The organism is Mycobacterium sp. FW102-FHT13B02 (assembly GCF_058790275.1).
Genome location: NZ_JBYTCM010000005.1, coordinates 167907 through 225577, shown reverse-complemented (window position 1 = coordinate 225577; position 57671 = coordinate 167907). Strand labels below are relative to the sequence as shown.

The following is a 57671-nucleotide window of genomic DNA, read 5'->3' as shown; positions in this document are numbered from 1 at the left end:
GGAGCCGGCGGGGTGCAGGTCGGCGGCGACACCCTGTTGCTCGTGGCGGAGCCGGCCTGATCCCCGTCTAGTCGCGGAGCCTGCGGACGGGCCGGGTCTCGATCGCGTTGAGCGTCAGGGCGCGGCGCCGGATGCGCCAGCCGCCGTCGGTCCGGACGTACTCGTCGTCGTATCGCACGTGCCACACCAGATCGGTGACGTCGGTGGAATCCATCGCACGGGTCCAGTGGTGGGCGACGCATGTGATGCGGCCCAGAGCGTGGTCAGCAGCGTCCGTATAGACCTCGCCGACGATCTCGTGCTGGGTGCGGTCGACGCCGGACAGGACGGCCATCGCCGCGCGCACCCCGTCATGGCCGTGCCCGGACCGTACCGGCTCGAGCGACCGGGGCGGGTCCGGCAGCACCAGTTCCGCTGTGCCGGTGAAGAGTTCGACGACGTCGTCGAACCGGCGGTCGTCGACGGCAGCGGCGTAGCGGTGTACCAGGTCGGCGAGATCGAGCCGGTCGGCCACGGTCAGCGGCACGTCGCGAGCCCGAGTCGTTCGGCACAGGCCGACAACATGTCCTTGGCCTCGTCGATGTCGGTGACCGGCGGCATGGCCAGCACGATGCGGTCGGCGCCGAGCTCCGCGAGCCTGCCCGCACGGTCGGCGTCGACCTTGGTGACGAGGTGCCCGAGGGACAGTTCCAGAGCGTCGGGATCCCGGCCGGCCTGCTCGGCCGACTCGCGCATCAACCCGATCAGCCCCGACAGTTCCTCGCCGGCGACGCCGAGAGGCTGCAATCCGTCGCCCCGCCGGCCCGCCCGGCGGGCCGCCGCCCTGCTGTGTCCGCCGATGTGGATCGGTATCGGCGAGAGGGGTTTCGGGTAGCACGCGGCGTTGGCGAATTCGAAGAACTCACCGGAGTGGGTGGCGCCCTTCGGCTGATCCGACCACAGCAGTCGCAGGACGTCGATCTGCTCGTCGGCCCGCCGGCCCCGGGTGTCGAACGGGGCGCCGCAGGCTTCGATCTCCTCGCGCAGCCAACCCATACCGACCGCCAGGCGAATCCGGCCGCCGGACAACACATCCAGCGTGGCAAGGCGCTTGGCCAATACCACGGGATGGTGGTTCGGCAGCACCAGCACCCCGGTCGCCAGGCCCAGGGTGCTGGTCTGGCCGGCAAGGAATGCCAGCAGGTCCAGCGGATCCGGCACCGCGCAATCGGCTGGGATTTCCACCCGGCCCGAGGCATCGTACGGATACACGCTCGAGTACTCGGTCATCAGGACCGTATGCTCCACGGCCACAATGGATTCAAAGCCGCAGTTCTCCAGGTGTCGGGCGAACTGCGTCATCCAGACCGGGTCGGCGGTGACGCCGGCGGCGACCGGTGCGACCACGGCAAACCTGGGTGGCATCAGGGCCTCCGCTCGCTACGGCGAATCTCTTCCCAGCACTGCAGCCGCGTCATACCGGTGCGGTCCATGCACTGGCGAATCGGCGTTTCCTGTTCTGGCGCAGGCATTTCGGTGGTCGCGGTCGAGGTCGTGGCCGGGGTGCTGGAGTCGACGGTGACGGTGCTGGTGACGGTGGCCTCCGTGGGGCCGGGCGCCACCGTGGACTCCGTGGGGCCGGGCGCCACCGGGGACTGCGTGGGCGCGGGCATCATCGACGACGACGGGCTCGGTACCGCTTGCGTGGCCGACGGCGTGGTGGTCGTCGGGGCAGTCGACGTCGCGGCCGGGCGCTGCGGCACCTGCTGCTCGTCCTTGGCGCGAGTGAATTCGGTTGCCGCGAAGACGAGTGCGGCAATCAGCAGCACGGTCAGCACGACGGGCAGTACGAGGGATCGGCGTGAGCGGCTCTGCTCGGGTGGCAAGACCTCGGTCCGGCCCAGCGCCGCCGGGGCCAGGGTGGTGGCATCCGCACCGGCCATGCCCAGTCCGTGCCGCAACGCCCGGGCGAAATCGGTGCACTTGTCGAAGCGGTCCTTGGGATCCTTGGCAAGGGCCTTGGCGAGCACCGGGTCCAGGGCGGCGAGGTCGGGCCGGCGCTCCGACAGCGCCGGCGGGGGAGCGCTGAGGTGCTTGCCGATGATCACCGCCGCGTTCGAGTTCTCGAACGGCGGTGCTCCGGTGAAGAGCTGGAATGCTGTGGCTGCCAGCGCATACTGGTCGGCGCGGCCGTCGATGATGCTGCCGGTCAGTTGTTCCGGGGCGGCATAGAACACCGTTCCCACCGTCATGTTGGTCGCCGTGAGCCCGGCGGAATCGTTGGCGCACCGGGCGATACCGAAATCGGCCAGCTTGATTCGCTTGTTCGCCGGATCGGTGTCGCTGATCAGGATGTTGGCCGGCTTGACGTCACGGTGCAGCAGGTCGTGCTGATGGGCGTAGTCGAGCGCTTCGGCGACAGCGCTGATGATCGCGGCTGCTTGATCGTCGGATACGCCGCTGTTGCTGCGGAGCAGGCGGCTGACATCTATGCCGTCGACGTACTCCATCGAGATCCACAACTGGCCGTCGAAGTCGCCACGGTCGTACACCCCGACGATGTTCGGATGGGACAGCGCGGCGGTCAGCTCGGCCTCGCGCAGAAACCGCTCGCGGAACTCCTCGTTGGCTGACATCTCGGGGCGCAGGACCTTGAGCGCATCCTGCCGGGGCAGCCGGGGATGCCGTGCGACGTAAACCTCACCCATGCCACCGGATCCGAGGCACCGGACGATGGTGTATCCGGCGAAGTCGGTCCCCTCGGCCATTGGCATTGGGGCATCGTAAACCGAGCTCGCGAGCAGTCTCCGGCCAGCGGGTGGTACCCCGCCGGCCGGCTGTCAGAGATCCAGGGTCAGCGGTCCGTCACCCTGTGCGCGGGACACGCAGATCAACGCCTGCCCGGAATCACGTTCAGTCTCGGTCAGCAATCCGTCCCGGTGATCGACTGCGCCGGCCAGCACCTTCACCCGGCACGTGCCGCAGAAGCCCTGCTGACACGAATACGGCGCGTGCACACCGGCTTTGATCAGGGCCGTCAGCAGGGTTTCGTCGGCCGCGACGGCGATGGTCTGACCGGTCGAGGCGACCTCGACCTTGAACTCGTGGCCATCGGTGACCGGCGGTGCGGCGAAGCGCTCGAAGTGCAGCTCGATGTCGTCCGCCCCGACGAGCCGGGTGCGGATGGCACCCAGCATCGGTGCCGGGCCGCAGGTGTACACCGACGTGCCGGGCCGGCAGTCGCCCAGGAGGTCGTCGGCGGTCGGCAGGCCGTCGACGTCGTCGGTACGGATTTGAACCCGGTCACCGAACCGCGCCAATTCATCCAGGAACGGCAGGCTGTCCCGGCTGCGGCCGACGTAGAGCATCGACCAGTCGATGCCGAACTGCTCGGCGCGCGCCAGCATGGGCAGGATCGGCGTGATGCCGATACCGCCGGCGATGAACCGCAGCGTCCGGGTCGGTGACCCGAAGCCCGGCACCGCCATCGGGAAGGCGTTGCGCGGGCCATTGGTGGTGATGACGTCACCGACGGCGATCTGATGCGCTTCGATGGAGCCACCGCCGCCATCGGGTATGCGGCGCACGGCAATTCGGTACGAGCCCTGCTCATCGGGGTCGCCGCACAGCGAGTACTGACGGACCAGACCGCTGGGCAGGTGGATGTCCAGGTGAGAGCCCGGGTGCCAGCGAGGCAGTTCGGCACCGTCGGCGCTGACGAACGTCAACGCCACCACGTCCTGATCGTGCGCAACCACCTGACGGTCAGCGAGCTTCAGCGCGAGGGTGCGTTCGACGACGGCGGGCATCGGTGGTTTCCGCAGCCGCGTGGACGCCCAGAAGGTGCTGCTGACGACGGCGTCGGCCACAGTGACCAGCGGGTCGTGCGGCAGTAGGCCCATCACGCTGGGCGGTGCCAGACGTGACCGGAAGCGGCGCGCCTTCACAGGTGCGCGGCGCGGGCGGCGGGCGAGGCGGCCAGATATGCCACGGCCTGCGCGGTCGAGCCCATGGATTCCGGGGTGTAACTCGGCTTGAAGTACACCAGCGTCTGCTTGAGCATCAGGTTCCGGTACTTCGGCAGCAGGCCCAGCTTGGAGTCGCGCATGCGCAGGCGCTGAGACTTCCACCAGCCGAGCTCCAGCTGCGGATCGTTCTTGACCAGGAAGCGCATGCCACGCTGGAAGAACACGTACATCAGGATCGCCGCCACACTCATGGCGCGGATGCGGTCGAAGTAGCTGCTGCGGAAGTACATCGCGACCTCGTGGGCGACTGAGCGGTGCTCGACTTCCTCGGCGCCGTGCCAGCGGAACAGGTCCACCATGACGGGGTCGGCGTCGTAGCTGTCCCAGGTGCAGTTCAGGACGAAGTCACCGAGCACTGCCGTGTAGTGCTCGACGGCCGCGATGAACCACAACCGCTCGATGAGGTTGTTCATCTTGCGGCGCGGGTCGGTCGTCTTGGCCGGCGCCAGGATGTCCTCGAAGACGAACTCCACCTGGTCCAGCAACGGCGTGACATTCATGCCGCTGCGCACCAGGTAGTCCTTCATCACGGTGTCGTGGGTCTCGGCGTGCATGGCCTCCTGGCCGATGAAGCCGCGGACGTCGTCGGCGAGCTTCGGATCCTTGATCAACGGCAGCGCCTCGTTGAACGTTTCGACGAACCAGCGCTCACCGGCGGGAAGCAAGATGTTCAACAGGTTCACCACGTGTGACGCGACGGGATGGCCGGGAATCCAGGACATCGGCTTGTCCGCGGTCTCGAAAGCCACGTTGCGAGCCTGGATCTGCACCGGACCCGGGTCTACTTCGTGGGCGAAACGCTGTGGTTGCAGCATGGAAAGGCTACCTCCGGATCCTCACGCATCGTTGCGAGTGCACCCAGTGTAAGCGGTTTATGTGGGAACGGCGGTACTGGGTTTTGTCCAAAACCGCCGGAACAGCACTCCGGCAGGTGGGAATCGAGCGCTGACCTGCTGGAATGCCGCTTCAGTGGAGAGTTACATACCGGGGACCGACATGCCCGGCTGCGGGCCGACAGGCGTCGCCTGCACCGTGGTCACACCGTTGGAGCCGACATGCGGGGCCTGCGGAGCACCCGGAGCGCCGCCGGCTGCAGGGCCCGATGCGGGCGCGGCGGCCTGGGCGTTTTCGACTGCCTTGGTGGTGCAGTTCAGCATCAAGATGACGCGTCCGTGGCTGCCCATCTTCTCCTGGTCGACGATGCACTGGGCCTGCGGCACATCGCTGCCGACCGAGCCGCCGAAGGTGGCCTTCATGCCCTGGCTCTTGAGGATCGAGACGGCGCGCGCGTACGACTCGCCCACCACATTCATGGAGTTGCTGCCACCGGGATCGGACGCGGCCACCGACGAGCCGAACACCGCCGCGGCACCCATCGCCACCGCACCTGCTGCCACGGCACCTGCCGTCAGCATCTTCAGCTTGTTCACCTGACCTCCTCGAGTACAGCGAAGATAGCGCAGATGACGGGGTGGAGAAACTCGAATCAGCTCAATCCGGGTGTCACCGCGTCGCCCATCACCTGCGCCAACGCCGCCGCACGCGGGTCGGAAAACAGGTCTTCGAGGAGAACTTTCCGGCCTTCGGGACCGGCCAGTGGCACGCGCCAGTTCGGATATTCGTCGCTGGTACCCGGCTGATTCTGGGTGCGGACGTCGCCCACGGCGTCGGGCAGTGCCAGCGCCAGCAGCCGCGACGGGGTGCGCGTGAGGTAGCGGTACAGGGCGAGGACAGTCTGTTCGGCATCGATCGTGTCGGGCGCATTCGGCGGCAACAGCCCCGCCGCCCGCAGGACAGCCAACCAGCGCTGCTGGTCAGCGTGGTCGGCCGCGACCTCTTCCTCGTAGGGCCGGGTCAGTAGACCGAGATCGCGGCGCAGCCGCAGGTGCGCGCCGGCCAGGTAACCGGCCGTCGGCGGCAGATCATGCGTCGTCACCGACGACAGGCAGTACTCGCGCCAGCGCGGCGCGGGCAGCGGGCCGCCGTCCTGATCCGCTTCGAACCACAGGATCGAGGTGCCGAGAAGCCCCCGGTCGCGCAGATAGTCGCGGACCCACGGCTCGACAGTGCCCAAATCCTCGCCGACCACCACCGCACCGGCCCGGTGTGCCTCCAGTGCCAGGACCCCGGTCATCGCCTCGTGGTCGTAGTGGACGTACGTGCCGTCGACCGGAGTCACACCGTCCGGGATCCACCACAGCCGGAACAGGCCGATGATGTGGTCGATGCGGACGCCGCCGGCGTGCCGGAGTACCGCCCGGACCACGTCGCGAAACGGTTCGTAGGCGCGCTCGACGAGCTGGTTCGGACGCCACGGCGGCTGTGACCAGTCCTGACCGAGTTGGTTGAACTCGTCCGGCGGCGCTCCGGCCGAGACCCCTGTGGCCAGCACATCCTGTAGTGCCCAAGCGTCGGCGCCGCCAGGATGCACGCCGACCGCCAGATCGTGGACGATGCCAAGGGACATCCCGGTCTGGACCGCAGTGGCCTGCGCGGCCGTCAGCTGGTCATCGAGCTGCCATTGCAGCCAGCGGTGGAAATCGACACGGCTGCTGTGCTTTTCGGCGAAGGCCCGCACCGCCGGATGGTCGGGGTGCTGGAACTCCGAGGGCCAGTCACGCCAGTCGGCGCCGTGCTTCTCGGCCAGCACGCACCACGTCGCGAAGTCGTCGAGGGTTCGTCCGGTCCGCCGTCGGTAACCGTCGTAGGCCAATGTCCGGCCCGCCGAGCGGTTGGCCCGGTACACCTCCTTGAGTGCAGTGCGCTTCGACTTCCAGGCCGCATCCCGATCGATGAACTCGTTCTTGTCGGCGCGGGACTGCGCGTCGGCCCGGGCTTTGCGCAGCGTCGCCGGCGTGCGGACGGCGGTGTACTCCGGAATCGCCTGCACCCTCAGGTAGAGCGGGTTGGCGAACTGGCGTGAGGTCGGCAGATACGGCGACGGCTCCATCGGGGCCACCGGTCCTGCGGCGTGCAACGGATTCACGAGGATGAAGTCGGCGCGGTGCCGGGTGGCCGACCACACGGCAAGGTCGGTCAGATCGGTGAGATCGCCCGTACCCCAGGAGTTTTGCGAACGGACGCTGTAGAGCTGGGTGGCCAGTCCCCAGGCCCGGCCGTTGCCCAGGCGGCTCGGCAACGTCAGGGCCTCCGGCGTGACGATGAGCACCGCTTCGGCGTCCGCGGTACCAGCTTGAACGTGCAGCCGGTGATAGCCCAGTGGGAGGTCGTCGGGCAGCTCGAAGGTCGCCTCGCCGACCAGGCGGCCATCCAGATCGAACGGCGGCCGGTTGTTCTCCAACTGGCGTAGGCCGGCCCGCACCGAACCGTCCTCCAGCCGGATCCAGACTCCGACGGGCGCCCCGTGGGTGACGTGCACCCAGAAGCTCCTCGGATGTCCGGACCGGGCGACGATGGTCGGGGACAGGGTGCGCTGCCAGTAGGCGCGCTCATGATCGGCCAGGGCCGTCACGCAGGCGTCCTCGGAGTCGGCCGCGACGCCCAATGCGGCGAGCACGGCGACCAGCGTGGTGGCCGGGACGGCGTGCCCGGCACCGCTCCAGTCGACGTACTCGGTGGCCACACCGTGGCGCCGGGCGAGCTCGACGAGCGACGCGGTGCGATCAGTCATGAGCGCCATCTTGCCGCGATTCGGCGCACCATGGGAGGTGAGCGCGGGCTGTTTCGAACCGCGGATTGGCCTCACATTTCCGGGCAACGGACGGCACGCGAGAAGTTACGCTGCGCGCGGAGGTGTCGACGTGAGTTCCGACCTGTTGTCCGGTGTGCTGCCGACCATGTTGCACGACCCGGTCTCATACGCCATCCCGTTCTTCGTGGTGGCGCTGCTGCTGGAGTGGGGCGCGGCCCGCAAGCTGGCGTACGACGAACAGCAGCGGCCGCCCTCGGGCGCCTACCTGCGGGCCGACGCGTGGGCCAGTATCTGGATGGGGGCGGTGTCGCTGTTCACCAGCGGTGTACTCAATTTCCTCGCGCTGGTCGGCTATGCGGCCCTCTACGTGTACGTCGCGCCGTGGCACCTGCCGGGCCACGCCTGGTACACCTGGGTGATCGCCATCCTCGGCGTCGACCTGATCTACTACACCTATCACCGCATGGCCCACCGGGTGCGGCTGTTCTGGGCCACGCACCAGGCGCACCATTCCAGCGAGTACTTCAACCTGTCCACCGCGTTGCGGCAGAAGTGGAACCCGTCCGGCGACCTGCTGATGAAGGCGGTACTGCCGGCTCTCGGCGTGCCGCCGTGGATCGTGTTCGCCAGTTTCTCGCTGAATCTGGTGTACCAGTACTGGATTCATACCGAACGAGTCGGAAAGCTCTGGCGGCCCATCGAATACGTCTTCAATACGCCGTCACATCATCGGGTGCACCATGGCCGGGACGCGCAGTATCTCGACAAGAATTACGGCGGGATCCTGATCGTCTGGGATCGTATGTTCGGTAGCTTCACGCCCGAGACTGTGCGGCCGAATTACGGACTGACCAAACCTGTTGGAACATACGATATCTGGAAACTGCAGACGCACGAATATGTGTCGATCGCGCGAGATGTGTATCAAGCCAATGGGTTTGGCGATCGGATGGGTTACGTCTTCGGTCCGCCGGGGTGGCAGCCGGCCGATTCGGAGTCCGCGCCGGTTCGCTGACGAGGCTGTCGACGCTGACGGAACGCTGTGATTTCTTCGCGATAACTCATTGTTCGCCAACTGTTTTGATTGCTGCGAGTGCAAACGCTGGCGTTCCCCGGAACCGTCGGTACTGTCGGAGGGCGACAGGGTGAACCGCGACTCAAAGGAGCCGGACTTTCATGGGTGACACACTTCAGAGGGGCGAGAAGCTCGAGGTCGGCCAATCGCTGACGTCGCACAACGGTGCTTACCGACTGGTCCTGCAGGAGGATGGCAACCTGGTGTTGTACGCAGGGGAGCAGTCCGTGTGGGCCACCGCGACCGACGGGCAGGACGTCCAGCGCGCCGAGGTCCAGGAGGACGGCAACTTTGTGCTGTACACGCCGGGCAAGCCGGTGTGGGCCAGCCAGACCGCGGGCGCCGACAATGTCCGTCTCGTGCTGCAGGACGACCGCAACCTGGTGCTCTACAGCGGCGACGATGCCAAGTGGTCGTCGGAGACCCATACCGACGAGGTGTCCGCCGCGCCGGTCGAGGCCGCGCCGGAGCCGGCTCCCGAGCCCGAGGTCGCCGAGGTGGCTGCCGAGCCGGTGGCCGTCGACGTCGCCGTCGAGCCTGAGCCCGCCCCGGAGCCCGAGGCTCCCGCGGCGCGCACCTACACGGTCCAGTCGGGCGACACCCTGTGGGCCATCGCCGAGCAGTTCTACGGCGACGGCAACCGCTACCCGGAGATTGCCGGTGCCAGCGGCATCGGCAACCCGGACCTGATCCAGCCCGGTCAGTTGCTGACCATTCCCTGATCTGGACGGAGCCTGGCGGCCCGGGTCGAAAGATCCGGGCCGCCAGTGCATTTCACGGGACAGTTCGTTTGCTGGTGAGCGTCCGGCCCCCGTGGTGCCGTGGGAGGGCTTTCCCGTCCCTCGTTCGGGTTTGGGGGGTAGGCTGGCGCGACGTCCGTCCCGAGGTGATGGGAGAAGGTCATGTTTGTCGGGGGTTTGCGTGCCGCGGCGATTGCTGCGGTCGCTGCGCCGTTGTTCGCTGTGGGTGGTCCGGTGCCGGTCGCATCGGCCGATCCCGGAGTGCTGGTGTATCCGGGTATGGAGATTCACCAGGGCACCACGCGCTGCACGCTGGGCTATGTGGACCCGGCCGCGCGGACGGGCTACACCGCAGGTCATTGCCGCGGCAACGGCCCGGTGACCGACAAGGACGGCCGTTTCATCGGCACCATGATCACGTTCCGGGACAACACGCCCGACGGCGCCACCATCGCGACCGACCACCAGATCTCGGATTGGGAGTCCATCACCATCGCCGGTGATGTGATGGTCAACAACATCCTGCCGGGGGGCCGGGTACTGGTCACCGATCCCGCGGTGAATCCGCAGCGGGGCGAACCGGTCTGCCATTTCGGCGTCGTCACCGGCGAGACGTGCGGCACCGTCGACGCGGTGAACAACGGCTGGTTCACCATGTCCAACGGAATCGTCAGTCAGAAGGGCGACTCCGGTGGCCCGGTCTACACCATCACCCCGGACAACCGGGCGGTCCTGGTGGGCGTCTTCAACAGCACGTGGGGGCATTTCCCCGCGGCGGTCTCGTGGAGCGCGACCGATCAGCAGACCGATGACGCCGTTGTGCAGCAGGCTGCCGGCAGCTGACCGGGGCCCTGCCCACGTTGACCCTGCGCTAGGGGCGCGGAAGTGCGAGTGCGTCGCGCGGTGGTTTCCGGGTGAACCGTTGCCCGCCATGCCCGGGTGTTGATCCTGCCCTGAGGGCACCATCGAGACCCGCGGCCATCGGCGTACCTCGGTGAGGAAGAAAACTAGAACACGTTCTAGCCACGGTCCTCATCCGACGTTATTGTCTAGTCGATCACTGATCAGACACGTGTCCAGGTTGCTTGTCCGACCGCCCTGGACGCCACCGAGACCGGCCCAGGAGAGACGATGCAAACAGTGCCCGAGACCATCGACGTCGCCGACGTCACCGAATGGTCCGACGAGGCCGACGTGGTGGTGATCGGCTTCGGTATCGCCGGTGGCTGCGCCGCGGTGAGCGCTGCCGCCGCCGGCGCCAAGGTGCTGGTGCTGGAGAAGGCGGCCGCCGCGGGCGGCACGACGTCCATGGCCGGCGGTCACTTCTACCTGGGTGGCGGCACCGCGGTGCAGCAGGCCACGGGTCACGACGACACCGCCGACGAGATGTACAAATACCTGGTGGCCGTCGCCCACGACCCTGAGCACGACAAGATCCGCGCCTACTGCGACGGCAGCGTCGAGCACTTCAACTGGTTGGAGGACTTGGGTTTTCAGTTCGAGCGCAGCTACTACCCAGGCAAGGTCGTGGTGCCGCCGGGCACCGAGGGCCTGTCCTACACCGGCAACGAGAAGGTATGGCCGTTCTGTGAGCAGGCCATCGCCGCACCCCGTGGCCATTCAGTACCGGTGCCGGGTGAATTGGGCGGCGCGGACATGGTCGTCAAGCTGCTGCTGAAACGCGCCGACGAGCTCGGCGTCGAGATGCGCTACGAAACCGGCGCGACCAACCTCGTCGTGGACGACCAGGGTGCCGTGGCCGGCGTCCGCTGGAAGAACTTCGGCGTGACGGGCGCGGTCAAGGCCGGTGCGGTGATCATCGCCGCCGGCGGTTTCGCGATGAACCCCGAGATGGTCGCCGAACACACGCCGGCACTCGGCCAGAAGCGAAAGACCAAGCACCACGGCGAAGTTGAGCCCTACATCCTGGGCAACCCGAACGATGACGGGCTGGGCATCAAGCTCGGCGTGTCCGCCGGCGGCGTCGCCAAGAACCTGGACCAGCTGTTCATCACTGCCGCCGCCTACCCGCCGGAGATCCTGCTCACGGGCGTCATCGTCAACTCCAGCGGCCAGCGCTTCGTCAACGAGGACTCCTACCATTCGCGCACTTCGGCTTTCGTGCTCGAGCAGCCCGACCAGGTGGCCTATCTGATCGTGGACGAGGCGCACACCGAGATGCCGGCGATGCCGCTGATCCGGTTCATCGACGGCTGGGAGACGATCGCGGAAATGGAAGAGGCACTGGGTATTCCGGCCGGCAACCTGGCCGCGACCCTCGAGCGTTACAACGCGGGCGCCGCCGCGGGCGAGGACCCCGACTTCCACAAGCAGCCGGATTACGTTGCGGCCCAGGACAATGGGCCGTGGGCGGCCTTCGACCTCTCGCTCGGCCGCGCCCTCTACTCCGGATTCACCATGGGTGGCCTGTCGGTCAGCGTCGACGGTGAAGTGCTCCGCGAAGACGGTACCGCTGTCCCGGGTCTGTACGCCGCGGGTGCGTGCGCTTCGAATATCGCGCAGGACGGCAAGGGCTATGCCAGCGGCACCCAGTTGGGCGAAGGGTCGTTCTTCGGCCGACGGGCCGGAGCGCACGCCGCGGCAAGGTGATCCGCTAGACGCGGGCGGGCGCGCCGTCCTCGTCGTCGATTCGGGTGAGCCGCCAGTTGCCGTCGCCCAGCAGCTCCAGCTCCTGCTGGTGGTGCTGTTCGACGGTGCTGCGGTGGCTGACGCTGACCACGGTGGTGTCCGGCAGTTCGGTCCGGACCAGTTGGTACAGCATCATTTCCAGGCCCTCGTCGAGGGCTGAGGTGGACTCGTCGAAGAACACGGCCTTCGGCCGGGTCAGCAGTACCCGGGCGAAGGCGACGCGCTGCTGCTCGCCGGGGGAGAGCACCTTGGCCCAGTCGTCCACCTCGTCGAGGCGGTTCGCCAGATGCGGCAGCGCGACCTTGCCCAGGACTTCCTGCAATTCGGCGTCGGTGTGCGCACCGACCTTGCCCGGGTAGGACACCACAGCGCGCAGATCACCCAGTGGCACATAGGGCAATTGGGACAGGAACAGTGTCTCGTTCTCGTCCTGTGGCGAGCGCATGGTGCCGCTGCAGTAGGGCCACATCTTGGCCAGGCTGCGCAACAGGGTGGTCTTGCCGGCGCCAGAGCGCCCGGTGACCACCAGTGCTTCGCCGGGGTAGAGGCACAGATCCAGCGGCGCGATGAGTTCGCGGCCATCCGGCGTGCTCACCGTGACGTTCTGCAACGTGATGGTGTGGTCGGGGCAGTCCTCGGTGGTGATCTCGGGCAGGTGCCGTGCGGCGTCGTTCGCCGTCACGAGACCGTGCAGACGGATGATCGCGGCCCGGTAACCGGCGAACTGGTCGTAGGCGTTTCGGAAGAAGGACAGGCCGTCCTGGATGCTGCCGAAGGCGGACGCGGTCTGGTTCATGTCGCCCAGCTTGATCTCGCCGGCCAGGAACCGCGGGAACTGGAGGATGTAGGGCAACGGCACGATGATCTGGCTCATCGAGAGGTTCCAGCCGTTGAACCCGATCATCCGGTTGACGTACCGCTTGTAGTTGGACACGACGGGGGCGAACAGCCGACGCAGGCCTGTCCGCTCAGCGATCTCACCGTGGTAGAATGCGACGGCTTCGGCGGCATCGCGCATGCGCACCAGCGCGTAGCGGAAGGCTGCGTTGAAGCGTTCGTTGTCGAACGACAGCCAGATGATCGGCCGGCCGATCCAGAAGGCGATGATCGACGCGATCAGCACGTAGCCCAGTCCGATCCAGAACATCGCCTTCGGGATCGAGACCCCGGCGAGGGTCAGGGTGCCGGAGAGGTTCCACAGAATCGCGGTGAACGACAGCATCGACGCGATCGCGTTGATGGCGCCGAACAGCAGAGTGGACGTCGACATGTTGTTCGGGGTGTTGGGCAGCGGGCCCACCCCCGCGGTGAAGATGTCGATGTCGCTCTGGATGCGCTGATCCGGGTTGTCGATGGTGTCGTCGATGAAGCGGGACCGGTAATACGCCTTGCCGTCCAGCCAGTCGCCGGTGAGCCGGTCGGTGAGCCAGGCGCGCCAGGCGAGGATGAATCGCTGCGTCATGAACAGGTCGAGCATGATGCGGCAGACGTGCATCGTCGCCAGCAGCGAGAAGATGCCGATCGACAACCAGAAGCCGTGCTCGCCCGAGTTCTTGACCGTCTGATCATGGCCGGCCAGGCCGGAGGCCACCACCTGGAAGCTGGTCATCAGATCGTTGCTCTGATAGCTGAAAAGCACCGTGAGCCGAACTCCGGTGATCACCGACAGCAGCAGCGCCGCCAGCCACAGCCACACCCTGATGCTGTCGCGGCCGAGGAAGTAGTCGCCGGTGATGCGCCAGAACTGTCGCCCCCAGACCGTGAACCGGCCGATGGCGGTCAGCACCACCAAAGTCGAGACCGCCGCGATCAGCCAGGCCTTGGCGATCCACCACAGCGATGTCGTGAGCTCACTGCCCCAGTCGAGGGTCGGGGTGAACAAATCCATCCCCGCAAGGTACCCGTGCTCTATTGACGCGCGCGCTGCGACAGGCGCGGAGACAAAAGCAGCGGCGTTCCGTCGCCCTCCGATCAGGTGGACGGTTGCCGGAGCGCCGGCGGACCGGCCCGGTACCTTTGACCTGTGGCGAAAACCAGCACCGCGAAATCCGGCCGGCTGAGCAGCAAGTTCTGGAAGCTGCTCGGTGCTTCCACCGACAAGAACCAGAACCGATCGATGGATCAGGTTCGGGCGTCGGCGGAATTCGACGAGAAGGCCTCCGGGCTGGACGACGAGCAGATCACCAAGGCGGCCAAGCTGCTGGACCTGTCCGCACTCGCCGACTCCGCCGACATCCCACAGTTCCTGGCCATCGCCCGCGAGGCCGCCGAGCGCACCACAAGCCTGCGGCCCTTCGACGTCCAGCTGCTCGGCGCCCTGCGCATGATGGCCGGCGACGTCGTCGAGATGGCCACCGGTGAGGGCAAGACCCTGGCCGGCGCCATCGCCGCGGCCGGTTACGCCCTGGCCGGCCGGCACGTGCACGTCATCTCCGTCAACGATTACCTGGCCCGCCGCGACGCCGAGTGGATGGGGCCGCTGCTGGCGGCCATGGGGCTGACGGTCGGCTGGATCACCGCCGAGTCGACGGCCGAGGAGCGGCGGGCCGCGTACGAGTGCGACGTCACCTACGCCTCGGTCAACGAGATCGGGTTCGACGTCCTGCGCGACCAGCTGGTCACCCACGTCGACGACCTGGTGTCGCCGCGGCCCGACGTCGCCCTGATCGACGAGGCGGACTCCGTCCTGGTCGACGAGGCGCTCGTGCCGCTGGTGCTCGCCGGAACCACGCACCGCGAAACGCCCCGCATGGAGATCATCCGGCTGGTAGGAGAGCTGACCGCGGCCCAACGGGTTGATGACTCGCTGCAGTACTACGACACCGACGCCGACCGTCGTAACGTGCACCTGACCGACGCGGGCGCTCGCAAGCTGGAGAAGGCGCTCGGCGGCATCGATCTGTACTCCGAAGAGCACATCGGCACGACGCTGACCGAGGTGAACGTGGCTCTGCACGCGCACGTGCTGCTGCAGCGCGACGTGCATTACATCGTGCGGGACAACGCCGTTCACCTGATCAACGCGTCCCGCGGCCGGATCGCGTCACTGCAACGCTGGCCCGACGGCCTGCAGGCCGCCGTCGAGGCCAAGGAAGGCATCGAGACCACCGAGACGGGCGAGGTGCTCGACACCATCACCGTGCAGGCCCTCATCGGCCGCTACCCGACGGTGTGCGGCATGACGGGTACCGCGCTCGCCGCCGGCGAGCAGCTGCGCCAGTTCTACCGGCTCGGGGTGTCGCCGATTCCGCCGAACACGCCGAACATCCGCGAAGACGAGGCCGACCGCGTGTACATCACCGCGGCCGCCAAGAACCAGGCCGTCATCGAGCACATCCAGCAGATCCACGAGACCGGTCAGCCGGTGCTGGTCGGTACCCGGGACGTCGCCGAATCCGAAGAGCTGCACGCGAAACTGGTCAAGGCCGGGGTGCCAGCCGTGGTGCTGAACGCCAAGAACGACGAGGAAGAGGCCGCCGTCATCGCCGAGGCGGGCAAGCTCGCCACCGTCACGGTCTCCACCCAGATGGCCGGTCGCGGCACCGACATCCGCCTCGGCGGGTCCGACGAAGCCGACCATGACGCCGTCGCCGAACTCGGCGGCCTGCACGTCATCGGCACCGGCCGGCACCATACCGAGCGCCTCGACAACCAGCTGCGCGGCCGTGCCGGCCGCCAGGGCGACCCGGGTTCGTCGGTCTTCTTCTCCAGCTGGGAGGACGACGTCGTCGTCTCGCATCTGGACCCCGACAAGCTGCCGATGGAGACCGACGAGGACGGCCGGATCGTCAGCGACAAGGCCGGCCAGCTGCTCGAGCACGCGCAGCGCGTCGCCGAGGGCCGGCTGCTGGACGTGCACGCCAACACGTGGCGTTACAACCAGCTCACCGCGCAGCAGCGCGCGATCATCGTGGAACGCCGAGAGACGTTGCTGCGCACCACAACTGCGCGCGACGAACTCAAGGAGCTGGCACCGGAGCGGTACCAGGAACTGGCCGACGAGGTGGGCGAGGACGAGCTCGAGCGCATCTGCCGGATGATCATGCTGTACCACCTGGACCGTGGCTGGGCCGACCACCTGGCCTACCTGTCCGACATCCGCGAGAGCATCCACCTGCGGGCGCTGGGACGGCAGGACCCGCTCGACGAGTTCCACCGCATGGCGGTCGACGCATTCGCCTCGCTGGCGGCCGACGCCATCGAGGCCGCGCAGCAGACCTTCGAGACCGCCAACGTGCTGGAGGACGAGCCCGGCCTGGATCTGTCCAAGCTGGCCCGCCCGACGTCGACGTGGACCTACATGATTCACGACAACCCGCTGGCCGACGACACGATGGCAGCGCTGAGCCTGCCCGGGGTATTCCGTTAGGTTTAGCCCTATGGACCAGCCGCGAGAAGCCGGAGGCGGACCGCACATGGACGTGGAAGCTGCCGGCGGAACTCGTCTGAATCTCGACGCCGACGCGGGCGACCGCGTGCTGACGATTCCCAACGCGCTCAGCGTGTTGCGGCTGCTGCTGGTCCCGGTGTTCCTGTACCTGCTGCTCTCGGCGCACGCGGGCGGCTGGGCCGTCGCCATCCTGATGTTCAGCGGCTTCTCCGACTGGGCCGACGGCAAGATCGCGCGCCTGGTGCCGAACCAGTCGTCGCGGCTTGGTGAGCTGCTGGACCCGCTGGTCGACCGGATCTACATGCTGATCGTGCCCATCGCGCTGGCCATCGCCCACGTCGTGCCCTGGTGGTTCGTGCTCACGCTGATCGGCCGCGACCTGGTGCTGGCGGCGACGCTGCCGTTGCTGCGCGGCCGCGGGCTGACGGCGCTGCCGGTCACCTACATCGGCAAGGCCGCGACGTTCGCGCTGATGGCGGGATTCCCACTGGTGCTGCTGGGGCAGTGGCCGGACGTCTGGAGCCGGGTGGTGCTGGCCTGCGGCTGGGCGTTCCTGGTGTGGGGCATGGCCATGTATCTGTGGTCCGGCGCGCTGTACCTGATCCAGGTGTCCATGGTGCTGCGGCAGCTGCCGCCGGTGGTGAGGGTTGCGGCGTGACTGAAGCCGGGACTCCCCAGGACCGGGCGCTGGGCGGCTACCGGCCGGAGGCCGGCCGCAACAGTCACGTCGCCGACCAGCCGGCTCGGATTCCGGTGCCGTCGCTGCTGCGCTCGCTGCTCACCGATCACCTGGACCCCGGGTATGCCGCCGCGGCCGAGCGCCGCAAGGCGGCCGGCGAGAGTGCCCGACGGCGCCGCTCCCGGCTTGCCGACGGCGCCTGGCTGCTGGTCGGTGTCGCCGCCGTGTCGGTGGTGTTCGTGGCCGCGGCACAGCACGCGGTGTCGATGGCCCCGGCCACCACCCAGACCCAACATGTCTTGTCCGCCAACGCGCGCACCGCCGAAGGGCGGACCCGGGACAGCACCGCGAACCGCGACGCCCTGGCCGGCCAGGTGGAGGCCGCGCGCCGCAGCCGGCTGGCGGGCGACGAGAAGGGCCGCCGGCTGCTGGAGGCCCTGGAGGGTGCCGAGTTCAGTGCCGGGGCGACGGCGGTGACCGGTCCGGGTCTCACCGTGACCGTCACCGAGCCTCCGCCGAGCCCGAACCTCTCCGACGTGTCCAAGCAGCGCGTCGCGGGGAGCCCGCAGATCATCCTCGACCGGGACCTGCAACTGGCCGTCAATTCGTTGTGGGCGGCCGGCGCCGAGGCGGTGTCCGTCGGCGGCGTGCGGGTCGGACCGAACGTGACCATGCGGCAGGCCGGCGGTGGCATCCTCGTCGACAACCAGCCGGTGGCCAGCCCCTATGTGGTCGTCGCGATCGGGCCGCCGCACGCCATGCAGGAGGTGTTCGAACAGACTCCCGCGATGCAGCGGCTGACGCTGCTCGCCCAGTCGTACGGGGTGGGGATCAGCGTCCAGACCCGGGACCACCTCACGGTGTCGGCCGCATCGGTACGGGACGTCAACTTCGCCAGACAAAGTGGGCCGAAGTGAGTGGACAGAAGTGATAGGGGCCGAATTGAGGGTGCACACATGATCGGCATTGCCGCACTGGTGGTCGGCATCGTGGTGGGATTGATCTTCCACCCCAGCGTGCCGGAAGCGGTCCAGCCGTACCTACCCATCGCTGTCGTGGCGGCGCTGGACGCGGTGTTCGGGGGACTGCGGGCCTACCTGGAGCGGATCTTCGACGCCAAGGTCTTCGTCATCTCGTTCGTCTTCAATGTCCTGGTCGCCGCGGTGATCGTTTACGTCGGCGACCAACTCGGTGTCGGCACGCAGCTGTCCACCGCGATCATCGTGGTGCTCGGAATCCGGATCTTCGGCAACGCGGCGGCCCTGCGCCGCAGGTTGTTCGGCGCGTGACGGCGGGACACCATGGCTGACGACGAACAGCAGGCGGGGGAGCACGCGGCCGAACATCATGGCCGGCACGAGCTGCCCGACGGCGTTCCGGCGCGGCCGCCGCGCACCCGGTCCCAGCTGATGTTCGGCGCGCTGGCGGTACTGCTGTGCGTGCTGCTCGGGGTGGCTATCGCGACGCAGGTGCGGCAGACCGAGTCAGGTGACGCCCTCGACACCGCGCGGCCGGCCGACCTGCTGGTGCTGCTCGACTCCCTGCAACAGCGCGAGGCGGCGCTGGGCACCGAGGTGGCCGACCTTCAGAAGACGCTGTCGTCGTTGCAGGCGTCGGGCAACAGCGACCAAGCCGCCATCGAGGGCGCTCAGGCGCGGCTGCGTGCCCTGTCGATCCTGATCGGGACCGTCGCGGCAACCGGCCCCGGCGTCACGATCACCATCGAGGACATCGCCCCCGGCGTGTCGCCGGAGACCTTGCTGGACGTCATCAACGAGTTGCGCGCCGCCGGCGCCGAGGCCATGGAGATCCGCTCGGGTCGCGGCGACCAGCAGGCCGCGGTCCGGGTCGGCGTCGACACCTGGGTGACCGGTACCGCGGGCGCGCTGGTGGTCGACAACGTGACCATCAATCCGCCCTATTCCATTCTCGCCATTGGTGATCCGCCGACGCTGGCAGCTGCGATGAACATCCCCGGCGGGGCGATGGACAGTGTGAAGCGGGTGGGCGGCACAATGACCGTGCAACAGGCCGACACGATCGACGTCACCGCTTTGCGGCAACCGAAACCTCGTCAATACGCTCAGCCTGTCAAGTAGGCGCCGGGCCGTCATCGTCGAGCCGTATCCTATGTACCCCACCAACACTCAAGGAGCGTCGTGAGCGAAACGCCAGCCGATCTGCTGTACACCACCGAGCACGAATGGGTGCGCCGCACCGGCGAAGGCACCGTGCGGGTCGGGATCACCGATTTCGCGCAGGGCGCGCTGGGTGACGTGGTCTACGTCGATCTGCCCGAAGTCGGCGCCACCGTGGCCGCCGGTGACGTGTTCGGTGAGGTCGAATCGCCCAAGACCACCTCGGAGCTGTACGCCCCGATCGCGGCGAAAATCGTTGCGGTCAACGGTGATCTGGAAGGCTCGCCGGACCTGGTCAACTCCGATCCGTACGACGCCGGATGGCTCATCGAACTGCAGGCCGACGCTGCCGAATTGGACGGCCAGCTCGCCGGTCTGCTCGATGCAGACGGCTACCGGGCGACCCTGGACGAGTAACACCTTTGTTAGGGTGCTGCGGTCCGGTTCGGCCGCGGCGACACCAAAGTCGGCTCGGCGGATCCGGCGGTGGCGGGCACACTGGCCCGCGCCGCGCGGTACGGTCAATAGTGGGACGTATGCGACATCGATGACTGCTGGCAGCACTTGCCGGCTGGTCGTGCAAAAGAGCGCCACAGCAGCCAGTAGAGGAGCAGCGCGTGACGGATAACGACAGCGGTTCGGGGACCGGTTTCGGCTCCGAGGAGGCAACGGTGGAGACCACGTCGGTCTTCCGAGCGGACTTCCTCAATGAGCTCGACGCCCCGGCTTCGACGAGCGGCACCAGTGCCGTCTCCGGAGTGGAAGGACTGCCGGTGGGCTCGGCCCTCCTGGTGGTCAAGCGCGGGCCGAATGCCGGCTCGCGATTCCTGCTGGATCAGCCGAGCACCTCGGCGGGCCGTCATCCCGACAGCGACATCTTCCTCGACGATGTGACGGTCAGCCGTCGGCACGCCGAGTTCCGGCTCGAGTCGGGTGAGTTCCAGGTGGTCGACGTCGGCAGCCTCAACGGCACCTACGTCAACCGCGAGCCCGTCGACTCGGCGGTGCTGGCCAACGGCGACGAGGTCCAGATCGGCAAGTTCCGCCTCGTGTTCCTGACCGGCCCCAAGACCGACGACAGCTCGGCTGGTTAGAGCCGGCGGTCAGTCCATGACGCAGCCCGACCGCAGTGCAGTGGCCGGGATGTCGATCGGAGCGGTGTTCGATCTGCTCCGACCCGACTTCCCGGATGTGACGATCTCCAAGATCCGGTTCCTGGAGGAACAGGGTTTGGTCACGCCCGAGCGCACTGGGTCGGGCTACCGTCGTTTTACGGCCTACGACTGCGCCCGGCTGCGGTTCATCCTGTCGGCGCAGCGCGATCAGTACCTGCCGCTGAAGGTCATCAAGGCCCAGCTGGACGCCCAGCCCGACGGCGCGCTGCCGGAGGGTGGATCCGCTTACGGCGGACCGAAGTTGGTGCCCGATCTCGACGTCGATGGCGAAGGCGCAGGCCGTCCTGCTGACGTCGCGCCGGCTCAGGTCCGGCTCAGCCGCGAGGACCTGCTGCAGCGTTCCGGCATCACATCGGAACTGCTGTCCGCTCTGGTCAAGAGCGGCGTGATCATCCCCGGCCCGGCTGGATTCTTCGACGAACACGCCGTCGTCATCGCGCAGTGCGCCCATGCCCTGGGCGAATACGGTGTCGAGCCGCGGCACCTGCGGGCCTTCCGGTCCGCCGCCGACCGGCAGTCCGACCTGATCGCCCAGATCGCCGGGCCCATCGGCAAGGCCGGCAACGCCGGGGCCCGCGACCGGGCCGACGAACTGGCCCGTGAGGTCGCTGCGCTCGCCATCACGCTGCACACCTCACTGATCAAGTCTGCTGTGCGCGACGTTCTCGATCGCTGAGGACTAGACTCGAATTCGTTGATGGCACACGGATTGCGGAGGGCAGACGCAGATGGGCGAGGTTCGTGTGGTCGGCATTCGAGTGGAGCAGCCGCAGAACCAGCCCGTGCTGTTGCTCCGCGAGTCCGATGGTGACCGTTATCTGCCGATCTGGATCGGCCAGTCCGAGGCTGCGGCCATTGCGCTGGAGCAGCAGGGCGTCTCGCCGGCTCGGCCCCTGACACACGACTTGATCCGCGATTTGATTGCCGCGCTTGGCCATTCATTGCGTGAGGTGCGCATCGTGGATCTGCAGGAAGGCACCTTCTACGCCGACCTGGTGTTCGACCGCGATATCACGGTGTCGGCGCGGCCGTCGGACTCGGTGGCCATCGCCCTACGGATGGGCGTGCCGATCTACGTCGAGGAAGCGGTGCTCGCCGAAGCCGGTCTGCTGATCCCCGACGAGGGCGATGAAGATTCGTCCGGCCCGGTGCGCGAGGACGAGGTCGAGAAGTTCAAGGAGTTCCTCGACAGCATTTCTCCGGACGATTTCAAGGCCACTTAGGCCGGACCCAGGGCGGCCCTCCGAACGCCCGGGCGGACGTTGTCACGGATGCGTCTCAGTTAGGTCAGCAGGCGTCGACACGCGGTGCGCCGTTTGCAGATTCGATGAATCTGCGCCACATACTTTCCTCGTTCTGGCAACAACTCGGCCTGCGGCTCACCGCCGATGGGCTGAAGCGGCCCGGCGGGAAGCGTATGCTCGACACATTCGAGCAGCGGACATGCCCGCCGAGCAGCAGTGGCCGCCAGGCAGGTTAGTTCGATCGGCGAGAGGATCAGGCAGTGGGCGACGACACGCCACGTCATGAGCAGTTGGACCTGACGACCAACGGCGCGCCTGAGCAGGCCGCCCCGACGCCGGCTCCCATGCCGGTGCAGGCAGGCCTGTTCCCTGACGAGTCCGTGCCCGACGAGCTGGTCGGCTACCGCGGGCCGAGTGCCTGCCAGATCGCCGGCATCACCTACCGCCAGCTCGACTACTGGGCCCGCACCTCGCTGGTCGTCCCGTCGATCCGCGGCGCCGCCGGCTCCGGCAGCCAGCGCCTGTACTCGTTCAAGGACATCCTGGTCCTCAAGATCGTCAAGCGACTGCTCGACACCGGTATCTCGCTGCACAACATCCGCGTCGCGGTCGATCACCTGCGCCAGCGCGGCGTCCACGACCTGGCCAACATCACGCTGTTCTCGGACGGCACCACGGTGTACGAGTGCACGTCCGCCGAGGAGGTCGTCGACCTGTTGCAGGGCGGTCAGGGCGTGTTCGGCATCGCCGTCTCGGGCGCCATGCGCGAGCTGACCGGCGCCATCGCCGACTTCCCGGGTGAGCGGGCCGACGGCGGCGAGTCCATCGCCGCGCCAGAGGACGAGCTCGCATCCCGGCGCAAGCAGCGCGACCGCAAGATCGGCTAGCTTTTCCCGCCAGGTGACCGACCGGTAGACTGGCGCGCGCATCGTCCCGACGCGGGAGAGTTCTGTGGCCGCCAGCCATGGACGCCGAAGGAGCAATACCTCTCCATCAACCTCTCAGGCCCCCGGACCGCGCCGGAGCCCGATGCCTCTGGAAAGCGGCGAGCTGTGGCTCGCCCGCCCATGGGGAAAGGCTGCGCACGCGAGGAGCAAATACGCTCAGCGCATGCGTCGGGCCGAATCTCTCAGGCACCGACGACAGAGGGGGAGGAACCGCAAGCGGTTCCGTGGCATGCCTGCCCGAGCCTGAACGTCTGGAGAGGCCGTCATGACCGACAGCACGTCCCGTTCCTCTGCTGAGCACCACCAGCTTCGCTTCGTCGACCGGCACATCGGTCCGGATGCCGATGCGGTGGCCACCATGCTCGGGGTCATCGGCGTCGACTCGCTGGAAGAGCTCGCCGCCAAGGCACTGCCCGCGGGCATCCTCGACGCGCTGTCCAGTGCGGGCCTGGCCCCCGGTCTCGATGAGCTGGCCGCCCCGGCCTCCGAGGAGCAGTCGCTGGCCGAGCTGCGCGCACTCGCCGACACCAACACCGTCGCGGTGTCGATGATCGGGCAGGGCTACTTTGACACCCTGACGCCGGCCGTCCTGCGCCGCAACATCCTCGAGAACCCGGCCTGGTACACGGCCTACACGCCGTACCAGCCGGAGATCAGCCAGGGCCGCTTGGAGGCCCTGCTCAACTTCCAGACCATGGTCACCGACCTGACCGGCATGGAGATCGCCAACGCCTCGATGCTCGACGAGGCCACGGCCGCGGCGGAAGCGATGACGCTGATGCACCGCGCGGTCAAGGGCGACTGCCGCCGCCTGGCCGTCGACACCGACATCTACCCGCAGACGGCCGCCGTGCTGGCCACCCGTGCAGAACCGCTGGACATCGAGATCGTCACCGCGGACCTGCGTGACGGCCTGCCCGAGGGCGAATTCTTCGGCGTCATCGTCCAGGTGCCGGGTGCCAGCGGCGCGGTCGTTGACTGGTCCGCGCTGGTCGCGCAGGCGCATGAGCGTGGCGCGCTCGTGGCCATCGGCGCCGACCTGCTGGCGCTGACGCTCGTCACCCCGCCCGGTGAGATCGGCGCCGACGTCGCCTTCGGCACCACGCAGCGTTTCGGGGTGCCGATGGGCTTCGGCGGCCCGCACGCCGGCTACCTGGCCGTGCACGGCAAGCATGCCCGCCAGTTGCCGGGACGACTGGTCGGCGTCTCGGTCGACGCGGACGGTGCGCCGGCGTACAGATTGAGCCTGCAGACCCGCGAACAGCACATCCGCCGCGACCGGGCCACCAGCAACATCTGTACCGCCCAGGTGCTGCTCGCGGTGATTGCCGCGATGTACGCCAGCTACCACGGGCCGCGCGGGCTGGCCGCCATCGCGCACCGGGTGCACGGTCATGCGCTCGCGGTGGCCATGGGGCTGACGGCGGCTGGGATTGACGTCGTGCACGCGAGGTTCTTCGACACCGTGCTGGCCCGCGTCCCGGGCCGGGCCGAGCAGGTGCAGGCGGCTGCCAAGGAACGCGGTATCAACGTCTGGCTGGTCGATGCCGACCACATCTCGGTGTCGTGCGACGAGGCGACCACGGCCGACCATGTCGACGCGGTGCTCTCGGCGTTCGGTGCGACCCGTGGCGGCCAGCACTGGGACGGCCCGGAAATCCACACCCGCACTTCGGAATTCCTCACGCACCCGGCGTTCTCGCGGTACCGCACCGAGACCGAGATGATGCGTTACCTGCGCTCGCTCGCCGACAAGGACATCGCGCTGGACCGCAGCATGATCCCGCTGGGCTCGTGCACCATGAAGCTCAACGCGGCCGCCGAGATGGAGCCCATCACCTGGACCGAGTTCGCCCAGCAGCATCCGTTCGCCCCGGCCTCGGACACCCCGGGCCTGCGCAAGCTGATCGCCGACGTCGAATCCTGGCTGGTCAGCATCACCGGCTACGACTCGGTCTCGCTGCAGCCCAACGCCGGATCGCAGGGCGAGTACGCCGGCCTGCTGGCCATCCGCGCCTACCACGGGGCCCGCGGCGAAGCCGGGCGCAACATCTGCCTGATCCCGTCCAGCGCGCACGGCACCAACGCCGCGTCGGCCGCCATGGCCGGCATGAAGGTCGTCGTCGTGGCGTGCCGCTCGAACGGCGACGTCGACCTGGACGACCTGCGCGCCAAGATTGCCGAGCACGCCAGTGACCTGGCTGCGCTGATGATCACGTACCCGTCCACGCACGGCGTCTACGAGCAGGACGTCGCCGATATCTGCGCGGCGGTGCACGACGCCGGCGGCCAGGTCTACGTCGACGGCGCCAACCTCAACGCGATCGTCGGCCTGGCCCGCCCCGGCAAGTTCGGCGGCGACGTCAGCCACCTGAACCTGCACAAGACCTTCTGCATCCCGCACGGCGGTGGTGGTCCCGGTGTCGGTCCGGTGGCGGTGCGCTCACACCTCGCGCCGTACCTGCCGGGCCACCCGCTGGCCGCCGAGCTCGGTGACGCCAACACCGTCTCGGCGGCGCCGTACGGCTCGGCGTCCATCCTGCCGATCACGTGGGCGTACATCCGGATGATGGGTGCGGCCGGTCTGCGGGCCGCGACGCTGACCGCGATCGCGTCGGCCAACTACATCGCCCGCCGCCTCGACGAGCACTACCCGGTGCTCTACACCGGCGAGAACGGCATGGTCGCTCACGAGTGCATCCTGGATCTGCGGGCCATCACCAAGGCGACCGGTGTCACCGTCGACGACGTGGCGAAGCGCTTGGCGGACTACGGTTTCCACGCGCCCACCATGAGCTTCCCGGTGGCCGGCACACTGATGGTCGAGCCCACCGAGAGCGAGAGCCTGACCGAGGTCGACGCCTTCATCGCCGCGATGATCGCGATCAAGGCCGAGATCGACCAGGTCGGTTCCGGCGACTGGCCGGCGGACGACAACCCGCTGCACAATGCTCCGCACACCGCCGAGTGCCTCCTGGTCGACGACTGGAAGCACCCGTACACCCGCGAGCAGGCGGCCTATCCGCTGGGCAAGGGCTTCCGGCCGAAGGTGTGGCCGCCGGTGCGCCGCATCGACGGTGCGTACGGCGACCGCAACCTGGTCTGCTCGTGCCCGCCGATCGAGGCCTTTGCCTGATTCCCGTGCGCTCCACACAAGAACGTCCCGCTCAGCGCTGCTGAGCGGGACGTTTTTGTACATCGGGAGCGGCGTGTTGCGGGTAGACACGCACGCTCGTGGCTAGGGAAGGGCTGCCGCCACCGCGTTGGCCAGTTCGGGGGCCGCGGACGTGGGCACACTGGTGAACGTGCCGCCGGTCAGCTGCGAGACGGCCTGCCAGGTCGAGCCGTCCGAATCGGTCCCGATATCGATGACATTGATGGCCACCGGGCGGCCCGGGTCGAACGCCGACTTGATGTAGTCCTGCAGGCCCTGACCGTCCAGTGACTGGTCGGTGTGCGGGCCCGAGGTGATCAACAGGATCGAATTGGCCTGTCCGTCGACGTATTTCGACATCGCGTCACCGTAGAGCATGCGCATGGTCGTGAACGAGACGTGACCGCCGCCCGAAGAGCTCTGGTTGTTGAGGTTCGAGATCAGCTGCGCCGAATGCGACTGGTCGCTGAGCGGGGCGACCGGAATCTCGGTGCGGCCGGACACGCCGTCGAACGTCCACAGTCCCACCGAGCTGTTCGGCGACATCGCCTTGACCCGGTCCATCAGCGCCGCGGTCACATTGCCGAGCCGGGTCTTGGCGCCGTCGGTGGTCGGCATCGACTGGTCCAGCATGATCGTCACGGCGGCGCCCTTCGAGGTACCGCCGACGGCATTGGCCAGCGTGGCGCGCGTGCCGGTATCGCCGATCGAGAGTGCGTCGGGCAGCGCGCCGAGGTTCAGCACGTCGTTCTTCGGGGGAGTGCCGCCGTTGACGCGGAAGCCGGCCTTGGACAGCTCGGCCAGCTGTTCGGGCTTGCGCAGGAAGTGTTCGAATTCGCTTGCCGCCGTGATTTCCTCGTGCGACAGGCCCTCGCCCTCGAGCAACACGGCCGGGTAGTCGGCGACGGCCGGTGCGCCCGGCGGCAGCCAGGCCGCCAGCTTGCCCTTGGCGTTGTCGGTGTGCTGCGACCGCTGGTAGAGCTGCTGCTCGGTGGTGACGACGGCGTGCACCGGCGCGGTGGCCGGGTCGCTCGCCGAGATCAGCGCATCGAGCGCCGTCGACGCCTTTGAGTCCGTGAGCTTGGGCTGTGCGGCCATCAAGCGGTGCACGGCACCCGCACCGGCGTTGGCCGGTGCACCACCCGCCGCAGCGGAGGCGGTGGCCTCGGCCGCCAGGTAGGTCGCGTCACTGTTCTCGACGGTCGGCAGAGCCAGCCGCAGCGAACCCCAGCCGGGCAGGCCCAGGCCGTCCAACGCCGTCGGCGTCGTCTGGAGCGCCGGCAACGTGCCCCAATTCTGCTGGGCCAGCGCGTCTTTCAGTTGCGGCCGGACAGCCAGCAGTACGGGTGAGGTGGCCAGCGACTTCGCTTCACCGCTGACCACCTGATCGCCGGCACCGGCGATCAGCCGGGCCGCCGACACCGAGCTGGCCGGAATCCACAGCGCCGGGCGCGGTCCCAGGTTCGACGGCCACTTGTTGGCCATTCCGTCGACGACGGAGGTCGGATCGGTCGCCTTGACCTCGACCTTGACGCACTTGTCGCCGATGGGTGCGGCGGTCTGGTTGTACTTGCCGGCCAGCGCGCCCAGCTGATCAGAGATCGACGGATCGGCCAGCACGGGCACGCTGACCGATCCGGACACGCAGCGTGCAGAGGCTTCCCGGCTGCGGTCGGACAGCACGCTGCCGAAGAAACGCCAGAGGATCACGGCGGCGACCACGACCACGACGGTCACGAGCGCTGCGATGACCCCGACACTGACGCCGCGGCGTTTGGTCTGGATGGCCCGGTGGCTGCCGGTCCATTCGCCACCCTCCCAGTCGCCACCGTGCGAACGAACCGAAGCGCGGCGCGGGACGGCCGGGAAGGCCTGGGTGATGCTGTCGGCCCCGGTGAGATCGGGCTGGTCGTCGTCGCCTGGGTAGCCGGCGGGTGACTCGGCATAGTCGGGCTCGTCGGTCTCGTATCGATCGCCGGTACCGGCGGGCGGCGTGGCAGCGGGCGGCCTAGGAGCGGGCGGCATCCCGTGCATCTCGGCCCAGTCATCCGGAACCCGGAAACCCGGCGCGCCGGTGGCGGAGTCGTCGGCTTCCGGAATGTCCGGCGACAACGCGTCGAAGTGTGATGTTTCGTCGTCGCGTGATTCGTCGGCGTTTGATTCGTCGTCGTCGGGAGCTCTGTGCCTACCCATTGGTGTCTGCTCCTGGTGTCGGCGTGCAATCGGCGGACCCGCGTCGTGAGACGTGGGCCCGCCGAATTTTAATCAACGATGATGGGGGAGTTAACCGTTCACGAACCGGCGTGTGCGGCCTTGAACTCCCGCCGGCGCCGATGCAGGATCGGCTCGGTGTAGCCGTTGGGCTGGCTGCAACCTTCCAGAATCAGCTCCTGCGCGGCCTGGAAGGCAATGCTGCCGTCGGGGTCCGGAGCCATCGGCAGGTATGCGGGATCGCCGGCATTCTGCTCGTCGACCACCGCCGCCATGCGGCGCAGGCTGGCCTTCACGTCGTCCTCGGTGATGACGCCGTGCCGCAGCCAGTTGGCCAGCAGCTGGCTGGAGATGCGCAGCGTGGCGCGGTCCTCCATGAGGGCGATGTTGTGGATGTCGGGCACCTTCGAGCAGCCGACGCCCTGGTCGATCCAGCGGACGACGTAGCCCAGGATCGACTGGCAGTTGTTGTCGATCTCCTCGTGGATTTCTTCGGGCGCCCAGGCCAGTTCCTTGGCCAGCGGGATGGTCAGCAGTTCGGTGAGCGTGGTGCGCTTCTTGCCGGCCAGCTCCTCCTGCACGGCGGGCACGTCGACCTGGTGGTAGTGCATGGCGTGCAGGGTGGCGCCGGTGGGCGACGGCACCCACGCGGTGGTGGCGCCCGCCTTGGGCTGACCGATCTTCTGCTCGACCATGTCGGCCATCAGGTCGGTCATGGCCCACATGCCCTTACCGATCTGGGCTCGGCCGGCCAGGCCGCAGGCCAGACCGGTGTCGACGTTGGCGTCCTCGTAGGCCTTGATCCAGGTCTGGGACTTCATGGTGCCCTTGCGGACCATGGGGCCGGCTTCCATCGAGGTGTGGATCTCGTCGCCGGTGCGGTCCAGGAAGCCGGTATTGATGAACACCACGCGGTCGGCGGCGGCCTTGATACTCGCCTTCAGGTTGACGGTCGTGCGGCGCTCCTCGTCCATGATGCCGACCTTGAGAGTGGCCTCCGGCAGGCCGAGGACGTCCTCGACGCGGCTGAACAGCTCGCAGGTGAATCCGACCTCGTCAGGACCGTGCATCTTCGGCTTCACGATGTAAACCGAGCCGGTACGGCTGTTGGTCAGCTCGCCGTTCTCTTCGGTGGACTTCAGGCCGTGCATGGCGATCAGGCCGGTGAACAGTGCGTCCTGGATGCCCTCGGGGATCTCGTTCCCGTCGGCGTCGATGATGGCGTCGTTGGTCATCAGGTGGCCGACATTGCGCACGAACAGCAGGCTGCGGCCGGGCAGCACGAGTTCGCCCTCGCCGTCAGGGGTGGTGAAGACCCGGTCCGGGTTCAGCGTGCGGGTGAAGGTCTTGCCGCCCTTGCTGACCTCTTCGGACAGGTCGCCCTTGTTCAGGCCCAGCCAGTTGCGGTAACCCAGCACCTTGTCGTCGGCGTCGACGGCGGCGACCGAGTCCTCGAAGTCCATGATCGTGGTGATCGCGGACTCCAGCACGACGTCCTTGATGCCGGCCTTGTCGGTCGAGCCGACCGGCGAGGAGGGGTCGACCAGGATTTCGATGTGCAGACCGTGGTGGACCAGCAGCACCGACCACGCCGAGTCACCGAGCTCGCCGGTGTAGCCGACGAACTCCTCGGGGTTGGCCAGGCCGGTCGAGAGGCCGTCGTCAAACGTCACCTTCAGCTGGTGTTCGTCATCGATCTTCAGGCCGGTGATGTCGGCCCACGAACCGGACGCCAGCGGGACGGCCTGGTCCAGGAAGCCCCGGGCGTACGCGATCACCTTGTCGCCGCGCACCTTGTTGTAGCCACCCTTGCCGGCCTCGGCGCCGCCCTCGTCGGAGATGACGTCCGTGCCGTACAGCGCGTCGTACAGCGAGCCCCAGCGGGCGTTGGCCGCGTTGAGCGCGAACCGGGCGTTCAGGATCGGCACCACCAGCTGCGGACCCGCGGTGCTGGTGATCTCTGGGTCGACGCCCGAGGTGGTGATGCAGAACTCCGCCGGCTCGGGCTGCAGGTAGCCGATCTCGGCGAGGAATTCCTGGTACGAGGTCTTGAACTCGTCGGTGTCCACGGGATCGATGACCCGGGCGCGGTGCCACTTGTCGATCTGCGCCTGCAGGTCGTCCCGGCGCGCCAGCAGATCCTGGTTCTTCGGGGTCAGGTCGGTGACGACCTTGTCGACCCCTGCCCAGAAGCTGTCAGGATCGACCCCGGTGCCGGGCAGAGCCTCGTTGGTGATGAAGTCGTGCAGTACGCGGGCAACCCGCAGATTTCCCACCGTCACACGATCAGTCATATTCTTCTTCCTCCTAAGCAGCCCACACGGCGACCATCCACTTTACCCGTGGGTAACCGCAGCTCACCGCCGTGTCGGTCAATGAGAACCCGGTCACACCCTCATTGCGGCGCCGAGCCCGGCAAACCGATCAGCGGGACCCCGGGGGTGAACAGCCGTCCGGCCAGCCACGGCAGGGCCTTCGCGAATACCTCTGCGGCACTGGGGAACGTGTGGTCACCGCTGTGCGGGACCACCGAGCATTCGATACCGGCGGCACTGACCACGGCGCACATATAGGTGGCGACGGCGGTATGGCTCTCCGGATTCGCCGGCGGGTCGATGTCGGGCGCCGGGCCGGCCTGGCCCGGCTGATGGACCACCGGCCCGCTCTCGGACACCGCGAACCAGCCGGCCACGCCGGAGTACGGCCCGTGCCCCCGCACCACGGTTGCCGGATCGAAGTGGGCGAATGCCGCCGCGTCGCCACCGAACAACCGCGCGATGGTCTGGGGCTGTGAACCCGCGTTGGGTCCGACCTGGCCGTCCATGTCGACGAACGTCTGGAACAGCTCGGGGTGCATCACCGTGGTCATCACCGCGCACGTGCCACCGGCGGACCAGCCGACGATGCCCCAGCGCGACGGATCGGGATTCGCCGAGAACGTCGAAGTGACAAATGGCACAACGTCTTTGGTGAGATGATCGGCGGCCATGCCGCGGGGTCCGTTGACGCACTCGGTGTCGTTGCTGAACTGGCCGCTGGTGTCGACGAACACCAGGATCGGTGCGTTGCCGCCATGGGCAGCGGCGAAATCGTCGGCCGTGCGCTTGGCGCCGCCCGCAGTGGGCCAGTCGGCCGGCCAGCCGAACTCGCCGCCCACCATCACCACCACCGGAAACTGCGGCGCGTCGGGGGCGAACCACGCCGGTGGCAGGTAGACCAGCTCGGGGCGCGCGCGGAAGCCTGACGCGCCGGTCGGAATCTGTACCGGCACCAGCAGGCCGTGCTGTGGCCGCTCGCCGCGCCCGCGCATGGCAAGCGCGGTGTCCAGGTCGACCTGGCCGCGCAACTCGGCGCCGGTGGCCCGCTGCCACAGGGCCTCGACGGTCGGCAGGTAACCCGTCCAGGTGTTCACTGCAAGGCCCGCGCAGACCACGCACAACGGCACCACCGCGACGGACAGGGCGCGGCGCCACCAGTGCAGCCCGGGCCACCCCGCGATCGCGACCACGAGGGCGACCCCGGTCAGGACGATCCACACCCACAGCGATACCGGTGCCGGTCCGCCGGCGAGCCCTTGGTCGGAGATGAACCAACCACACGCCAGCGCCAGGACGACACCGGTGCCGACCGCCACCGGCAGCCAGCGCCGGAACCAGCCGGGCGACCGCCGGCCGACGGCGAACACCAGCGCGACCACCGTCACCGCCTGAATGAGCATGGGTAGCCAGCCGCCGAGGAGGCCGATGTTCATCCGGCGTCTCCGGAGTCCGCCGGCGGCGGGGGCGCGGGCCGCTCGGTGGTGGCGGTCACCTGTTCGGTCTCCGAGGTCGACTGCTCGCTGTCGGATTGGTCCCTTGACGAGCTGGCTGTCGACGTCGGTGTCGCGGAAGTCGAGCCGCCGCCGCAGGTGTTGGGCGGCGGAACACCGTTGAATCGGTCGGTGATCCAGCCCAGCGCATCGGCTTCGTCGGGCTGGACGTAGTCGATCACGTCGCCCATGGCACATGCCCGCTCGACAGCGGCGGCGGTCTGTTCGGGCGGCACCAGCCCGTCGGGCGGCCCGGGCGTGATGAGCATCGGCGCGGCCGCCGGAGCTTGCGGAAGCGTGGCCTTACGCAGGTAGCCGCGCAGCGCGTCGGTGGCTGCCGGGGTCGTCGGCCCGAGGTCGTGCGGTCCGAGCGAATCCAGCACCGCGGTCCGGTCGGCCACCGCTGGGCCGCGGCACGATGACAGCGTCGCCCAGTGGTCGCGCGCCGCGCCGCGCCGGTAGTCCTCGATCGGAAATCCGGGGTAGGCCTGCGGCATCACGGCCAGGTACTGCTGCAGCATGAGTTGCTGGTCGTGGTTCAGATTCCCCTCGGCCGAGGCATCGGCCAGCCATTCGAGCGCCGCGGTCGGGGCCAGCGCGACCGCCCCTTGCGGGCGCAGACCGCCGCCGTAGTCGGTGGCCAGTTCGGCGGCCGCCCACGCGGCCTGGCCACCTTGCCCGGTGCCCACTGCGACCCAGTTGGTGGACGCGTCCGGGACCAGTTTGCGCGTCGCCCGGGCCAGGTCGATCAGGTTGAAGCCCTCGGTCGTCGAGTCGAGGTACGGGTGGTAGGTCTCGTTGAGCCCGATCCCCTGGTAGTCGGTGATCGCCACGAGGTAGCCGGCGCCGACCATGAGTCGCACCGTCGGGAGCAGGCCCAGCAGACTGGGGGAGGCCGACGGGGCGCAGTCGGACTGGATGCCGCTGCCCGGGTTGGCCAGCGCGATGATGCGCCAGCCGCCATCGGGGGGCTTGCCCTTGGGCAGGAACACCGAGCCCGTCACCTTGGGGTGGCTGTCGTTGATGCCCGACGTGGAGACGTAGGTGATGCGCGCCGAGATCGCGGTCAGGCCGGCCAACTCGGGGTCGACGGTGGTCAGCGGCTGCGCGGCGACCAGCGTGCCGGGCCCGGCGCCGCTGTAGTCACCCGGCAACACCTGCCCGTTGCGCTGCGCGCTGTGGCCGGACCGGTCGTCGGAGCAGCCGGCGAGGGCCATCGCGGCCACCAGGGCAGCGGCGGCGACCCGAAGCGCGGTGCCGGCCGTCACGGCATGCCTCCATCGGTGTCGTGTTGCAGCAACTTCAGGCACTCGGACAGCAGCGATTCCCGCAGCGGCACAGCGAGATTGGCGATGTCCTGCTGGCGGCGCACGTACTCGGCACGGCCCGCGGGGTCCTCGATGGTGATCGGCTCGACGCCGTATTCACTCAGGTCGTACGGGCTGGCCTGCATGTCGAGGACGCGTGCGTCCGCCGCGAGGTCAAGGCAATCCATCAAAAGATTCGACTCCAGCAAAGGTCCGAGCTTGTAACTCCATTTGTACAAGTCCATATTTGCGTGCACACAACCCGGCTGCTCGGTGGCCACCTGGGCGTGTCGGCTGAGGGCTTCTCCGTTGCGCGGTACGGCCGCCGCGGTGAAGAACCGGTAGGCATCGAAATGCGTGCACCGCAGCGGCATCGACTCGACCACCGTATCGGTGTCCGCGGCGCTCAGGCGCAGCGGCACCTGGGTGTGCCGCACCTCAGGAGCGCGGTACACCATGGCCCATTCGTGCAGGCCGAAACAGTTCAGCCGGGCCGGGCGGCTCGCCGTCGCAGCCAACAGGTCGGCGACGAACGCGACGGTCTCCCGGCGGCCGGCCAGGTACTCGTCCGTCACGGTCACCGCGTCGTCGCGGCGGCCGTAACCGGCCCGGTCGGTGAACCGGAGCGCACCGACTCCGGTCAGGGCGCGGCCGAAACCCGGATGCCAGCGCCGCAATTGGCGCGGCTTGAGGCTGTAGTACGTGAACAGGAAGTCCCACACCGGGTGCGGTTCGCCGGCCCGCATCCGTCGCTCATGCGGCGCCAGGAAGGCGTCGACGCGGTCCAGGTAGCGCTGTTCGCGCGGTGCCCAGTCGCTCTCGTCCAGGACCTCGAGCGGCGCACACACCGTCTCAGACACGGTGGGTGCCGTCACGCACCACGCCCACCAGGTCCTCGACGAGGTCCTCCAGTGCCACCATCGCGGTGACGTAACCATCGGTGGTCACCAGCGACAGGTGACTGTTGTTGCGGCGCAGCCACGACAGCGCGTCGGCGACCGGCAGCGTCGAGGCGACCATGGGCAGCGGGCGCACCATGGACCGGTCCAGCACGGCGTCGTTGTCGTCTATGCACGGCAGCACATCCTTGATGTGCAGGTAGCCGAGGTAGGCGCTGTGCCCGTCGATGACCGGGAACCGCGAGTAGCCGGTGTCGCGCAACGCGTCGGCCACCGCACCCACCGTGGGACCGGTACCCGGCGCGGCGATGGGCACCGCGCGGATGTTCTGCAGCGGTATCGCGACGTCCTTGACCGTCCGCGTCCGGATGTTGAGCGCGCGAGTCAGACGCACGTGTTCCTCGGCGTCGAGCAACCCCTCCGACAGGGACTCGGTCAGCATCTCGGACAGTTCGACCGAGGACACCGTGACGTCGAGTTCGTCCCTCGGTTCCACCCCGAGCAGTCGCAGCGTGCTGTTGGCGCACCAGTTGTAGAAGATGACGAACGGCCGGGCGACGCTCATATAGACCAGGTACGGCGGGATCAGCAGCATCGCGGCCTTCTCCGGCCCGGCGATGGCGATGTTCTTCGGCACCATCTCGCCCAGCAGCACGTGCATCGTCACCACGACGACCAAGGAAACGGCGAATGCCGCGGTGTGCAGCACGGTGGCGGGCACGCCGAGCGCATCGAAGGGTTCACGGAGCAGGTGTGCGACGGCCGGTTCGCCGATGCGACCCAGCAGGATCGAGCAGATGGTGATGCCGAGCTGGGCGCCGGCCAGCATCATCGACAGCCGCTCACCGGCCCGCAGCACGGTGACGGCGCTGCGCTTGCCCTGTTCTGCCAGCGCCTGCAGCCGGTCGCGTCGCGCCGAGATCAGCGCGAACTCGGCACTGACGAAGAAGGCGTTGGCGCCCAGCAGCACCATGGTCAGCAGGATTCCGAGGACGTCATTCATCGCGGGCTCCCGATTCGTCCGGGCCCAGCTGGGTGAGCTCGAGCTGGTCGATGCGCCGGCCGTCCATCCGGATCACCGTGGCCTTCCAGCGCACGGGGTCCAGCTCGGGGTTGTCCGGGTCGAACTCGGCCAGCACGACGGTGTCGCCGACGTCCGGGATGTGCCCGAGCTCCTTGAGCACCAGGCCGCCGATGGTCTCGTAGTCGCCTTCGGGCGCACGGAACGGGGTTTCGGTGTCCACCTCGTCGATCCGCATCAGACCGGACACGAGCCAGCCGTTGCGCACCTCGACGACGTCGGGGGTGGCGTCGTCGTGTTCGTCGCGGACGTCGCCGACGATCTCCTCGATGAGGTCTTCGACGGTGACCATGCCGGCGGTACCGCCGTATTCGTCGACCACGAGGGCGGTCTGGACACCGTTGGCCCGGATCTGGCTCATCACCGCGTCACCGTCGAGCGTCGACGGCACGGTCGGGACGGGCCGCGCCAGTTGCGCCAGCCGGGTGCTGGCCCGCAACTCGACAGGTATTGCGAAGACCTGTTTGACGTGCACGATGCCGACTGTCTCGTCGAGGTCGCCGGCAACGATCGGAAAGCGTGAGAAGCCGGTACGGATGGCCGTCTCGATGAGGTCGGCGACGGTGTCGGTGACCTCCAGCGACTCGATCATGGACCGCGGCGTCATGAGCTCCTCGGCGGTGCGGCCACCGAACTGCAGCGAGCGGTCGATCAATTGGGCGGTCTGCGGGTCCAGCGACCCGCTTTCCGCCGAGTTGCGCACCAGCGCCAGCAGTTCCCGCGCCGACCGGGCCGACCGGAGTTCCTCGGCGGGCTCGACCCCGAGCCGGCGCAGCACCCAGTTGGCGGTGCCGTTGGTCAGCTTGATCACGGGGGAGAACACCAGGGAGAAGAACCACTGGAGCGGCACGGTCGCACGCGCGGTGGGCACCGGCCGCGCCACCGCGAGGTTCTTGGGTACCAGCTCACCGAACACCATCGACACGGAGGTGGCGATCAGCAGAGCCAGGGTCAAGGCCACCGGTTCGGTGAACCGTTCAGGCAGACCGACGGCGTGCAGGGGGCCGCGCAAGAGCCGCGCCACCACGGGTTCGGCCAGGTAACCGGTGATCAGCGTGGTGATCGAGATGCCGATCTGCGCGCCGGACAGCTGGAAGGACAGATTGCGGTGCGCGGTGCGGATGATGCGGTCGCGACCGCCGCCGGCACGGGCGTTGGCGTCGACTGTGCTGCGTTCCAGCGCGGTCAGCGAGAACTCGGCGGCGACGAAGACCGCCGTTCCGAAGGTCAGCAGGATGAACGCGGCCAGGCTCGCGATGGTGAGCGCAGTGCTCATCGTGTACCACCGCTCGGGGCGCCGGGCTGACGGCCCGGCCGGCTACTGGGAGGTTCGGAGTCGACGGACTCGGGGCCCGGCTCGGGGAGCGCGTGATCGGCCTGGCACGCTCCCGCCTGGCTCGGGACGGTCAACGTCCCACCGGGTGCCTGCGGCACGTGCTCCCTTTCGCTGAATCGATATCGACGGCCGACCGATGCTCACTCCGATCGGCGGCTGTACGGCAATGGTAGCTGGTCGGCCGCGTCGGACCTGCTCACCAACCGGTCGGCAGCGGGTGTCCTTCGGCGAATCCCGCGGCTGACTGCACCCCGAGCACCACCTTTTCGTGCAGCTCGGCCAGGTTTGCCGCGCCGACGTAGGTGCACGTGCTGCGGACACCGGAGGTGATGTGATCCAGCAGGTCCTCGACCCCGCCACGCACGGGGTCCAGCTCCATCTTCGACGAGGAGATGCCCTCCTCGAACAAGGCCTTGCGGGCGCGGTCGAAGGCACCGTCGCCGACTGTGCGGGCAGCCACCGCGCGCTTGGACGCCATGCCGAAGCTCTCCTTGTAGACGCGGCCCTCACGGTCGATCAGGAGGTCGCCCGGCGACTCGTACGTGCCGGCGAACCAGGAACCGATCATGACGTTCGAAGCGCCCGCGGCAAGAGCCAGTGCCACATCACGCGGGTGCCGCACCCCACCGTCGGCCCAGACGTGGCCACCGAGTTCCCTTGCTGCCGCTGCACATTCGACGACGGCGGAGAACTGCGGGCGGCCCACCCCGGTCATCATGCGCGTGGTGCACATGGCGCCGGGGCCGACACCGACCTTGACGATGGAGGCACCCGCGTTGATCAGGTCCCGCGTGCCGGCGGCCGACACCACGTTGCCGGCCGCCAGCGGCAGGCCGAGGTTCAGCGCGGCCACCGCGGACAGTGCGTCGAGCATCTTGGACTGGTGCCCATGCGCGGTGTCGATGACCAGGACGTCGACCCCCGCTTCGGCCAGCGCCCGGGCCTTGGCGGCGACGTCGCCGTTGATGCCGACCGCGGCCGCGATCCGGAGCCGGCCTTGCGCGTCGACCGCGGGTGTGTAGATGCCGGTGCGGATGGCGCCCGTGCGGGTCAGCACACCGGCCAGCGAACCGTCGGCGTTGGTCAGGACCGCAACGCCGGTCGGGGAGTGCTCCAACAGGTCGAACACCTTGCGCGGCTCGGTACCCGCGGGCGCGGAGACGAAGTCGGTGGTTGCCACGTCACGGACCCGTGCGAACCGGTCCACACCGGCACAGCCGGCCTCGGTGACCAGGCCGAGCGGGCGCCCCTCCTGGAGAACCACGGCGGCGCCATGGGCCCGCTTGTGCAGCAGGGCGAGGGCATCGGAAACCGAGTCGTCGGGGGCCAGCACCACCGGGGTGTCGACCACCAGGTCCCGGCTCTTCACGAACTCGACGGTGCCCCGGACCACGTCGATGGGCAGGTCCTGCGGCAGTACGACGATGCCGCCGCGGCGCGCCACCGTCTCGGCCATCCGGCGGCCGGCGACCGCCGTCATATTGGCCACCACGATGGGGATGGTGGTGCCCGTGCCGTCGGTTGTGGTCAGATCGACGTCGAAGCGGGAGGTCAGTTCTGAACGTCCCGGTACGACGAAGACGTCGTTGTAGGTCAGGTCGTACGGAGGCTGGTGGCCAGCCGATTCATAACCGAGAAACTGCACGCGTTCAGCCTAGTGGCCCTGCCGGACAATGCCGAGAGAGGTGGACGGCGACTGCTACGCCTCGACCTCGGTGCGGTCGCCGCTCCAGAGGGTGTGGAACTTCTTGCCTTCGGGTGCGTCGGTGCGGCCATAAGTGTGGGCGCCGAAGAAGTCGCGTAGGCCCTGGGTCAGGGCGGCGGGCAGCCGTTCGGTGCGCAGTGCGTCGTAGTAGGACAGCGACGAGGCGAAGCCGGGGACCGGGATGCCGAGCTCGGTGGCCGTCACGACGACACGGCGCCAGCTGTCGATGGCCGACTCGACCGCGGTGCGGAAGTACGGTGCGGCCAGCAGGGTCGCGAGCTCGGGTTCGGCGTCGAAGGCGTCCTTGATGCGGTTGAGGAACTTGGCGCGGATGATGCAGCCGCCGCGCCAGATGGTCGCCAGGTCGCCGGGCGTGACGTTCCAGCCGTACTCGGCGCTGCCGGCCTCGATCTGGTTGAACCCCTGCGCATACGCGACGATCTTCGAGGCGTACAGCGCCTGCCGAACGTCTTCGACGAACTTGGTGGCGTCGCTGGGCGTCTCGCCGAGGTGGCCCGAGGCCATGCCGACGGTCGCGCGGCGTTGGGGCACCGAGCCGGACAGGGCGCGGGCGAACACCGCTTCGGCGATGCCCGTGATCGGGATGCCGAGGTCGAGCGCGGACTTCACGGTCCAGCGGCCGGTGCCCTTCTGCTCGGCCTCGTCGACGATGACGTCGACCAGCGGCTTGCCGGTCTTGGCGTCGACCTGCTTGAGCACTTCGGCGGTGATCTCGATCAGGTAGCTGTCCAGGTCGCCCTTGTTCCACTCGGCGAAGACGTCGGCGATCTCGCCGGCTGCCATGCCCAGGCCGTCGCGCAGCAGCTGGTAGGCCTCGCCGATGAGCTGCATGTCGGAGTACTCGATGCCGTTGTGCACCATCTTGACGAAGTGGCCCGCACCGTCGGGACCGATGTGCGTGCAGCAGGGCACGCCGTCGACATGTGCCGAGATCTCCTCGAGCAGCGGTCCGAGCGAGGTGTAGGACTCGGCCGGCCCACCCGGCATGATCGACGGGCCGTTGAGCGCGCCCTCCTCGCCGCCGGAGATGCCCGCACCGACGAAGTGCAGGCCGCGTTCGCGGATGGCCTTCTCACGGCGGATGGTGTCGGTGTACAGCGCGTTGCCGCCGTCGATGATGATGTCGCCGGGCTCCATGGCGTCGGCCAGTTCGTTGATGACGGCGTCGGTCGGATCGCCGGCCTTGACCATGATCAGCACCCGGCGCGGCTTCTCCAGCGCGTCCAGGAATTCGGCGATGGTCTCGCTACGGACGAACTTGCCCTCGGCGCCGTGCTCGGCGATCAGGGCGTCGGTCTTGGCGACCGATCGGTTGTGCAGGGCGACGGTGTAGCCGTGGCGGGCGAAGTTACGGGCGATGTTCGAGCCCATGACGGCCAGGCCGGTGACCCCGATCTGGGCGGTAGCGGTGGTTGATTCCGGGTTTCCCGACGAGCTCACGGCTGGCCCTTTCGTTGTTTGGTTGTGGCGCAAGGCATTTCGGACCGGTGCGGGCGGGTGCGGCGTCATCCGCCAGCGCTGCTGATGGTGCCAGTCGCAAAGTCTACGAGAAGAACAACCGGTGCAACTCAGTGAGCCAGGGCACGGCCACCGCGACGGTCGGCACGACCAGGACGGAGGCGGCGGCCAGATAGGCGCCCGCGGCCAGCCAATTGCTGTTGGGTTCGCCGGCCAGGCGCTGTACCCGCAAGACGGTCGTCGGACCGCCGGCGGCGAGCGCCCCCTTCGGTGCCCGCCCGGACGCGCAGGCCACCAGGGCGCGGGCCAGCGGCGTCGGGCCCGCCGCTCGCACCGCCGCATCGTCGGCGAGCAGTTCGATCAGCAGCCGAACCGCGTCGAGGGCGCTGGCGCTCCGGACGAAGCGGGGGAAGGCGGCGTGGACGGCGATGAACATCTCGAGCACCAGGTCGTGGCGGGCGCGCAGGTGGGCGTGTTCGTGGCTGAGGATCGCGGCGATCTCGCTGTCGTGCAGGTGCTTGAGCGCGCCTTCGCTGAGCACCACCCGGCTGCGGACGCCGGGCAGGCAGTAGGCGAGAGGCTGTTGCACGTCGAGGATGCGCAGGCCGTGGCCGATCAGGTGGCGGGCCTGGGGCGCGGGCGTGGTGTCCCGCGAACAGTCGAGCAGGTCGACGATCATGCGGTGGTGTGCGCGCCGGCGACGCGTCGCGATGGCGACCTGGACGAAGGCGATGGCCAACCGGGCGCCGACGACCAGCGTCAGCGCGAAGACGGCGACGTGCGTGATCCACAGCGGCCAGCCCATGACGCTGATCTCGCTGGTTGCGGTGGTTGTCGGCCGGCCATCAGGACCGGGTGCGAAAAGCCTGCTGGCGACGGCGATGCCGGCGCTGAAGGCGGACAGTACGGCGGCGATGGCGATGGACTGCCACAGCACGATCGCGGCCCGGGGGGCCCGCTGTGGCCACGACGCGCGCGCCAGCAGGGCGGGTACCGGCCCGACCAGCAGTAGCGCGACGAGGGAGAAGGCCAGGGCGGACACGCGCTAAGTGTCTCTCAGTCGGTGCCGGAATTGCCAGTCGCCGACGGGATTCGATGCTTGGCTTCCAACTCATCGAGGGCTCGGCGCAGCGCGTCGGCCTCGTCGACGCCGACGCGTTCGACGAAATGAACCAGCGCCGCGACCCGGCTACCGGAGTCCGCGGCCTGGTCAAGGGCGTCGACCATCAGCCCGGCGACGAGCTCGTCGCGACCATGGGTCGGTGCGTAGCGGTGCGCGCGGTCGTCGCGGTGCTGGACGACGAGATTTTTCTTCGCCAGGCGCTGCAGCACCGTCATGATCGTGGTGTAGGCCAGGTCCCGGCGCGTCGCGAGGGCTTCATGCACCTGACGCACGGTCTGCGGCTCGCACGAGGACCACAGGTGGTCCATCACTTCGCGCTCCAGCTCGCCCAGTCGCGTCAATTTCGCCATGTCCTATTTCACTCTTTCGGCAGTGTGTCCAGGGTACTACGCATTTACTACCGTGCGTCGTATCTATTTCGGATGTTCTCCCCAACGCCCCGGTGGGGCGTCGTGGTTCCCGGTCAGGGCTGTTTTTCGCTGCTTGTGAGTCCCGTCACAGCGGTTTACATCTCGCGGGTCGTCACTATAGTAAGGCTAACCTAACTTACGGAGGTGTTCATGTCCGCCGCTCTGATCGACCCCTTGATCGCCACGATGGACATCCGTCGGATGCTTCCACTGCACGAGTCGAGTCGCCGGCTGCGCGAGTTGTGCCCGAGCGATCCTCGCGTCTACGGCGTCGCCGTGATGGACGACATCTCGCGCCGCCGGTGGTGGCCGCTGGCCGAAGCCGTGACGGGCGACCGCCTGCAGGCGATGTACGACACGGCGGTGGCGGATACCGGCAACGAGACGGTCGCCGCCCAGCAGGCGGCGGCGATGCTGGCACACGTCGTGATCGGTCGCGTGGTGCCACTACTGGCGCTGGAGGCGCGCGCCTGGGACCCGGGCCTGGAGAACCTGTGGGTCCACATCGACTCTGAGGGCGGCATCGACTGGGTCGGCGTCGTGGACCCGACCCTGCGGGTGCTGCCCGATGATCCGGTGTTCGGTGGCCGGGCGGCGCGGGCAACCCGCCGACTGGGGGACGGCATCGTTGCCTTCCCGGGTGAGGAGGCGCTCGCGACCTGGCTGGCGCATCGGTGTCACCGCGCGCTGAATCCACTGTTCACGAAGCTCTTCGAGGTGAGCGGTGGCGTCCTGACGATGTCTGCGATGTGGCACATCGTGGGCACCACGGTGGTGGGGGCGGCAACGCAGGTTCCCTTGCTGGCCGGCGTCGGTGAGGCGGTCGGTATGCGACGGGCGCAGCGGGTGCTGGACACGCTCGTCGGCTTCGGCGCACCGGTCCGCGGACTCGACCGGTTGAACCTGGCGAGCGCTTGCTAATTAGGCAAGGCTTACCTATAATTCAAGAATCGAAAGACCAGCGGACCGCGCCGGAATCCTGAGGGCTGCAGAGATTCCCGGTCCATTCGAAGAGCAGGCCCCGCACCATCGGTGCGGGGCCTGCTCGCTTTCGCGCGACGGGGTGTGGTGCTCGCCGTCCTCGGCGCTGGTGTAGACACCTATTCGTGACGACATCAGTGCCCGAGGACCTCGGCAAGGGCTTTGACAGTGAAATCGGACTGACCTATCTGGAGGTCACCCCTGACGGCGCGCGGGCCCGCCTGACGATCACCGACAAGCTGTTGCAGCCCTGGGGAATCGTGCACGGCGGCATCCACTGTGCCATCGTCGAGAGCGTGGCCAGTGTGTCCGGCCACGTCTGGCTCGCCGAGCACGGCGGCGGCACCGTCGTCGGCGTGAACAACAACACCGACTTCCTCCGCGCCCTCAAGACCGGAACGGTCACCGCCACCTCGACGCCGATCCACCGCGGCCGGCGTCAGCAGCTGTGGCTGGTGACCATCACCGACGAGGACGACCGGATGGTGGCGCGGGGCCAGGTCCGCCTCCAGAACCTCGAGGCCTGAAAACCTCCGCCCGGCATGCCTTTCCCGGCGGGCCGTGGCAATATCGCCCCTTATGCGTTTGACGCCGCATGAGCAAGAACGCCTGCTGATTTCGTACGCCGCCGAACTGGCGCGGCGACGGCAGGCCCGAGGATTGCGCCTCAACCACCCCGAGGCGGTGGCGGTGATCACCGATCACCTCCTGGAAGGCGCCCGTGACGGGCGGACGGTCGCGGAGCTGATGGTCAGCGGGCGGGACGTGCTGAGTCGCGCCGACGTCATGGACGGCGTGCCCGAGATGCTGCTCGACGTCCAGGTCGAGGCCACCTTCCCGGACGGCACCAAGCTGGTCACCGTCCACCACCCGATTTCCTGAGGACGGCGGCAATGGCGGAACGGACGAGCATCGAGGGCGCTGCGGTGGTTCCCGGCGAGATCCTTTACGGCGACGGTGATGTCGAATTCAACGCCGGTGCGCAGCGGCTGACCCTCGAGGTGGTCAACACCGGCGACCGCCCGGTCCAGGTCGGCAGCCATGTGCATTTCCCGCAGGCCAATTCCGCATTGGACTTCGATCGCGCCGCGGCGCACGGGCACCGGCTGGACGTGCCGGCGGGTACCGCCATCAGATTCGAACCCGGTGTCGCTCATCAGGTTTCACTGGTCCCGTTGGGCGGGACGCGGGAAGTATATGGGCTGTCGCTCGATCCGCCCGGAAAGCTGGATGGCCTATGAGTTCCCTGTCCCGTGCCCGGTATGCCGCGCTGTTCGGACCGACGACGGGCGACCGGATCCGGTTGGCGGACACCGATCTGCTGATCGAGATCACCGAGGACCGCAGTGGCGGCCCCGGACTGTCTGGCGACGAGGCCGTGTTCGGTGGCGGCAAGGTGCTGCGCGAGTCGATGGGGCAGGCTCGGGCGACCCGCGCCGACGGCGCCCCGGACACGGTGATCACCGGCGCGATCATCATCGACTACTGGGGAATCATCAAGGCAGACATCGGGATTCGGGACGGACGCATTGTCGCGATCGGCAAGGCCGGCAACCCCGACGTCATGTCAGGGGTGCACCCTGACCTGGTGGTGGGACCGTCTACCGAGATCATCGCCGGCAACGGGCGCATCGTCACGGCCGGTGGCATTGACTGCCACGTGCACTTCATCTGTCCGCAGTTGCTCGAAGAGGCGATCGGCGGCGGCATCACCACCATGATCGGTGGTGGCACCGGACCGGCCGAGGGGAGCAAGGCCACCACTGTCACGCCCGGCGCCTGGCATCTGGGCCGGATGCTGCAGGCCCTCGACGGCTGGCCCATGAACATCCTGCTGCTCGGCAAGGGCAACACGATCAATCCCGACTCGATGTGGGAGCAATTGCGCGGCGGCGCGGCCGGTTTCAAGCTGCACGAGGACTGGGGCACCACGCCCGCGGCCATCGACGCCTGTCTGAGGGTGGCCGACGAGGCTGACGTGCAGGTGGCCCTGCACTCGGACACCCTCAACGAGATGGGTTTCGTGGAGGACACCCTGGCGGCCATCGCCGGCCGGGCCATCCACGCCTACCACACCGAAGGTGCCGGCGGCGGACACGCACCCGACATCATCACGGTGGCCAGCCACCCGAATGTGATGCCCAGCTCGACCAACCCGACGCGGCCGCATACCGTCAACACCCTCGACGAACACCTCGACATGCTGATGGTGTGCCACCACCTCAACGCCGCCGTGCCCGAGGATCTGGCCTTCGCGGAGAGCCGGATTCGGCCGTCCACCATCGCTGCCGAGGACCTGCTGCACGACATCGGCGCCATCTCGATGATCGGCAGTGACAGCCAGGCCATGGGGCGCATCGGTGAAGTCGTGATGCGGACCTGGCAGACCGCGCATGTCATGAAGAAGCGGCGCGGCCCACTACCCGGAGATGGTGCCGCGGACAACAACCGGGTCCGCCGCTACGTGGCCAAGTACACCATCTGCCCGGCGGTCACCCACGGTATCGACCACGAACTCGGCTCGGTCGAGGTCGGCAAGTTGGCCGATCTGGTGCTCTGGGAGCCGGCGTTTTTCGGCGTCCGTCCGCATCTGGTGCTCAAGGGCGGCGCCATCGCCTGGGCGGCGATGGGAGACGCCAACGCCTCGATCCCGACGCCCCAGCCAGTCTTGCCGCGGCCGATGTTCGGTGCGCACCCGACGGTGGCCGCCGGACTCGCGGTGCACTTCGTCTCGCCCACCGCCATCGAGGATGACCTCGCGGCGCGACTCGGCCTGCGGCGCAGGCTCGTTCCGGTGAAGCACGTACGGACTCGCGGGAAGGCAGACCTGCCGCTCAACGACGCGATGCCCGATATCCGGGTCGATCCGGACACCTTCACCGTGCGGATCGACGGCGAGGTCTGGCAGGAACAGCCGGCCGCCGAATTGCCGATGGCGCAGAGATACTTCCTGTTCTGATGGATAGCGGCTGTTCTGATGGATAGCGGACTGGCCACGTTGCTCATTCTGGCGGATTCCCGGTTACCGACGGGCGGGCACGTGCACTCCGGGGGCATCGAAGAGGCGGTCACCAGTGGTCTGGTCGCGGACGTGAACACCTTGCGCGCGTATCTGCGCCGGCGCATCCGTACGCACGGGCTGGTCACCGCATCGATCGCGGCAGCGGTCCACGGTGGGCTCGAACCGGCGACGGCCGATCGCGAAACCGATGCGCGCACACCGGCTCCCGCGGCGCGGCAGGCGTCCCGGGCCCAGGGTCGCGGGCTGGTGCGGCTGGCCCGCCGCGTCTGGCCCGAAGCTGGGGCGAGCGAAGCGACGGGGGAGTGTTCGGTCTGGCAACTCCTAGGTTCGCGTCCGCACCTCGCGGTGGCTTCCGGCGTGGTGGGCCGGGTCAGTGGTCTTGACCCGGAACAGACGTGTGCCACAGTCGTTTACACCACCATGACCGGGTCGGCGACGGCAGCGCAACGGCTGCTGGCGCTGGACCCCGCAGACGTCGCGGCCCTGACCTTCGAGCTGTCGGCCCTGTGCGACACCACCGCGGCCGAAGCGGCGAAAGGCATTGCCGATCTGTCCGATCCACTCCTCGATGTCCTGGCGCAACGCCACGCCGGCCGCGACCGCCCCCTGTTCGCTTCCTGAACCGAAAGGTCAACCATGCCACCACATTTCCTCGACGGTCAGCCGCACCATCACCACGACCGGCCCAAACGTGAGCGCATACCTGGTGAGCCACTGCGCATCGGCATCGGCGGCCCGGTTGGCTCCGGCAAGACGGCGCTGGTGGCCGCGCTGTGCCGGCAGCTGCGCGACGAACTGTCGCTGGCGGTGCTGACCAACGACATCTACACCACCGAGGACGCCGATTTCCTGCGCCGTCACGCCGTGCTGCCGGACGAGCGCATCGCGGCGGTGCAGACCGGCGGGTGCCCGCACACCGCGATCCGCGACGACATCACCGCGAACCTCGACGCCATCGATGACCTCATCGAGACAAACGACAGACTCGATCTCATCCTGGTCGAGTCCGGAGGTGACAACCTCACCGCGACGTTTTCCTCGGGCCTGGTCGACGTGCAGATCTTCGTCGTCGACGTGGCCGGCGGCGACAAGGTACCGCGTAAGGGCGGTCCGGGCGTCACGTACTCGGATCTGTTGGTGGTCAACAAGACCGACCTCGCGCCGATGGTCGGCGCCGACCTGGACGTCATGCGGCGCGATGCTGCGCAGGTCCGTGGCGACCGCCCGACGGTGCTGATCTCGCTGGCCGACGACCCGGCGGCGGCGGCTGTACAGGCGTGGGTGCGCGACCAGCTGGCCGGCGCGGGAGTCACGAACGCCTGAGTCATGCATACCCAGGTTCTGATCGTCGCGGCTCCCGGCCGTGGTCCGCGCATCGAATGCGTCGGCGGTGTCGCCGCGCGCCGCACCGCACCCGATGCCGTCCACCTGGTGTCCACGGCCGCAACGCCGCTGGGTGGTGACACCATCGACGTGCGCGTGATCGTGGAGGCGGGCGCCCGGCTGCAGGTGCGCAGCGTCGCCGCGATGATGGTGCTGCCCGGTGCGACGACGATGCAGTCGCACTCGTCGTGGGATCTCGAGATCGCCGGGGAACTCGATCTCGATCCCGAGCCGACGGTCGTCGCCGGCGGCAGCAGCCATCGAGCAACGACGCGGGTGCAGATCGCCGACCAGGGCCGGGTGCGGCTGCGCGAGCGGGTACAGATCGGGCGGACCGGCGAGCAGGATGGCTTCTGGGACGGCTCGCTGCACGTCGACCGTGATGCCCTGCCGGTGGTGCGGCACCGTGTCGAGCTGGGCGCCGGTGCGGTCAGCGACGACGATATCGCTGCCCCGCGCGCGTACGTCAGCGAATTCATTTACCCCGAAAGCGATTTCGGCGTGATCCGTAACGCTCAGCGATACGAATCACGCCGAGATCAGGTGCTCATGGCACTGGCCGACGGGGGATGCTTGTCCGCCTGGCAGGGACCCAAGCTCTAAGAGGCGGCGACCGCTGGGTCGGAAGTGGCCTGCACGATCTCCTCGAGTTCGCCGATCCTGGTTCGGGCGTAGGCCTGCTGTTCGGTGATGGTCAGCTGGCCGCGCTGGCGGCTCATGAACGTGACCGTCCACGACAGCAGCGTGGCGATCTTGGTCTTGAAGCCCACCAAATAGATCAGGTGCAGCCCCAGCCAGGCCAGCCATGCGATGAACCCGCCGAACTCGAGCTTGGATTTCTCGCCGAGCGGGATCTGGGCGACGGCGTTCCACTTCGACACGGTGGCCATGGAGCCTTTGTCGAAGTACGAGAACGGTTCGCGCGGCTTGGGCTTGGTGCCGTGGGCGCGGGCCTTGGCCTCGTTCTTCAGGATGGCGGCGACGTGCTTGCCGCCCTGGATCGCGCCCTGCGCCATGCCCGGTACGCCATCGACGAAGGCCATGTCGCCCACGACGAAAACGTTGGGGTGACCGGGGATCGACAGATCCGGGTTCACCTTGACGCGGCCGGCCCGGTCGATCTCGGTGTCGGACTGATTGGCAAGGTCGCGGCCCAGCGGGCTGGCCTGTACGCCGGCGGACCACACCTTGCAGGCCGACTCGATGCGCCGGATGGTGCCGTCCTTGTCCTTGACGGTGATGCCGTTGCGGTCGACGTCGGTGACCATGGCGTTGAGCTGAATCTCCACGCCCATCTTCTCGAGCCGGTTCTTGGCCTTGAGGCCCAGCTTCTCGCCCATGGGCGGCAGCACCGCGGGCGCGGCGTCGAGCAGGATGACCTTGGCCTCGGTGGGGTCGATGTGCCGGAAGCTGCCCTTGAGCGTCTGGTCGGACAGCTCCTGGATCTGGCCGGCCATCTCCACGCCGGTCGGGCCGGCGCCGACGACCACGAAGGTCAGCAGCTTCTTACGCCGCTCCGGGTCGCTGGACCGCTCGGCCTGCTCGAACGCGCCCAGGATGCGGCCGCGCAGCTCGAGTGCGTCGTCGATGGTCTTCATGCCCGGTGCCCACTCGGCGAAGTGGTCGTTGCCGAAGTAGGACTGCCCGGCACCGGCGGCGATGATCAGGCTGTCGTACGGCGTGCTGTAGGTGTGCCCCAGCAGGACCGAGTCGACGGTCTGGTTCTCCAGGTCGATGTGCGTCACATCGCCGAGCAAAACCTGGGCGTTCTTCTGCTTGCGCAGGATCAGCCGGGTCGGTGGGGCGATCTCACCTTCGGAGATGATTCCCGTCGCCACCTGGTACAGCAGCGGCTGGAACAGGTGGTGGGTGGTACGGGCGATCAGCTTGATGTCGACATCAGCGTGCTTGAGCGCTTTCGCGCTGGTCAGGCCACCGAAGCCCGAACCGATGATGACGACCTTGTGACGATCCGATGCCGTAGCTCCGGGGTGGACCATGTTGAGGGGCTCCTCGACGTACCAGACTGTTTACACCCACAGGCTAGTCGCAGCTGAATCGATCAATGCAGTGAGATGCCCCACCGGCCTCGGGTCAGGCGCTGAGCGCCGCGTTCAGGGCTGCTCCGAGCGACGAAATGGCGCCAGGTACGTATCCGGTCACGCTGGTCGGAATGTTCACGATGACGCCGCCGATGCCCGCGTCGAACACCTTGGCCTTCAGCTGCTCGGCGATGCTCTCGGCACTGCCCGCGACCATGCGCTGGCTCATCTCGGCCGGGATCAGGTCCGACGTCGCCTTGTCGTCGACGAAGGCGGTGACGAGCATGCTGGTTTCCAGCGTGGCCGGGTCACGGTCGATCTTTTCGCAGGCTTCCTTGACCACGGCCACCTTGCGGGGTGCTTCGTCGAAACCTGAGACCAGGTTGAGGTGGTCGAAGTGCCGGGCGGCCAGCGGAATGGTCTTCTTCTCGCCGCTGCCGCCGATCAGCAGCGGAATGTGGTCGCGGAAACGCGGCTCGGCCATCGCCTCACGCGTCCGGTAGTACTTACCCTCGAAGGTGGGCCGTTCCCCGGCGAGCATGGGCAGGATGATCTCGAGCGCCTCGTCCAACTTGTTGAACCGGTCGGTGAAAGTTCCGAACTCATAGCCCAGCGAATCGTGCTCGAGTTCGAACCATCCGGTGCCGATGCCCAGAATGGCCCGGCCCTGACTCATCACATCGAGGGTCGTGATGGCCTTGGCGAGCAGCGTCGGGTTCCGGTACGTGTTGCCCGTGACCATGGTGCCGAGTTGCACCTTCTGGGTGGCGGTCGCCAGGCCGCCGAGCGCGGTGTACGCCTCGAGCATCGGCTGGTCGGGGGTGCCGAGCATCGGCAATTGATAGAAGTGGTCCATCACGAAAACCGAGTCGAAACCGGCGGCCTCGGCTTCCTGGGCCTGGGCGATGACGGTCGGGAACAACTCACCGACACCGGTGCCGTAGGAGAAATTGGGAATTTGAAGTCCGAGTCGAATCGTCACGATTCGACCCTAGTCACCAACCGCGTTGTCATGTCCGGCTTTTCGCCGGGCGCGAAGTCCGGCGAAAACGGGAATAAATCCGGCTGGGTCAGGCGAAGGTGTCGAGCGCCCCAGCGCTCACATGCAAGGTCTCGCCGGTGATGTGGCGGGCGGCCGGTGTGGTGAGGAAGAGCGCGAGCTTGGTCAGCTCGGCGCCGACGGTCGTGCCGCTCGCGTCGATGCCGTCATAGCCCGTTTCGGCGCCGCGGCCGGCGGCGACCACGTTGATGGTGATGCCGCGGACGCCGAAGTGCTCGGCCTGCCCCGCGGTCCAGTTCGACACGGCAGCCTTGATGGCGGCGTCGGCGGTGCCGTCCTTGGGGCATTCCGGCACGACGGTGACGATGGCACCGCCCGAGCGCATCTGGTCGCCGAGGATCTGGACGGTCAGCACCGCCGACAGCAGCGAGGAGTCGAGGGTGTTGCGCCACACGGTGGCGCGCTCGGCCAGCGTGTAGGTGCGCGGGTCGCCCGCGGACCAGGCCGGAGCCGGAACGTTGATGATGGTGTCGAGGTGCTGCGGCAGCTTGTCGCGCATCGCCTCAAGGGCGGCGCCGTCGGTGTTGTCGAGCACGATCGAGTCGACTTCGAGTTCCTTGGCGGCTACTTCGAGCTCGTCGCGGCGGGCGCCGGCGATGACGACGGGGTGCCCGGCGTCGCGGAATCCTGCGGCAATGACGCGGCCGAGATCGGTATCGCCTCCGGTGACCAGAACGTCCATGAACAGGGCCTCCTCGTGTGCAACGCTGAACGCGGTTGCGGCCATGTTACTGGACAGTAGCTAGCTCACGAAACTCGCCACGCGGAGGAAACCACCCTAGGGTTTTGCGAATGTGGCTCATGCGCAAGTTGATGCGTGCTGTGGCGGTTCTGGGCCTGACCGGGGCCGTCTGCGCACTTTCCGCATGTGATTCGGGCCCCAAGAACCCCGGTCCGGTGATCAACGTCTACGCGGCGGCTTCGCTGAAGGGCGCGTTCACCGCGCTCGCCGAGCGCTACCAGAAGGACCACCCCGGCGCGGACGTGCAGTTCAACTTCGCCGGCTCGTCGTCCCTCGTCGAACAGTTGACGCAGGGCGCGAAGGCCGACGTGTTCGCCTCGGCCGACGCCAACAACATGACCAAGGCCGCGAATGCGGGCCTGCTCGCCCACGCGCCGGCGAACTTCGCCGCCAACACGCTCGTCATCGTGACGCGGCCGGGTAATCCGAAGCAGCTCAATAACTTCGGTGATCTGGCTCGGCCCGGTTTGAACGTCGTGGTGTGCGCCGCCCCGGTGCCGTGCGGTACCGCCACCCGCAAGGTCGAGAAGGTGGCCGGCGTCGAGCTGAAGCCCGTCAGCGAGGAGACCTCCGTCACCGACGTGCTGAACAAGGTCACCAGCGGCCAGGCCGACGCCGGCGTGGTCTACGAGACCGACGCCAAGTCGGCCGGGGACAAGGTGACCAAGATCGACTTCCCACAGGCGGCATCTGCGGTGAACGTCTACCCGATCGCCGTGTTGAAGTCGGCTGCCGACGCGGCGGCCGCGCAGCGGTTTGCCGATCTGGTCACGGGTGACGAGGGCCGTCAGATTCTGGCGCAGTTCGGATTCGCGAAACCTTGAATCCCGGACTGCCGCGCTGGATCTATGTGCCGGCGGTACTCGGAGCAGTGTTCGTCGTCCTGCCCCTGATCGCGGTCGCGGCGAAGGTCGACTGGTCCCGGTTCCTCGACCTGATCAGCAGCGAGTCGTCGGTCACGGCACTGGTCCTGAGCCTCAAGACCGCCACGGCGAGCACGGTGCTCTGCGTGGTCCTGGGTGTGCCGATGGCCCTGGTCCTCGCGCGGAGCGGCTCGCGCGTGGTGCGCTGGACCCGCCCGCTGATCTTGCTGCCACTGGTGTTGCCGCCCGTGGTCGGCGGTATCGCGCTGCTGTACGCCTTCGGCCGGCTGGGGTTGATCGGCCGGTATCTGGACGCGGCGGGCGTACACATCGCGTTCTCGACGACGGCGGTCGTGCTGGCGCAGACCTTCGTCTCGCTGCCCTTTCTGGTGATCGCGCTGGAAGGTGCGGCCCGCACGGCCGGCTCTCAGTACGAGGCAGTCGCGGCCACCTTGGGTGCCCGTCCGACCACGGTCTGGCGCCGGGTCACGTTGCCGATGCTGGCGCCCGGCCTGGTGTCGGGCTCGGTGCTGGCGTTCGCGCGGTCGCTGGGCGAGTTCGGTGCGACGCTCACGTTCGCCGGCTCCCGCCAAGGGGTGACGCGGACGCTGCCGCTGGAGATCTACCTGCAACGTGAGGCTGACGCCGATGCCGCGGTGGCGCTGTCGCTGGTGCTGGTCGTGGTCGCCGCAGTCGTGGTGCTCGGGATGGGTGGCGCCCGCTTCGGTCGCGGACCGTTCGAGGCGGAGAGCCGGCAGTGACGGGCGGGCTTTCGGTACATGCCGTCGTCGAAGCCCGCGGCATCGACGTGGCGTTCGACGTCGCCGCCGGCGAGGTGGTCGCCGTCATCGGACCCAACGGCGCGGGCAAATCCAGTGTGCTGCATGTGATCGCCGGCCTGCTGCGGCCGGATGCCGGCACCGTGACGGTGGGGGCGCACCGGCTGACCGATGGGGCAGCAGGCCTGCACGTCGCCGTACACCACCGGCGGGTCGGACTGCTGCTGCAGGACCCGGCGCTGTTTCCGCACCTGACGGTCACCGGCAACGTGGCCTTCGGGCCGCGCGCCCGGCACCACCGTCGCGGCCTGCGCACCGAGGCGCGGCGGACGGCAGCGCATTGGCTCAGTGAGGTTGACGCCGCGGGCCTGGCTGACCGCCGTCCGGGACAGCTGTCCGGCGGACAGGCGCAGCGGGTGGCCCTGGCCCGGGCGTTGGCCGCCGAGCCAGACGTGCTGCTGCTGGACGAACCGCTGTCCGGGCTCGACGTTGCGGCCGCGTCGGCGATGCGCCGGCTGCTTCGTGGCGTACTGGGTTCGGGCGGGCGTAGTTCCGTTCTGGTCAGCCATGATCTGCTCGATGTCGTGACGCTGGCCGACCGCGTGGTGGTCATCGAGGACGGGCACGTCGTCGAATCTGGCCCAGTGGCGGACGTTCTGACCGCGCCGCGGACGGCATTCGGGGCGCGATTCGCCGGCGTGAATCTGGTCAGCGGGCGCGCCGGTGACGATGGCGGGTCGGTGCTGGCCGCGGGACTGACCTGGCGCGGTACCCGTGGACCCGACGTGGCGCCCGGTGGCCCGGCGATCGCGGTGTTCGCTCCCTCGGCGGTAGCTGTGAGCCGGGACGCCCCCGCCGCTGACGTCAATGTCGTCGCGGTGGGGGTGGCGGAACTGGATCATCGCGGCCCCGGCATCCGCGTGCGCGCCGAGGCGACCGACGACGCCGGTGGGGGCCTGGCAGCCGATATCAGCGCGGAAGCGGCGGCCGGTCTGCGGCTGATCCCGGGGGAGCAGGTGTACTTCAGTGTGGACCCGCGGGACGTGGCGATCCGGCCCGCCTGACGGCACGCCCGGCCTGGCCGCGGCACAGCGAGGTCTCAGCAACCGCGCGGTATCGCCGTGGTCTGTCGAGATGCCAGGGGCGAGCTAACCAACTCGGGAGCCAAATAGCCGCAACTCGCACTTGCGTCACGCCGGTAACACTGTATTTTCGTCCCCATGCGACACCCGGATGCGCGGACACCAGCCCGCAAACGCCTTCCGAAATCACTGACTGCCGCGGTGGCAGGTGCGGCGGCCGCGGCCATCGCCCTGCCGAGCGCGATCTCGTACGCCGATCCGGTACCGCCGGCGCCCGCTCCGGCCCCGGCACCCGCTCCGGCCCCGGCTCCGGCTGGGGAACCGGCACCGACTCCGGCCCCGCCGGCTGACGCGCCGGCCCCGTTGCCGCCCGCAGCCGACCCGGCAGCGCCTCCGGCCGACCCCAACGCGCCGCCGCCTGCTCCCGCAGCGCCGGGCGCGCCTGCTGCCCCGGCTGCTGCTCCGGCGCCCGCGCCTGAGCCCGGCCGCGTCAATAATGACGCCGGTGGATTCAGTTACGTTGTGCCCCAGGGCTGGAAGATCGCCGATGCGACGCAGCTGTCGTACGGCCAGGCGCTGCTGACCCGGGTTCCGGCCGCGGGTTCGGAGCAGGCTCCCAGTGACACCAGCGTTCTGCTGGGCCGGCTGGATCTGAAGCTGTTCGCCGGTGCCGAGTCCGACAACGGCAAGGCCGCCAACCGGTTGGCGTCGGACATGGGTGAGTTCTTCATGCCCTTCCCGGGCACCCGCATCGGCCAGGAGACCACCGCGCTGACCGCAGGCAACATGCCGGGTGCGGCGTCGTTCTACGAGGTGAAGTTCACCGACACCGGCAAGCCGAACGGCCAGATCTGGGCCGGCGTGGTCGGCAACCCGCCGCCGGACGCCACCATCCGCAGCCAGCGCAACCCGCAGCGGTGGTTCGTGGTGTGGCTGGGTTCGGGCAACCACCCGGTGGACAAGGCCGCCGCGGTGACACTGGCCCAGTCGATCCGCCCGTGGAACCCGCCGCCACCGCCTCCGGTCGATCCGAACGCCCCGCCGAAGGCCGCCGACCCCGCCCACCCGATGGTCGGTGTGCCGGTGCCGGTGACGAATGCGCCGCCGGAGATGACCCCCGGCGGGTAGTCGCGAAAAGAATTGAGGACCGCGCCCACCGGGCACGGTCCTCAATTCTTTGTGCGCGAGTTCTAGGTCGAACTCTTCGACTTCACGAAGCGGTAGATGAGCACCAGGACCACCGCACCGACGAGCGCTCCCCAGAACGAGTGCTGGATCGGCGGGCGGAAGTCGAGTTTGTGAGGCGCGTAGACAACGCTGCTCAACGTACCGCCGACATAGCCTCCGGCGATGCCCAGCACGCACGTGAGAATCCACCCCATGTCGTCCTTCCCGGGTACGACGAACCGGGCAATGGCTCCGACGATGAGGCCCAGAAGAATCAACCAGACGATATGCATCATTGTCATGACCTTTCGATTGACTGATACATCTCGAGGCTAGCCGGTTTCGAGGAGTCAGCACGAGGTCTGAACTGCAGCGATCTGGTGACGGTTAGGGGCCAGTCCTAGCTGAAGTGCCAGACGGCGGCCGCGGCGAGGGCACCCATGCCGTTCAGTGACCAGTGCAGGGCGATCGGGGCGAGCAGGCTGCCGGACCGGCGTCGCAGCCAGGTGAAGACGAATCCGGCGGCAGCCGTCGCGACGACTGCCATGGCCACCCCGGCGATCATGCCGGCCACACCGCCACCCAGCACGTGGGTGAATCCGACGTTACTGCTGGTCAGGCCTAGTGAGGTGGCGATGTGCCAGAGCCCGAACAGCAGCGAACCGGCAGCGGCCACGCCGCGGAAGCCCCACGCCCGGTCGAGGGTGCCGTGCAGTACGCCGCGGAAGGCCAGCTCCTCGGGGATGACGGTCTGTAGTGGGATGACGATCATCGAGGCCAGCAGGGCGCCGGAGATGGTCGCGTAATGGTTGTTGAGGAACATCGGCCGGGTCCACGGCAGCAGCACGCCGACGGCGATCACCGAACCGACGAGCAGGATCGCGCCGAGCGCGTAGCGCATGCCGGTCCGCCAATGTGCACGGCCGAGGCCGAGCTCGGTCCATCCCAGTCCCCGCTTCCGGACCAGGGCCACCAGGGCGAGCGCCGCGAGCGGCACCACGATGATGTTCGCCCAGGGCGTCGTGAAGTGGGCAAGCAGATTGGTGGCGACCAGTACGGCGACCACCACGGCCACATCGATGTAGACACGCGGATGCCGCACGGCTGGTGAGCCGTGCGGTAAGCAGGGGACAGCGGCGGCTGCCGAGGCGTCGATCATCTGTCGTCAGTGTACTGGTAGGTGCCAAAGGTCCAGGTCACGACGGTTGGCCCCGCCACCGTCCGTATTCCTCGGGAAGGCACACCGCGCAAGGGCGGTATCCGGCGGCGATGGCCTCCCAACCGCCCGGGTGCCGCACTCACATACGGCCGGCCGTCGGCGCCGGTGAGCGTGTACGTGCTCATGCGGCGTCGTGGAAGATCAGCCCGAGCGTCATCCGAGACCCCGAGCGCAGGGTGGATACGCCATGACGCACGGGGCCGATGGCCCAGCCTCGTTTGGACGGCACCGGGCGCTCACGGGTGGTGACCACAAGCCCGTGCCCGAACGGAATCGAGATGGCGGAGCCGCGTGACTGAGCGCGGGGCCGCTGCTCGTACAGCAGGAATTCGCCGCCGGTGTAGTCGATGTCGGGTTGGGTCAAGTTGATGACCACCTGGAGTGGAAAGACCAGATCCCCGTACAGGTCTTGGTGCAGCGCGCACCAGCCGCCGGCGCCGTACTTGAGTAGCAACGCCGTCGTTCTGGTCTGCCCCGCCCGGTGACAGGTGTCCAACCAGTCGTCGAAACTATCGGGCCAGGGTGGGTCACGACGCAACCTGGTCCACCAGTCCCGGGCGATCGGCAGGAGCCGAGGGTAGAGCGCGTACTTGAGCTCGGTGACGATCTCGGGGTAGGGCCGGTGGAAGTAGCGGTATTGGCCTTCGCCGAACCGATAGCGGGCCATGTCGATGGTCGACCGGAACCGGGCCGTATCCAGGTAGATCGCCGCCAGTTCGGCTGCCTCGTCCGGTGTGACGAGAGGTCCGGTCAGCGCCGCGCCGACGGTCTCGAGCTCGGTGCGGACGCCGTCCCAGTCGGTGCTGGCGACGCGCTGCTGCCAGATGCTCACGCCGCGGCCTCCAGATCAAGCAGGAGCCGCTTGGCTTCCGGACCGCCGAGGTAGCCGCCCATCCCGCCGTCGCTGCGGACCACGCGGTGGCACGGAACCACCACGGGCAGCGGGTTTTTCGCGCATGCCGTGCCGACGGCCCGAACCGCCCTGGGGCTGCCGGCCAACGCGGCGACGGCGGCATAGCTGGCCGTCTGCCCGTAGCCGATCTCTGGCAGGTGGTGCAGCACCGCAGCGCGGAACCCGACGGCCAGCTGCCAATCCAGTGGTACGTCGAAGCTACGGCGGCTCCGGGCGAAGTACTCGGCGAGTTCGCGGGCAGCGGCGTCGAGCCGGGCCGGTGCCAGCAGGATGCGGGGGCTCACCCTGTCGGCGAGCTCTTGCAACACGGCGTCGTGGTCTTCACAGGCGTAGGCGACACGGATCAGGCCCTGGTCGGTGGCAGCCAGCAGAAGCGGTCCGACCGGACTGTCGACGGTGCGGTAGGCGATGTCGAGGACGCCGTCGCGCTCCGCCGCGGCGGCCAGCCGGCCGTGCAGTTCAGACATTTGGCTCGGTCCGATGTCGGTGGTGCGCGCCAGGCCACTGACGATGTTCTCGCCGTTGATCATCGCGGGCTCCTTCCTGTGTTCTGCAGCGGCGCGGCGACCTCGACGAGTTCGCCGAGGTAGGTGCGTCGTAGCGTCGCGATGCCGTCGCTGGCGGCGCGGCGGGCGGCCGCGGCGGTGCCGCCGAGAATCTCGGCGATGTCGTTGTACGGCAGGCCTGCGAGGTAGTGGTAGGCCACGGCGTGCTTCTGTTTGGGCGGCAAGCCGTCCACCGCGGCTGCCAGATCGTCGAAGTCGCGGGTCTCACGCGGTACCGATGGCTCGGGTACGACGTCGGTGGGGATCGGCTGGCGCGTGCGGGTCCTGGTGACGTCGATGGCCTTGTGGTGTGCGATGGTCACCAGCCAGGCCTCGAGATTCGCGTCCACCGGTAGATCGGGATAGGCCTTCAGCGCCGCCAGGAAGGTTTCCGACCAGGCGTCGTCGGCGTCGAGAGCGCCGACGACAGCGCAACAGACCCGAAAGACCGTGGGGCCGTGGTGACGTACCACGGTCTCAAAAGGCGGTTTGGCTTTCACACTTTGTAGACGCTCCGTCGCCGGCATTTGTGAGGTGTCGATCCTGATCGACCTACCGGTGCGTCGATCGCGTTGCGCTGACCGGTCAACTCCCCGATCTCGCCGAACAACACCTCAAGACGCTCACACGGCGACACCGGACCATCCAAAGATGTTGCAGCGGT

The 57671-nt window shown here is 68.2% G+C and carries 55 protein-coding genes and 1 riboswitch (1 of these 56 only partly in view); of the genes, 28 read left to right on the top strand and 27 right to left on the bottom strand.

The genetic code is table 11. The annotated features are described in order from the left end of the window. Positions 1-60: the end of a class I SAM-dependent methyltransferase gene (locus AC3WTE_RS11330; protein WP_492437725.1), read on the top strand. The gene continues 699 nt to the left of window position 1, outside the view; the window shows 60 of its 759 coding nt (coding positions 700-759); its start codon lies off the left edge, out of view; it ends in the stop codon at positions 58-60. A gap of 7 nt (positions 61-67) precedes the next feature. Here the strand turns inward: AC3WTE_RS11330 and AC3WTE_RS11325 are convergent, their stop codons facing one another. From AC3WTE_RS11325 to malQ, 7 genes are all read right to left on the bottom strand, one after another. Further along, on the bottom strand, positions 68-526 hold the full coding sequence (locus AC3WTE_RS11325; RefSeq protein WP_492437553.1) for a nuclear transport factor 2 family protein: 459 nt from the start codon (positions 524-526) through the stop codon (positions 68-70). Further along, positions 517-1404, bottom strand: a complete 888-nt coding sequence (locus AC3WTE_RS11320) for an LLM class F420-dependent oxidoreductase (protein WP_492437552.1) — start codon at positions 1402-1404, stop codon at positions 517-519. Before AC3WTE_RS11320 ends, AC3WTE_RS11325 begins: the two co-directional genes overlap by 10 nt. Further along, positions 1404-2753 (bottom strand): serine/threonine-protein kinase, encoded by a 1350-nt coding sequence (locus AC3WTE_RS11315; protein WP_492437551.1) that lies wholly within the window; start codon positions 2751-2753, stop codon positions 1404-1406. The genes AC3WTE_RS11320 and AC3WTE_RS11315 overlap by 1 nt, the downstream gene beginning before the upstream one ends. A gap of 66 nt (positions 2754-2819) precedes the next feature. Beyond that, entirely contained in the window at positions 2820-3881 is a 1062-nt protein-coding gene (locus AC3WTE_RS11310; protein WP_492437550.1) for a PDR/VanB family oxidoreductase, read from the bottom strand. A 41-nt stretch (positions 3882-3922) separates the two neighbouring features. Further along, complete coding sequence (locus AC3WTE_RS11305; RefSeq protein WP_459365417.1) at positions 3923-4822, bottom strand: metal-dependent hydrolase; 900 nt, start codon at positions 4820-4822, stop codon at positions 3923-3925. Positions 4823-4984: 162 nt separating this feature from the next. Continuing rightward, positions 4985-5437, bottom strand: a complete 453-nt coding sequence (locus tag AC3WTE_RS11300) for a hypothetical protein (RefSeq protein WP_492437549.1) — start codon at positions 5435-5437, stop codon at positions 4985-4987. A 56-nt stretch (positions 5438-5493) separates the two neighbouring features. Beyond that, a complete protein-coding gene (malQ, locus tag AC3WTE_RS11295; protein ID WP_492437548.1) occupies positions 5494-7638 on the bottom strand; it encodes a 4-alpha-glucanotransferase in 2145 nt (714 codons plus the stop codon). 166 nt (positions 7639-7804) lie between these two features. Between malQ and AC3WTE_RS11290 the strand changes: the two genes are divergently transcribed. From AC3WTE_RS11290 to AC3WTE_RS11275, 4 genes are all read left to right on the top strand, one after another. Then, a complete protein-coding gene (locus tag AC3WTE_RS11290; RefSeq protein ID WP_492437723.1) occupies positions 7805-8674 on the top strand; it encodes a sterol desaturase family protein in 870 nt (289 codons plus the stop codon). A gap of 161 nt (positions 8675-8835) precedes the next feature. Next, positions 8836-9456: a LysM peptidoglycan-binding domain-containing protein gene (locus tag AC3WTE_RS11285; protein WP_492437547.1), complete on the top strand. Its 621-nt coding sequence runs from the start codon at positions 8836-8838 to the stop codon at positions 9454-9456. A 180-nt stretch (positions 9457-9636) separates the two neighbouring features. Next, entirely contained in the window at positions 9637-10317 is a 681-nt protein-coding gene (locus AC3WTE_RS11280) for an Rv1815 family serine proteinase (RefSeq protein WP_492437546.1), read from the top strand. 288 nt (positions 10318-10605) lie between these two features. Then, complete coding sequence (locus AC3WTE_RS11275; protein ID WP_492437545.1) at positions 10606-12084, top strand: FAD-binding protein; 1479 nt, start codon at positions 10606-10608, stop codon at positions 12082-12084. Positions 12085-12088: 4 nt separating this feature from the next. On the opposite strand, the gene AC3WTE_RS11270 is transcribed toward AC3WTE_RS11275, so the two are convergent. Further along, positions 12089-14011 (bottom strand): ABC transporter ATP-binding protein/permease, encoded by a 1923-nt coding sequence (locus AC3WTE_RS11270; RefSeq protein WP_492437544.1) that lies wholly within the window; start codon positions 14009-14011, stop codon positions 12089-12091. A 135-nt stretch (positions 14012-14146) separates the two neighbouring features. Between AC3WTE_RS11270 and secA2 the strand changes: the two genes are divergently transcribed. The 11 genes from secA2 to gcvP all read left to right on the top strand — a co-directional run bounded on the left by secA2 (position 14147) and on the right by gcvP (position 25832). After that, positions 14147-16492: an accessory Sec system translocase SecA2 gene (gene secA2, locus AC3WTE_RS11265; protein WP_492437543.1), complete on the top strand. Its 2346-nt coding sequence runs from the start codon at positions 14147-14149 to the stop codon at positions 16490-16492. A gap of 46 nt (positions 16493-16538) precedes the next feature. Further along, positions 16539-17171 (top strand): CDP-alcohol phosphatidyltransferase family protein, encoded by a 633-nt coding sequence (locus AC3WTE_RS11260; RefSeq protein WP_492437722.1) that lies wholly within the window; start codon positions 16539-16541, stop codon positions 17169-17171. Beyond that, the gene (locus tag AC3WTE_RS11255) at positions 17168-18109 is read left to right on the top strand and encodes a DUF881 domain-containing protein (RefSeq protein WP_492437542.1); all 942 of its coding nucleotides are present in this window, start codon (positions 17168-17170) and stop codon (positions 18107-18109) included. Before AC3WTE_RS11260 ends, AC3WTE_RS11255 begins: the two co-directional genes overlap by 4 nt. Positions 18110-18148: 39 nt before the next feature. Continuing rightward, positions 18149-18481, top strand: a complete 333-nt coding sequence (locus AC3WTE_RS11250; protein WP_053856224.1) for a small basic family protein — start codon at positions 18149-18151, stop codon at positions 18479-18481. Between the two features lie 12 nt (positions 18482-18493). Beyond that, positions 18494-19291, top strand: a complete 798-nt coding sequence (locus tag AC3WTE_RS11245) for a DUF881 domain-containing protein (protein ID WP_492437541.1) — start codon at positions 18494-18496, stop codon at positions 19289-19291. 60 nt (positions 19292-19351) lie between these two features. Next, positions 19352-19747 carry a glycine cleavage system protein GcvH gene (gcvH, locus tag AC3WTE_RS11240; RefSeq protein ID WP_492437540.1) on the top strand — a complete coding sequence of 132 codons (396 nt, stop codon included), beginning with the start codon at positions 19352-19354 and terminating at the stop codon, positions 19745-19747. A gap of 200 nt (positions 19748-19947) precedes the next feature. Beyond that, complete coding sequence (garA, locus tag AC3WTE_RS11235; protein WP_459365406.1) at positions 19948-20424, top strand: glycogen accumulation regulator GarA; 477 nt, start codon at positions 19948-19950, stop codon at positions 20422-20424. Positions 20425-20440: 16 nt separating this feature from the next. Next, positions 20441-21181, top strand: coding sequence for a transcriptional regulator FtsR (ftsR, locus tag AC3WTE_RS11230; RefSeq protein ID WP_492437539.1), 741 nt, complete (start codon positions 20441-20443; stop codon positions 21179-21181). 52 nt (positions 21182-21233) lie between these two features. Then, positions 21234-21728 (top strand): bifunctional nuclease family protein, encoded by a 495-nt coding sequence (locus AC3WTE_RS11225; RefSeq protein WP_459365404.1) that lies wholly within the window; start codon positions 21234-21236, stop codon positions 21726-21728. Positions 21729-22009: 281 nt separating this feature from the next. Then, a complete protein-coding gene (locus AC3WTE_RS11220) occupies positions 22010-22636 on the top strand; it encodes a MerR family transcriptional regulator (protein WP_492437538.1) in 627 nt (208 codons plus the stop codon). A gap of 42 nt (positions 22637-22678) precedes the next feature. Continuing rightward, a riboswitch (glycine riboswitch) is annotated at positions 22679-22776 on the top strand. Between the two features lie 185 nt (positions 22777-22961). After that, positions 22962-25832: an aminomethyl-transferring glycine dehydrogenase gene (gene gcvP / locus AC3WTE_RS11215; protein ID WP_492437537.1), complete on the top strand. Its 2871-nt coding sequence runs from the start codon at positions 22962-22964 to the stop codon at positions 25830-25832. 102 nt (positions 25833-25934) lie between these two features. Here gcvP and AC3WTE_RS11210 read toward each other — a convergent pair whose 3' ends face one another. The 11 genes from AC3WTE_RS11210 to AC3WTE_RS11160 all read right to left on the bottom strand — a co-directional run bounded on the left by AC3WTE_RS11210 (position 25935) and on the right by AC3WTE_RS11160 (position 41149). Beyond that, positions 25935-28043, bottom strand: coding sequence for a substrate-binding domain-containing protein (locus AC3WTE_RS11210; protein ID WP_492437536.1), 2109 nt, complete (start codon positions 28041-28043; stop codon positions 25935-25937). A 98-nt stretch (positions 28044-28141) separates the two neighbouring features. Further along, complete coding sequence (locus tag AC3WTE_RS11205) at positions 28142-30355, bottom strand: malate synthase G (RefSeq protein WP_492437535.1); 2214 nt, start codon at positions 30353-30355, stop codon at positions 28142-28144. 101 nt (positions 30356-30456) lie between these two features. Beyond that, on the bottom strand, positions 30457-31812 hold the full coding sequence (locus AC3WTE_RS11200) for an alpha/beta hydrolase (protein WP_492437534.1): 1356 nt from the start codon (positions 31810-31812) through the stop codon (positions 30457-30459). Beyond that, entirely contained in the window at positions 31809-33137 is a 1329-nt protein-coding gene (locus tag AC3WTE_RS11195) for a lipase (protein WP_492437533.1), read from the bottom strand. Before AC3WTE_RS11195 ends, AC3WTE_RS11200 begins: the two co-directional genes overlap by 4 nt. Next, positions 33134-34051 carry a 3-methyladenine DNA glycosylase gene (locus AC3WTE_RS11190; protein ID WP_492437532.1) on the bottom strand — a complete coding sequence of 306 codons (918 nt, stop codon included), beginning with the start codon at positions 34049-34051 and terminating at the stop codon, positions 33134-33136. Before AC3WTE_RS11190 ends, AC3WTE_RS11195 begins: the two co-directional genes overlap by 4 nt. Beyond that, positions 34029-35078, bottom strand: coding sequence for a hemolysin family protein (locus tag AC3WTE_RS11185; protein WP_492437531.1), 1050 nt, complete (start codon positions 35076-35078; stop codon positions 34029-34031). Before AC3WTE_RS11185 ends, AC3WTE_RS11190 begins: the two co-directional genes overlap by 23 nt. Then, positions 35071-36432: a hemolysin family protein gene (locus AC3WTE_RS11180; RefSeq protein ID WP_492437530.1), complete on the bottom strand. Its 1362-nt coding sequence runs from the start codon at positions 36430-36432 to the stop codon at positions 35071-35073. The genes AC3WTE_RS11185 and AC3WTE_RS11180 overlap by 8 nt, the downstream gene beginning before the upstream one ends. Before the next feature lie 256 nt (positions 36433-36688). Next, entirely contained in the window at positions 36689-38137 is a 1449-nt protein-coding gene (locus AC3WTE_RS11175) for a GuaB1 family IMP dehydrogenase-related protein (RefSeq protein ID WP_492437529.1), read from the bottom strand. 54 nt (positions 38138-38191) lie between these two features. Further along, positions 38192-39658 (bottom strand): NADP-dependent phosphogluconate dehydrogenase, encoded by a 1467-nt coding sequence (gene gnd / locus AC3WTE_RS11170; protein ID WP_492437528.1) that lies wholly within the window; start codon positions 39656-39658, stop codon positions 38192-38194. 103 nt (positions 39659-39761) lie between these two features. Beyond that, positions 39762-40718: a M56 family metallopeptidase gene (locus AC3WTE_RS11165; RefSeq protein ID WP_492437527.1), complete on the bottom strand. Its 957-nt coding sequence runs from the start codon at positions 40716-40718 to the stop codon at positions 39762-39764. Between the two features lie 14 nt (positions 40719-40732). Then, positions 40733-41149: a BlaI/MecI/CopY family transcriptional regulator gene (locus AC3WTE_RS11160; protein WP_459365392.1), complete on the bottom strand. Its 417-nt coding sequence runs from the start codon at positions 41147-41149 to the stop codon at positions 40733-40735. 210 nt (positions 41150-41359) lie between these two features. Between AC3WTE_RS11160 and AC3WTE_RS11155 the strand changes: the two genes are divergently transcribed. The 8 genes from AC3WTE_RS11155 (at position 41360) to AC3WTE_RS11120 (ending at position 47198) form a co-directional block, all read left to right on the top strand. Further along, positions 41360-42130, top strand: coding sequence for an iron reductase (locus AC3WTE_RS11155; protein ID WP_492437526.1), 771 nt, complete (start codon positions 41360-41362; stop codon positions 42128-42130). Between the two features lie 185 nt (positions 42131-42315). Continuing rightward, a complete protein-coding gene (locus AC3WTE_RS11150) occupies positions 42316-42717 on the top strand; it encodes a PaaI family thioesterase (RefSeq protein ID WP_492437525.1) in 402 nt (133 codons plus the stop codon). Positions 42718-42769: 52 nt separating this feature from the next. Beyond that, positions 42770-43072 (top strand): urease subunit gamma, encoded by a 303-nt coding sequence (locus tag AC3WTE_RS11145; RefSeq protein WP_459365389.1) that lies wholly within the window; start codon positions 42770-42772, stop codon positions 43070-43072. Positions 43073-43116: 44 nt separating this feature from the next. Continuing rightward, positions 43117-43431, top strand: a complete 315-nt coding sequence (locus AC3WTE_RS11140; RefSeq protein ID WP_492437721.1) for an urease subunit beta — start codon at positions 43117-43119, stop codon at positions 43429-43431. Further along, on the top strand, positions 43428-45149 hold the full coding sequence (locus AC3WTE_RS11135) for an urease subunit alpha (RefSeq protein WP_492437524.1): 1722 nt from the start codon (positions 43428-43430) through the stop codon (positions 45147-45149). The genes AC3WTE_RS11140 and AC3WTE_RS11135 overlap by 4 nt, the downstream gene beginning before the upstream one ends. 18 nt (positions 45150-45167) lie before the next feature. Further along, the gene (locus tag AC3WTE_RS11130; RefSeq protein WP_492437523.1) at positions 45168-45833 is read left to right on the top strand and encodes an urease accessory protein UreF; all 666 of its coding nucleotides are present in this window, start codon (positions 45168-45170) and stop codon (positions 45831-45833) included. A 15-nt stretch (positions 45834-45848) separates the two neighbouring features. Further along, complete coding sequence (ureG, locus tag AC3WTE_RS11125) at positions 45849-46535, top strand: urease accessory protein UreG (RefSeq protein WP_492437522.1); 687 nt, start codon at positions 45849-45851, stop codon at positions 46533-46535. Between the two features lie 3 nt (positions 46536-46538). Further along, entirely contained in the window at positions 46539-47198 is a 660-nt protein-coding gene (locus tag AC3WTE_RS11120; protein ID WP_492437521.1) for an urease accessory protein UreD, read from the top strand. Here AC3WTE_RS11120 and AC3WTE_RS11115 read toward each other — a convergent pair. The 3 genes from AC3WTE_RS11115 to AC3WTE_RS11105 all read right to left on the bottom strand — a co-directional run bounded on the left by AC3WTE_RS11115 (position 47195) and on the right by AC3WTE_RS11105 (position 50379). Further along, entirely contained in the window at positions 47195-48595 is a 1401-nt protein-coding gene (locus tag AC3WTE_RS11115) for an NAD(P)/FAD-dependent oxidoreductase (RefSeq protein WP_492437520.1), read from the bottom strand. The two genes, AC3WTE_RS11120 and AC3WTE_RS11115, sit on opposite strands and share 4 nt — an antisense overlap. Before the next feature lie 94 nt (positions 48596-48689). Then, complete coding sequence (locus AC3WTE_RS11110; RefSeq protein ID WP_492437519.1) at positions 48690-49619, bottom strand: LLM class F420-dependent oxidoreductase; 930 nt, start codon at positions 49617-49619, stop codon at positions 48690-48692. Positions 49620-49707: 88 nt separating this feature from the next. Continuing rightward, on the bottom strand, positions 49708-50379 hold the full coding sequence (locus AC3WTE_RS11105) for an SDR family oxidoreductase (RefSeq protein ID WP_492437720.1): 672 nt from the start codon (positions 50377-50379) through the stop codon (positions 49708-49710). A gap of 110 nt (positions 50380-50489) precedes the next feature. Between AC3WTE_RS11105 and modA the strand changes: the two genes are divergently transcribed. The 4 genes from modA (at position 50490) to AC3WTE_RS11085 (ending at position 54291) form a co-directional block, all read left to right on the top strand. Beyond that, the gene (modA, locus tag AC3WTE_RS11100; RefSeq protein WP_492437518.1) at positions 50490-51263 is read left to right on the top strand and encodes a molybdate ABC transporter substrate-binding protein; all 774 of its coding nucleotides are present in this window, start codon (positions 50490-50492) and stop codon (positions 51261-51263) included. Next, entirely contained in the window at positions 51260-52063 is an 804-nt protein-coding gene (locus AC3WTE_RS11095) for an ABC transporter permease (protein ID WP_492437517.1), read from the top strand. The genes modA and AC3WTE_RS11095 overlap by 4 nt, the downstream gene beginning before the upstream one ends. Beyond that, positions 52060-53145: a sulfate/molybdate ABC transporter ATP-binding protein gene (locus AC3WTE_RS11090; protein WP_492437516.1), complete on the top strand. Its 1086-nt coding sequence runs from the start codon at positions 52060-52062 to the stop codon at positions 53143-53145. Before AC3WTE_RS11095 ends, AC3WTE_RS11090 begins: the two co-directional genes overlap by 4 nt. A gap of 156 nt (positions 53146-53301) precedes the next feature. After that, on the top strand, positions 53302-54291 hold the full coding sequence (locus AC3WTE_RS11085) for an APA family fibronectin-binding glycoprotein (RefSeq protein ID WP_492437515.1): 990 nt from the start codon (positions 53302-53304) through the stop codon (positions 54289-54291). A gap of 62 nt (positions 54292-54353) precedes the next feature. Here AC3WTE_RS11085 and AC3WTE_RS11080 read toward each other — a convergent pair whose 3' ends face one another. The 5 genes from AC3WTE_RS11080 to AC3WTE_RS11060 form a co-directional block, all read right to left on the bottom strand. Further along, positions 54354-54626 (bottom strand): GlsB/YeaQ/YmgE family stress response membrane protein, encoded by a 273-nt coding sequence (locus tag AC3WTE_RS11080; protein WP_492437718.1) that lies wholly within the window; start codon positions 54624-54626, stop codon positions 54354-54356. Between the two features lie 104 nt (positions 54627-54730). Then, positions 54731-55489, bottom strand: coding sequence for a CPBP family intramembrane glutamic endopeptidase (locus tag AC3WTE_RS11075; RefSeq protein ID WP_492437514.1), 759 nt, complete (start codon positions 55487-55489; stop codon positions 54731-54733). Between the two features lie 181 nt (positions 55490-55670). Further along, complete coding sequence (locus AC3WTE_RS11070; RefSeq protein WP_492437513.1) at positions 55671-56381, bottom strand: 2OG-Fe(II) oxygenase; 711 nt, start codon at positions 56379-56381, stop codon at positions 55671-55673. Further along, positions 56378-56929, bottom strand: coding sequence for a methylated-DNA--[protein]-cysteine S-methyltransferase (locus AC3WTE_RS11065; RefSeq protein ID WP_492437717.1), 552 nt, complete (start codon positions 56927-56929; stop codon positions 56378-56380). Before AC3WTE_RS11065 ends, AC3WTE_RS11070 begins: the two co-directional genes overlap by 4 nt. Positions 56930-56988: 59 nt before the next feature. After that, a complete protein-coding gene (locus AC3WTE_RS11060; RefSeq protein ID WP_492437512.1) occupies positions 56989-57534 on the bottom strand; it encodes an RNA polymerase sigma factor in 546 nt (181 codons plus the stop codon). Between the last annotated feature and the right edge of the window lie 137 nt (positions 57535-57671).

Bases quoted from the DNA above. Each gene is read 5' to 3' on its own strand.
- AC3WTE_RS11280 (WP_492437546.1), top strand. From the start codon at position 9,637: ATGTTTGTCGGGGGTTTGCGTGCCGCGGCGATTGCTGCGGTCGCTGCG.
- AC3WTE_RS11310 (WP_492437550.1), bottom strand. From the start codon at position 3,881: ATGGGCCTACTGCCGCACGACCCGCTGGTCACTGTGGCCGACGCCGTC.
- AC3WTE_RS11185 (WP_492437531.1), bottom strand. From the start codon at position 35,078: ATGAATGACGTCCTCGGAATCCTGCTGACCATGGTGCTGCTGGGCGCC.
- AC3WTE_RS11290 (WP_492437723.1), top strand. From the start codon at position 7,805: ATGTTGCACGACCCGGTCTCATACGCCATCCCGTTCTTCGTGGTGGCG.
- AC3WTE_RS11210 (WP_492437536.1), bottom strand. From the start codon at position 28,043: ATGGGTAGGCACAGAGCTCCCGACGACGACGAATCAAACGCCGACGAA.
- AC3WTE_RS11205 (WP_492437535.1), bottom strand. From the start codon at position 30,355: ATGACTGATCGTGTGACGGTGGGAAATCTGCGGGTTGCCCGCGTACTG.
- AC3WTE_RS11120 (WP_492437521.1), top strand. From the start codon at position 46,539: ATGCATACCCAGGTTCTGATCGTCGCGGCTCCCGGCCGTGGTCCGCGC.
- AC3WTE_RS11275 (WP_492437545.1), top strand. From the start codon at position 10,606: ATGCAAACAGTGCCCGAGACCATCGACGTCGCCGACGTCACCGAATGG.
- AC3WTE_RS11105 (WP_492437720.1), bottom strand. From the start codon at position 50,379: ATGGACGTTCTGGTCACCGGAGGCGATACCGATCTCGGCCGCGTCATT.
- AC3WTE_RS11085 (WP_492437515.1), top strand. From the start codon at position 53,302: ATGCGACACCCGGATGCGCGGACACCAGCCCGCAAACGCCTTCCGAAA.
- AC3WTE_RS11245 (WP_492437541.1), top strand. From the start codon at position 18,494: ATGGCTGACGACGAACAGCAGGCGGGGGAGCACGCGGCCGAACATCAT.
- AC3WTE_RS11285 (WP_492437547.1), top strand. From the start codon at position 8,836: ATGGGTGACACACTTCAGAGGGGCGAGAAGCTCGAGGTCGGCCAATCG.
- AC3WTE_RS11135 (WP_492437524.1), top strand. From the start codon at position 43,428: ATGAGTTCCCTGTCCCGTGCCCGGTATGCCGCGCTGTTCGGACCGACG.
- AC3WTE_RS11080 (WP_492437718.1), bottom strand. From the start codon at position 54,626: ATGATGCATATCGTCTGGTTGATTCTTCTGGGCCTCATCGTCGGAGCC.
- ftsR (WP_492437539.1), top strand. From the start codon at position 20,441: ATGACGCAGCCCGACCGCAGTGCAGTGGCCGGGATGTCGATCGGAGCG.
- AC3WTE_RS11270 (WP_492437544.1), bottom strand. From the start codon at position 14,011: ATGGATTTGTTCACCCCGACCCTCGACTGGGGCAGTGAGCTCACGACA.
- AC3WTE_RS11180 (WP_492437530.1), bottom strand. From the start codon at position 36,432: ATGAGCACTGCGCTCACCATCGCGAGCCTGGCCGCGTTCATCCTGCTG.
- AC3WTE_RS11160 (WP_459365392.1), bottom strand. From the start codon at position 41,149: ATGGCGAAATTGACGCGACTGGGCGAGCTGGAGCGCGAAGTGATGGAC.
- AC3WTE_RS11075 (WP_492437514.1), bottom strand. From the start codon at position 55,489: ATGATCGACGCCTCGGCAGCCGCCGCTGTCCCCTGCTTACCGCACGGC.
- AC3WTE_RS11060 (WP_492437512.1), bottom strand. From the start codon at position 57,534: ATGCCGGCGACGGAGCGTCTACAAAGTGTGAAAGCCAAACCGCCTTTT.
- gcvP (WP_492437537.1), top strand. From the start codon at position 22,962: ATGACCGACAGCACGTCCCGTTCCTCTGCTGAGCACCACCAGCTTCGC.
- AC3WTE_RS11320 (WP_492437552.1), bottom strand. From the start codon at position 1,404: ATGCCACCCAGGTTTGCCGTGGTCGCACCGGTCGCCGCCGGCGTCACC.
- AC3WTE_RS11225 (WP_459365404.1), top strand. From the start codon at position 21,234: ATGGGCGAGGTTCGTGTGGTCGGCATTCGAGTGGAGCAGCCGCAGAAC.
- AC3WTE_RS11145 (WP_459365389.1), top strand. From the start codon at position 42,770: ATGCGTTTGACGCCGCATGAGCAAGAACGCCTGCTGATTTCGTACGCC.
- AC3WTE_RS11260 (WP_492437722.1), top strand. From the start codon at position 16,539: ATGGACGTGGAAGCTGCCGGCGGAACTCGTCTGAATCTCGACGCCGAC.
- AC3WTE_RS11130 (WP_492437523.1), top strand. From the start codon at position 45,168: ATGGATAGCGGACTGGCCACGTTGCTCATTCTGGCGGATTCCCGGTTA.
- malQ (WP_492437548.1), bottom strand. From the start codon at position 7,638: ATGACTGATCGCACCGCGTCGCTCGTCGAGCTCGCCCGGCGCCACGGT.
- AC3WTE_RS11065 (WP_492437717.1), bottom strand. From the start codon at position 56,929: ATGTCTGAACTGCACGGCCGGCTGGCCGCCGCGGCGGAGCGCGACGGC.
- AC3WTE_RS11305 (WP_459365417.1), bottom strand. From the start codon at position 4,822: ATGCTGCAACCACAGCGTTTCGCCCACGAAGTAGACCCGGGTCCGGTG.
- AC3WTE_RS11200 (WP_492437534.1), bottom strand. From the start codon at position 31,812: ATGAACATCGGCCTCCTCGGCGGCTGGCTACCCATGCTCATTCAGGCG.
- AC3WTE_RS11155 (WP_492437526.1), top strand. From the start codon at position 41,360: ATGTCCGCCGCTCTGATCGACCCCTTGATCGCCACGATGGACATCCGT.
- AC3WTE_RS11315 (WP_492437551.1), bottom strand. From the start codon at position 2,753: ATGCCAATGGCCGAGGGGACCGACTTCGCCGGATACACCATCGTCCGG.
- ureG (WP_492437522.1), top strand. From the start codon at position 45,849: ATGCCACCACATTTCCTCGACGGTCAGCCGCACCATCACCACGACCGG.
- AC3WTE_RS11250 (WP_053856224.1), top strand. From the start codon at position 18,149: ATGATCGGCATTGCCGCACTGGTGGTCGGCATCGTGGTGGGATTGATC.
- AC3WTE_RS11115 (WP_492437520.1), bottom strand. From the start codon at position 48,595: ATGGTCCACCCCGGAGCTACGGCATCGGATCGTCACAAGGTCGTCATC.
- modA (WP_492437518.1), top strand. From the start codon at position 50,490: ATGTGGCTCATGCGCAAGTTGATGCGTGCTGTGGCGGTTCTGGGCCTG.